This window comes from Pelagibacterium nitratireducens, from assembly GCF_037044555.1.
Classification (GTDB): domain Bacteria; phylum Pseudomonadota; class Alphaproteobacteria; order Rhizobiales; family Devosiaceae; genus Pelagibacterium; species Pelagibacterium nitratireducens.
The window spans coordinates 3,490,489-3,548,159 of sequence record NZ_CP146275.1; the positions used below are offsets into that span (position 1 = coordinate 3,490,489).

Annotated in this window: 52 protein-coding genes and 1 tRNA gene (2 of these 53 only partly in view); 22 read left to right on the forward strand and 31 right to left on the reverse strand. The window is 61.2% G+C overall.

Annotation, left to right across the window (positions count from 1 at the left end; translation table 11 throughout):
* Positions 1-63: the beginning of an alpha/beta hydrolase gene (locus tag V6617_RS17140; RefSeq protein ID WP_338608133.1), read on the reverse strand. The gene continues 702 nt to the left of window position 1, outside the view; 63 of the gene's 765 nt are visible here — the first part of the coding sequence; its start codon is at positions 61-63; the stop codon falls past the left edge of the window.
* A 221-nt stretch (positions 64-284) separates the two neighbouring features.
* On the opposite strand from V6617_RS17140, the gene infC reads away from it, so the two are divergent.
* Positions 285-821 (forward strand): translation initiation factor IF-3, encoded by a 537-nt coding sequence (infC, locus tag V6617_RS17145; protein WP_264227709.1) that lies wholly within the window; start codon positions 285-287, stop codon positions 819-821.
* A 268-nt stretch (positions 822-1,089) separates the two neighbouring features.
* Complete coding sequence (locus V6617_RS17150; RefSeq protein WP_338608134.1) at positions 1,090-3,423, forward strand: methyl-accepting chemotaxis protein; 2,334 nt, start codon at positions 1,090-1,092, stop codon at positions 3,421-3,423.
* A 160-nt stretch (positions 3,424-3,583) separates the two neighbouring features.
* Here V6617_RS17150 and V6617_RS17155 read toward each other — a convergent pair whose 3' ends face one another.
* The gene (locus tag V6617_RS17155) at positions 3,584-4,465 is read right to left on the reverse strand and encodes a hypothetical protein (protein ID WP_338608135.1); all 882 of its coding nucleotides are present in this window, start codon (positions 4,463-4,465) and stop codon (positions 3,584-3,586) included.
* Between V6617_RS17155 and V6617_RS17160 the strand changes: the two genes are divergently transcribed.
* Positions 4,464-4,763, forward strand: coding sequence for a hypothetical protein (locus V6617_RS17160; protein ID WP_338608136.1), 300 nt, complete (start codon positions 4,464-4,466; stop codon positions 4,761-4,763). The two genes, V6617_RS17155 and V6617_RS17160, sit on opposite strands and share 2 nt — an antisense overlap.
* Before the next feature lie 129 nt (positions 4,764-4,892).
* Here the strand turns inward: V6617_RS17160 and V6617_RS17165 are convergent, their stop codons facing one another.
* The 3 genes from V6617_RS17165 to V6617_RS19040 all read right to left on the reverse strand — a co-directional run bounded on the left by V6617_RS17165 (position 4,893) and on the right by V6617_RS19040 (position 12,196).
* Entirely contained in the window at positions 4,893-9,236 is a 4,344-nt protein-coding gene (locus V6617_RS17165) for a translocation/assembly module TamB domain-containing protein (RefSeq protein ID WP_338608137.1), read from the reverse strand.
* Positions 9,236-11,119: an autotransporter assembly complex family protein gene (locus V6617_RS17170; protein WP_338610757.1), complete on the reverse strand. Its 1,884-nt coding sequence runs from the start codon at positions 11,117-11,119 to the stop codon at positions 9,236-9,238. Before V6617_RS17170 ends, V6617_RS17165 begins: the two co-directional genes overlap by 1 nt.
* Positions 11,120-11,308: 189 nt before the next feature.
* The gene (locus V6617_RS19040; protein WP_422394792.1) at positions 11,309-12,196 is read right to left on the reverse strand and encodes a transglycosylase SLT domain-containing protein; all 888 of its coding nucleotides are present in this window, start codon (positions 12,194-12,196) and stop codon (positions 11,309-11,311) included.
* Between the two features lie 144 nt (positions 12,197-12,340).
* On the opposite strand from V6617_RS19040, the gene V6617_RS17180 reads away from it, so the two are divergent.
* Positions 12,341-13,012, forward strand: coding sequence for a pseudouridine synthase (locus V6617_RS17180; protein ID WP_338608138.1), 672 nt, complete (start codon positions 12,341-12,343; stop codon positions 13,010-13,012).
* Positions 13,013-13,091: 79 nt separating this feature from the next.
* Here V6617_RS17180 and V6617_RS17185 read toward each other — a convergent pair whose 3' ends face one another.
* The 5 genes from V6617_RS17185 to ectA form a co-directional block, all read right to left on the reverse strand.
* A complete protein-coding gene (locus V6617_RS17185) occupies positions 13,092-14,546 on the reverse strand; it encodes an aspartate kinase (RefSeq protein ID WP_338608139.1) in 1,455 nt (484 codons plus the stop codon).
* 76 nt (positions 14,547-14,622) lie between these two features.
* A complete protein-coding gene (gene thpD / locus V6617_RS17190) occupies positions 14,623-15,549 on the reverse strand; it encodes an ectoine hydroxylase (RefSeq protein ID WP_338608140.1) in 927 nt (308 codons plus the stop codon).
* A 39-nt stretch (positions 15,550-15,588) separates the two neighbouring features.
* Positions 15,589-15,990: an ectoine synthase gene (locus V6617_RS17195; RefSeq protein WP_338608141.1), complete on the reverse strand. Its 402-nt coding sequence runs from the start codon at positions 15,988-15,990 to the stop codon at positions 15,589-15,591.
* Between the two features lie 73 nt (positions 15,991-16,063).
* On the reverse strand, positions 16,064-17,344 hold the full coding sequence (gene ectB / locus V6617_RS17200) for a diaminobutyrate--2-oxoglutarate transaminase (protein WP_338608142.1): 1,281 nt from the start codon (positions 17,342-17,344) through the stop codon (positions 16,064-16,066).
* Between the two features lie 179 nt (positions 17,345-17,523).
* Entirely contained in the window at positions 17,524-18,084 is a 561-nt protein-coding gene (gene ectA / locus V6617_RS17205; RefSeq protein ID WP_338608143.1) for a diaminobutyrate acetyltransferase, read from the reverse strand.
* 263 nt (positions 18,085-18,347) lie between these two features.
* On the opposite strand from ectA, the gene V6617_RS17210 reads away from it, so the two are divergent.
* Positions 18,348-18,875: a MarR family winged helix-turn-helix transcriptional regulator gene (locus V6617_RS17210; protein WP_338608144.1), complete on the forward strand. Its 528-nt coding sequence runs from the start codon at positions 18,348-18,350 to the stop codon at positions 18,873-18,875.
* A 1-nt stretch (position 18,876) separates the two neighbouring features.
* On the opposite strand, the gene V6617_RS17215 is transcribed toward V6617_RS17210, so the two are convergent.
* From V6617_RS17215 to V6617_RS17270, 12 genes are all read right to left on the reverse strand, one after another.
* Positions 18,877-20,604, reverse strand: a complete 1,728-nt coding sequence (locus V6617_RS17215) for a hypothetical protein (protein ID WP_338608145.1) — start codon at positions 20,602-20,604, stop codon at positions 18,877-18,879.
* Positions 20,605-20,609: 5 nt separating this feature from the next.
* Entirely contained in the window at positions 20,610-21,722 is a 1,113-nt protein-coding gene (locus V6617_RS17220) for a chemotaxis response regulator protein-glutamate methylesterase (protein WP_338608146.1), read from the reverse strand.
* A 2-nt stretch (positions 21,723-21,724) separates the two neighbouring features.
* On the reverse strand, positions 21,725-22,606 hold the full coding sequence (locus V6617_RS17225) for a CheR family methyltransferase (RefSeq protein ID WP_338608147.1): 882 nt from the start codon (positions 22,604-22,606) through the stop codon (positions 21,725-21,727).
* Between the two features lie 54 nt (positions 22,607-22,660).
* Entirely contained in the window at positions 22,661-23,125 is a 465-nt protein-coding gene (locus tag V6617_RS17230) for a chemotaxis protein CheW (protein WP_338608148.1), read from the reverse strand.
* A gap of 12 nt (positions 23,126-23,137) precedes the next feature.
* Entirely contained in the window at positions 23,138-25,231 is a 2,094-nt protein-coding gene (locus tag V6617_RS17235; RefSeq protein ID WP_338608149.1) for a HAMP domain-containing methyl-accepting chemotaxis protein, read from the reverse strand.
* Positions 25,228-25,725, reverse strand: a complete 498-nt coding sequence (locus V6617_RS17240) for a chemotaxis protein CheW (RefSeq protein WP_338608150.1) — start codon at positions 25,723-25,725, stop codon at positions 25,228-25,230. Before V6617_RS17240 ends, V6617_RS17235 begins: the two co-directional genes overlap by 4 nt.
* Positions 25,722-27,764, reverse strand: coding sequence for a chemotaxis protein CheA (locus tag V6617_RS17245; RefSeq protein WP_338608151.1), 2,043 nt, complete (start codon positions 27,762-27,764; stop codon positions 25,722-25,724). Before V6617_RS17245 ends, V6617_RS17240 begins: the two co-directional genes overlap by 4 nt.
* Positions 27,761-28,129, reverse strand: coding sequence for a response regulator (locus V6617_RS17250; protein ID WP_338608152.1), 369 nt, complete (start codon positions 28,127-28,129; stop codon positions 27,761-27,763). The genes V6617_RS17245 and V6617_RS17250 overlap by 4 nt, the downstream gene beginning before the upstream one ends.
* A 2-nt stretch (positions 28,130-28,131) precedes the next feature.
* Entirely contained in the window at positions 28,132-28,587 is a 456-nt protein-coding gene (locus tag V6617_RS17255) for an STAS domain-containing protein (protein ID WP_338608153.1), read from the reverse strand.
* Positions 28,588-29,044: 457 nt separating this feature from the next.
* A complete protein-coding gene (locus V6617_RS17260; protein ID WP_338608154.1) occupies positions 29,045-30,094 on the reverse strand; it encodes an HD domain-containing phosphohydrolase in 1,050 nt (349 codons plus the stop codon).
* A gap of 89 nt (positions 30,095-30,183) precedes the next feature.
* Complete coding sequence (locus tag V6617_RS17265) at positions 30,184-31,344, reverse strand: hypothetical protein (RefSeq protein ID WP_338608155.1); 1,161 nt, start codon at positions 31,342-31,344, stop codon at positions 30,184-30,186.
* A 70-nt stretch (positions 31,345-31,414) separates the two neighbouring features.
* Positions 31,415-32,386, reverse strand: coding sequence for an aldo/keto reductase (locus tag V6617_RS17270; RefSeq protein ID WP_338608156.1), 972 nt, complete (start codon positions 32,384-32,386; stop codon positions 31,415-31,417).
* 223 nt (positions 32,387-32,609) lie between these two features.
* On the opposite strand from V6617_RS17270, the gene V6617_RS17275 reads away from it, so the two are divergent.
* The 11 genes from V6617_RS17275 (at position 32,610) to V6617_RS17325 (ending at position 43,674) form a co-directional block, all read left to right on the forward strand.
* Positions 32,610-33,644 carry a winged helix-turn-helix domain-containing protein gene (locus V6617_RS17275; RefSeq protein WP_338608157.1) on the forward strand — a complete coding sequence of 345 codons (1,035 nt, stop codon included), beginning with the start codon at positions 32,610-32,612 and terminating at the stop codon, positions 33,642-33,644.
* A gap of 39 nt (positions 33,645-33,683) precedes the next feature.
* Complete coding sequence (locus tag V6617_RS17280; protein ID WP_338608158.1) at positions 33,684-35,222, forward strand: ABC transporter substrate-binding protein; 1,539 nt, start codon at positions 33,684-33,686, stop codon at positions 35,220-35,222.
* A 59-nt stretch (positions 35,223-35,281) separates the two neighbouring features.
* On the forward strand, positions 35,282-36,457 hold the full coding sequence (locus V6617_RS17285; RefSeq protein WP_338608159.1) for a Xaa-Pro peptidase family protein: 1,176 nt from the start codon (positions 35,282-35,284) through the stop codon (positions 36,455-36,457).
* 51 nt (positions 36,458-36,508) lie between these two features.
* On the forward strand, positions 36,509-37,489 hold the full coding sequence (locus tag V6617_RS17290; protein WP_338608160.1) for an ABC transporter permease: 981 nt from the start codon (positions 36,509-36,511) through the stop codon (positions 37,487-37,489).
* A 5-nt stretch (positions 37,490-37,494) separates the two neighbouring features.
* A complete protein-coding gene (locus V6617_RS17295) occupies positions 37,495-38,340 on the forward strand; it encodes an ABC transporter permease (RefSeq protein ID WP_338608161.1) in 846 nt (281 codons plus the stop codon).
* A gap of 24 nt (positions 38,341-38,364) precedes the next feature.
* Positions 38,365-39,309, forward strand: a complete 945-nt coding sequence (locus V6617_RS17300) for a succinylglutamate desuccinylase/aspartoacylase family protein (RefSeq protein ID WP_338608162.1) — start codon at positions 38,365-38,367, stop codon at positions 39,307-39,309.
* A 76-nt stretch (positions 39,310-39,385) separates the two neighbouring features.
* The gene (locus tag V6617_RS17305; protein ID WP_338608163.1) at positions 39,386-40,387 is read left to right on the forward strand and encodes an ABC transporter ATP-binding protein; all 1,002 of its coding nucleotides are present in this window, start codon (positions 39,386-39,388) and stop codon (positions 40,385-40,387) included.
* Positions 40,377-41,351, forward strand: a complete 975-nt coding sequence (locus V6617_RS17310) for a dipeptide ABC transporter ATP-binding protein (protein ID WP_338608164.1) — start codon at positions 40,377-40,379, stop codon at positions 41,349-41,351. The genes V6617_RS17305 and V6617_RS17310 overlap by 11 nt, the downstream gene beginning before the upstream one ends.
* A gap of 9 nt (positions 41,352-41,360) precedes the next feature.
* Positions 41,361-42,596, forward strand: a complete 1,236-nt coding sequence (locus V6617_RS17315) for a metal-dependent hydrolase family protein (RefSeq protein WP_338608165.1) — start codon at positions 41,361-41,363, stop codon at positions 42,594-42,596.
* Positions 42,597-42,602: 6 nt separating this feature from the next.
* The gene (locus V6617_RS17320; protein WP_338608166.1) at positions 42,603-42,980 is read left to right on the forward strand and encodes a CidA/LrgA family protein; all 378 of its coding nucleotides are present in this window, start codon (positions 42,603-42,605) and stop codon (positions 42,978-42,980) included.
* Positions 42,973-43,674 (forward strand): LrgB family protein, encoded by a 702-nt coding sequence (locus V6617_RS17325; RefSeq protein ID WP_338608167.1) that lies wholly within the window; start codon positions 42,973-42,975, stop codon positions 43,672-43,674. Before V6617_RS17320 ends, V6617_RS17325 begins: the two co-directional genes overlap by 8 nt.
* Here the strand turns inward: V6617_RS17325 and V6617_RS17330 are convergent.
* The 5 genes from V6617_RS17330 to V6617_RS17350 all read right to left on the reverse strand — a co-directional run bounded on the left by V6617_RS17330 (position 43,671) and on the right by V6617_RS17350 (position 47,948).
* Positions 43,671-44,177 (reverse strand): GAF domain-containing protein, encoded by a 507-nt coding sequence (locus V6617_RS17330; protein ID WP_338608168.1) that lies wholly within the window; start codon positions 44,175-44,177, stop codon positions 43,671-43,673. The two genes, V6617_RS17325 and V6617_RS17330, sit on opposite strands and share 4 nt — an antisense overlap.
* A 95-nt stretch (positions 44,178-44,272) precedes the next feature.
* Complete coding sequence (locus tag V6617_RS17335) at positions 44,273-45,538, reverse strand: glycerate kinase (RefSeq protein ID WP_338608169.1); 1,266 nt, start codon at positions 45,536-45,538, stop codon at positions 44,273-44,275.
* 83 nt (positions 45,539-45,621) lie between these two features.
* Positions 45,622-46,503, reverse strand: a complete 882-nt coding sequence (locus V6617_RS17340) for a 2-hydroxy-3-oxopropionate reductase (protein ID WP_338610759.1) — start codon at positions 46,501-46,503, stop codon at positions 45,622-45,624.
* Positions 46,504-46,634: 131 nt separating this feature from the next.
* Complete coding sequence (locus tag V6617_RS17345) at positions 46,635-47,510, reverse strand: HpcH/HpaI aldolase family protein (protein ID WP_338608170.1); 876 nt, start codon at positions 47,508-47,510, stop codon at positions 46,635-46,637.
* Between the two features lie 144 nt (positions 47,511-47,654).
* Positions 47,655-47,948 (reverse strand): putative quinol monooxygenase, encoded by a 294-nt coding sequence (locus V6617_RS17350; RefSeq protein WP_338608171.1) that lies wholly within the window; start codon positions 47,946-47,948, stop codon positions 47,655-47,657.
* A gap of 207 nt (positions 47,949-48,155) precedes the next feature.
* Here V6617_RS17350 and V6617_RS17355 point away from each other — a divergent pair, with 207 nt between their 5' ends.
* The 3 genes from V6617_RS17355 (at position 48,156) to V6617_RS17365 (ending at position 51,030) form a co-directional block, all read left to right on the forward strand.
* Positions 48,156-49,148: a TRAP transporter substrate-binding protein gene (locus tag V6617_RS17355; protein ID WP_338608172.1), complete on the forward strand. Its 993-nt coding sequence runs from the start codon at positions 48,156-48,158 to the stop codon at positions 49,146-49,148.
* A 74-nt stretch (positions 49,149-49,222) separates the two neighbouring features.
* The gene (locus V6617_RS17360) at positions 49,223-49,741 is read left to right on the forward strand and encodes a TRAP transporter small permease (RefSeq protein WP_338608173.1); all 519 of its coding nucleotides are present in this window, start codon (positions 49,223-49,225) and stop codon (positions 49,739-49,741) included.
* Positions 49,742-49,752: 11 nt separating this feature from the next.
* Complete coding sequence (locus V6617_RS17365; RefSeq protein WP_338608174.1) at positions 49,753-51,030, forward strand: TRAP transporter large permease; 1,278 nt, start codon at positions 49,753-49,755, stop codon at positions 51,028-51,030.
* A 110-nt stretch (positions 51,031-51,140) separates the two neighbouring features.
* Here V6617_RS17365 and V6617_RS17370 read toward each other — a convergent pair whose 3' ends face one another.
* Both V6617_RS17370 and V6617_RS17375 read right to left on the reverse strand, forming a co-directional pair.
* Positions 51,141-51,956, reverse strand: a complete 816-nt coding sequence (locus tag V6617_RS17370; protein WP_338610760.1) for a FadR/GntR family transcriptional regulator — start codon at positions 51,954-51,956, stop codon at positions 51,141-51,143.
* A gap of 378 nt (positions 51,957-52,334) precedes the next feature.
* A tRNA-Arg gene (locus V6617_RS17375) sits at positions 52,335-52,411 on the reverse strand.
* 212 nt (positions 52,412-52,623) lie between these two features.
* Between V6617_RS17375 and V6617_RS17380 the strand changes: the two genes are divergently transcribed.
* The 3 genes from V6617_RS17380 (at position 52,624) to V6617_RS17390 (ending at position 56,240) form a co-directional block, all read left to right on the forward strand.
* Entirely contained in the window at positions 52,624-53,937 is a 1,314-nt protein-coding gene (locus tag V6617_RS17380) for a vanadium-dependent haloperoxidase (RefSeq protein WP_338608175.1), read from the forward strand.
* Positions 53,934-55,523, forward strand: a complete 1,590-nt coding sequence (locus V6617_RS17385; RefSeq protein WP_338608176.1) for a CRTAC1 family protein — start codon at positions 53,934-53,936, stop codon at positions 55,521-55,523. The genes V6617_RS17380 and V6617_RS17385 overlap by 4 nt, the downstream gene beginning before the upstream one ends.
* Before the next feature lie 99 nt (positions 55,524-55,622).
* Positions 55,623-56,240, forward strand: coding sequence for a dihydrofolate reductase family protein (locus V6617_RS17390; protein ID WP_338608177.1), 618 nt, complete (start codon positions 55,623-55,625; stop codon positions 56,238-56,240).
* Between the two features lie 38 nt (positions 56,241-56,278).
* Here V6617_RS17390 and V6617_RS17395 read toward each other — a convergent pair whose 3' ends face one another.
* A complete protein-coding gene (locus tag V6617_RS17395) occupies positions 56,279-56,623 on the reverse strand; it encodes a YciI family protein (RefSeq protein WP_338608178.1) in 345 nt (114 codons plus the stop codon).
* Positions 56,624-56,724: 101 nt separating this feature from the next.
* Positions 56,725-57,671, reverse strand: partial view of a translation elongation factor 4 gene (gene lepA / locus V6617_RS17400; protein WP_338608179.1) — the 3' portion only. It continues 868 nt past the right edge of the window; only the last 947 of its 1,815 coding nucleotides appear in the window; its start codon lies beyond the right edge, outside the window — the gene reads right to left on this strand; the stop codon is at positions 56,725-56,727.

Consider the following 57,671-nt stretch of genomic DNA (forward strand, 5'->3'; position numbering starts at 1 on the left):
GGTGGCGATGTCTCGCGCCGAGTCGCTCTGTCCCACGGTGAGGGTCGCGGTTTTCTCGATCATTGCATTTTCCGGCTTTGGCACCATATCGGGGGTGTAACCGCTGGGCCATGAGATCACAAGGCGCTCCCTGCTTGCTTCGCACGCAACCCGGAGAAGCCTGCGGGCGGTCGCTGCCGCTTTGCCTGTTGACTTTATGCCCGTTTGCCAAGATTTTAGGCGCGTTGCGCCAGCCATGAGCAGGCGAGCGCAGCTATGGGAAACCACTGAAAGGAAATTCAGCCATTCGTCGTCCGATGAGACCCGTGCAGCCCCAAAAGGATGGGCCGCGCTCCAACAATGAAATCAACGTCCCCGAAATCCAGCTTATCAACGCAGAAGGCACCAATGTCGGCGTCGTGCGGACAAGCGAAGCCATTGCCATGGCCATGGAAGCGGGGATGGACTTGGTCGAGATCTCACCCAATTCGGCCCCGCCGGTGTGCAAGATTCTCGATCTGGGCAAGTTCAAATACGCCGCCCAGAAAAAGGCCGCCGAGGCCCGCAAGAAGCAGAAGGTGATCGAGGTCAAGGAGATCAAACTCCGGCCCAACATCGATACGCATGACTATGACGTCAAAATGCGTGCGCTGGAAAAGTTCATCGGCGAAGGCGACAAGGTGAAGGTGACCATGCGGTTCCGTGGCCGTGAAATGGCCCACCAGAACATCGGGCTCGAGCTGCTCCACAAGGTCAAGGACCAGTTCGAGGAGATCACCAAGGTCGAATCCAACCCGCGCGCCGAAGGGCGCCAGATGGTCATGGTGCTCGCTCCGCGCTGAGCCCATCGCCCGATCTGCCGTACACACATGCAAAGGTGGCCGAAAGGCCGCCTTTTGTTTTTGTGACCCGCCGCAAAATGGCACGCGGGCGTGTATGCACGTTCGCCAATTTTGCCTTGGCGCGCCTGGGGCGGCCTAAAATTTGAGCATATGGCGCATTTAGCTTCTGAAAACGCCAGTTTCGAGCCAAAATTGAGCCTTCGTTAACCGCATCCCTTCTTACTGCCCTTACGCATTTATCCCAGAAGGGAAAAAGGGGGCCGGTATCATGCTGTCCAGACTGAGCGTGGCGCAGCGCATCTACGCATCATTTGGCGCCATGATCGCGCTTTTGGCGGCGATCGTGGTGTTTGCCTATTTCGGGGTCAGCGCGGTGTCGCAAACCTTCACCGATTATCGGGTGGCCGCGCGGCAGACGCTGGCCATTTCGGGCTTTGTCGAGCAGCTTTCGGCCGCCCGGCTGGCCGATCTCGACTACCGGCTGGAAACCTCGGCGGAAAAGGCGCAGGCGCTGGCCGACCGAATCACGAATCTGCAGTCCAACGACCCCGAAGTGATGGCGGTGTTTGACGGCGATGCGGAAACCGAAGCGGCGATTGCCGAATTTGCCGGTTCCGCGCAGGCCTATCAGGCGGCCTTTGTCGAAATGACCGAACTTCAATCCCAGATCGATGCCGATGTTGTCCAATTGCGCGCCGTGGGCGACCAGTTGCGTGCCGATGCGACGGCGGCCTTGCGGGCGGTGAGCGGAAATTTCAATGCCACCGGCTCGGCCGGGTTTGGCGTGCAATCGACGATCCTCACCCAATTCGAGGTCGAACAGTTCCTTTTGACCGCCGATCCGGCGCGGCTGGAAGCGGCGGCTGAACACGGAGCCTTTGCCAAGGAGAATTTGCAAAAGCTGCATGATGCGGTGATTTCCAACTCCCAGAAGGCGACGGCCAATCGCATGATGGAGGGGCTCGATACCTATATGGCCCAGGCGGGCAGCCTGGCCGAGGCGATCTATGCCCGCAACGCGGTGATGAGCGGGCAGCTCGACGTGCTTGGGCCGCAGATGGAGGAAGCGTTCGGGGCCATGCTGGCCTCAGTGCAGGCGCGCCAGGACGCGCTCGGACCCTCGGGCGCGGCCATGGCGGCCACGACGCTCAATGTGGTCCTGTTTGCGGGAATAGCGGCATTGGTCGTCGGCATCGTATTGGCGGTGATGATCGGCAGGGGATTGTCGGGCACCATCAAGCAGATTGCCGGGCGTATGCGCCAGCTGGCCGATGGCGATCTCGACCTCGAGCTCGATCAGCGCCAGCGCCACGAAGTGGGCCAGATGGTCGAAGCGCTGACGGTGTTTCGCGACAATGGGCGTGCCATGCGCGACATGGACAGCGAAAAGGCCCGGCAGGCGGCAGAGGATGCCGAAGAACATCGCATCCGCGCCGACCTGCAGGCCCGCATCAAGAGCGTGGTTTCGGCCGCCGTGGCCGGCGATTTCTCCGGCCGGATCGACGTACGCTATGAAGATCCCGAGCTTGAGAGCTTCGCTCAGAGCGTCAACATGGTGATGGAAACCGTCGACCGGGGGCTTTCGGAAACCGGGCAGGTTCTTTCGGCCATGGCCGACGCCGATCTGTCGCTGCGGGTCAACGGCACTTATGAGGGCGCCTTTGGCCAGCTCAAGGACGACACCAACGCCATGGCCGAAACGTTTGCCGAAATCGTGGGGCGGCTCAAGGACACCTCGCGGGCGCTCAAGATCGCGACGGGCGAAATCCTTTCAGGCGCCAACGACCTTTCCGAACGCACGACCCGGCAGGCGGCAACCATCGAGGAGACGTCAGCCTCGATGGAGCAACTGGCGGCGGCGGTGACCGGAAATGCGCAAAAGGCCCAGGATGCACTCGACAAGACGCGGGCGGCATCGGACCTGGCCCAAAAGGGCGGCGCGGTGATGGGCGAAGCCAATCAGGCCATGGAGCGGATCACCACGTCCTCGGCCAAGGTTTCCGATATCATCAAGATGATCGACGATATCGCCTTCCAGACCAACCTTCTGGCGCTCAACGCTTCTGTGGAAGCGGCGCGGGCCGGCGAAGCGGGCAAGGGGTTTGCCGTGGTGGCTGTCGAGGTGCGCCGGCTGGCACAATCTGCGGCCCAGGCCTCATCGGAGGTCAAGGTGCTGATCGAAGAGAGCGCCAACGAAGTGGGCGGCGGCTCGCGACTTGTCGCGCAGGCTACCGAAACGCTGCGCGACATTCGCGCGGCGGTGATCGAAAACGCCGAGATCATGGGCGGCATTTCCAATGCAAGCCGCGAACAGGCGGCCGCGATCTCGGAAGTGTCCTCTTCCGTGCGGCTGCTCGACGAGATGACCCAGCATAACGCCGCACTGGTGGAAGAAACCAACGCAACGATCGAGCAGACCGAGGCGCAGGTGACCACACTTGATGGGATCGTGGCGCGTTTTACGCTCGATGGAAACGCCGTCGTTGAGGATCAGGCGATGTGGGATCTCGACCAGGAAGCCGAAGCGCCCGCGTCGCTGCCTCAGCCCCGCCGCGTGCCCCAGGGGAATGCAGCGGTGGAAGCCGACTGGTCCGAGTTCTAGAACCTTTTTGTCGCTTGTCCGAACCGCAAAACCGTCTCCATCCCCGATCGCGTCGAGGACATGGTTTTGCTGGACACGCTCCAAGCCCGAACGCCAAAGTGAACCCAAATGAAAAAGCCCCGCCAAAAGCGGGGCTTTTTTGTTTCGATTGACGGTTTGATCAGGCGACGGGCGTACGCCGGCGGGCAAAGAATGCGGTGACCGTGTGCGTATCGCGATGGTTGCCCCCTGTGACGGCTGCAAACCAGGCGCCGGCGGCACCGATGGCCAGAGAGGCGGCGGTGAGAAAGGCTCCGAGAATGCCCACCGTCCGAGCCTGATCGGCGGCGGCGACAAGATCGTCCTGCACGCTCTGGGCCTGGGCGATGATCTCATCGACCCGCGCTTCGGCTTCTGCCTGATCGAGATCGGTGCGTGCGGCGACCAGTTGGGCAAGATAGGCCCGATCGTCCTCGGAGACGGCCTCACCGGTGACGCCATCGATCAGGATGCGGCCGACCTCGTCGCGTGTCGCGGCAGCATCGCCTTCGGTGGCTGTTGCCGTGCGCAGCAGGCGGTCGATGCTCGACTGGAACGGACCGGATTCGTCGTTGATCGCCTGGCCGGCTGCAGCGCCTGCACCCTGCGCGGCACCGTCGACGCTGTTGGCAACGGTGCCGATGCCGCCAAAGGCGAGCGCAGCAGTAAAGACGACGGCGGTTGCCCAGACCAAAAGACCATGGAAGCCGTCGCGGATGTCGGATTCGTCTTCGGTCGCGTCATAATTGCGCCTGCGCATGCGACCGGTGAGATAGCCCCCGACCATCAGCGCGGAGACCTGCACCCAGATGACCCAGATGGCCATGGCGATGGCGATCCAGAACAGGGATACACCTTCACGACCGAACGGGTTGGTCATGGACAGCCCGATGGCCGAACCGAAGGCAAGAAGGACCAGGGAAATGGCGGCGGCGACGATGCCACCCGCCAGGATGGCCGGCCAATCGACGTAGGACGATGTTTCCTGCGCGGTTGCCGGCTCTGTGGGAGTTATTGTCGTCATGGGCTTTTGGTCCTTGGTGGTTTGGGGCTCAAGCGAGGCCGATGAAGGACAGGATGGCCATGACAACGACCACAAGGCCGACGAGATAGATGATGGAATTCATTGTCGTTCTCCGTCTGTATTTGCCCGCGCTAAGCCCGGGGTAAATCTTGTCGAAATCGATCTGGCGCACTCGCTAGAGCACGAAAATCAAAAGCAAAATGATCAGCGGCAGGGGGATGCCGATCAGCCAGAGCAAAAGTCCTGCGAACATGAAACCGAGTCCCTCATTGCACTGTGTGCGCTGTGTTTATCGTGAGGGACTAAGAGTCACGGGTGTGGGTTGGTTCCATCGGCCGGGCAGAAGGTGTCGAAAAGGGGACGAAAAAAGGCGACAGTCTGTCCATGACACGCTGCCGCTTTCAACCGTTGCGCCCTATCGGCTTGCTCAGTAATCCTGTTCGTAGAACAGGCCGACACCGGAATTGCCCGTCGTGCTGGTGGTGCCGCGGGCCCGAAGCTGCTCGGTGATGTCGAGATCGATCGTGACCCGACTTTCCGCGGCCCCGGCCTCGACGCCGAGATAGATGTTGTCATCGATATAGGCACCGGCACGCACCCCGACATTGCCTTCGGAATCGGTGACGATATCGAGATCGTCGAGCCCTGCAGCTTCGCGCAGGGACCCCAGAAGCGAGCCCGAGCCACTGCCGCCACCGGCCAGTTCGGCCGCTGCCGCAGCCAGTTGGGCCAGTTGCAGCGGAGACAACTCGCCCACGCCGCGATCAAAGATCAGCCGAGCCAGAACTTCGTCCTGGGGCAGCATGGGATCGGACGAGAACGTCACCTCCGGCGATGATGCGCGGCCCGAAACGGTAACGATAACCGTGATGTCATTGCCCTGTGTGCGGGCGACGAGGTTGATGAAGGGATCGAGATCGCCGATCAGGGTGACGGTGCCTTCGTCGAAATCGATACGCTGGCCCAAAATCGAGAGCCGGCCGCGGATCAATTCGAGCCCGCCGACGGGCCGGACATCGGCCACATTGCCGTTGATCTGAACCTGGCCGCCCACCTCTGCATCGAGCCCACGACCGCGGATGAACACCTGGTTGGGCGCTGAAATGGTGATGGCGAGTTCGAGCGGCACGCTGGCCGTTGTGGTGCTCGATGCGCGCTGGTCGATGCGGGCCCGGGCCAGCGTCGCGGCGACCGGGGGTGGTGGACGAACGTGATCGACGTCGATGACACTCACCGCGCCGCCGAAGCCGTCGGGCACGGTGATGTCGGCGCGGGCGACGTCGACGTTGCCCGCCAGCCGTCCGCCATTGGCGATGGGGCCGGTGAGCCGCAGATCGCCGTTGAGCGTGGCGACCACGAGATTGCCGTCGGCGTAGCGCGCCGCGTCGAAATTGATCGCGATGTCGGAATTGAACCCAGCATCGAGGCCAACGAAGCCTGAGGCCGAGACCGAACCGCCCGTGGCGAGATTGGCCGTGAGCGTGTTGATAGTCACACGATCTGCGTTGAGCGAAGCGGTGCCGGTGATGCCGACCAGCCGGAGCGCGAGACCGGGATCGATAAATTCGCCATTGGCGACCGACACTGTGCCCGAAAACTGCGGATCATCGATGCGTCCGGTGACACGGGCGTCAAGATTTGCCGTGCCTGAAATCTGCGCGCCGCGATCGGCCACGAAGCGGTTGGCCAGCGAAAGCGGGGCCGAGCCGTTGACTGCGATATTGAGGCCGGCCCCTTCAAGCGGGATGGTGCCCTGAGCGGTGGCGCTGAGCCCGCCCGAGCCGTTGGCGCGAGCCTGGGACAGGGTGATGGTGTTGTCGGCGAAACTGCCCTGGGCCGATAACGTGAGCGGGGCGATTCCGAAATCGGAGATCGTGGCGGCGTTTAAGCCATTGGCCTCGAACGAGAAACTGGCACGCGGATCGCTGGCTGCGCCCGAGATCTGCGCGGTGCCCGAAACCGTCCCGGCCAACCCCAGATCGGGAACGATGGTGTTGGCGATGTTGAGCGGGAAGGCGGTGACATCGAGCGCGATATCGAGATTTTGCCCGGCGCTGCCTGTCGCCATGATGCGGCCCGAACCAACGGCCAGTTCGACCCCCGAAAACGAAACCGTCTCGTTGGCGACGGTCAGTTCGGCAGGTTGAGCGAGGCTTGCAGCAAGCTGGCCCCGTGTCAGCCCGAACGTGTCCAGTGCCACACGATATCCATCGGCAATGGGTTCGAGCAGGCCGGCCAAAGTGACCTCGGTTCCCGCATTGAGCGAAGCATTGCCTGAAAACCGCGTGGTTTGCTGGCTGGCCGTCGCGGTGAGCGAAACGGTTTGCACATTGGTGCCCGCGGCAACGATATCGGCGCCATCGATCGACCCGTCGATCACCGGAACGCCGAACAGATCGGCAATCGTCGCCTCGACGTTGGCCGAGCCGATTGTGATGTCGTTGAACCTTACGGCGTCGAGAGAGGCCGTGACCTCGGCGTTCTGGGTTTCGCCTTCCGGGTCCAGGATGATATCGGCGTTGGCCGCGCCGCTCGCGTCGGCCAGCGCGAGGGCGGCCGCCGTTTCGATATTTGGCGCATCAAGGGTCAACCGGCCATCGAGCAGACCATTGGCAAAGCGGGTAAGATTGCCCGAAAGCGCCGTGCCGGGGGCCTCGAACGCAAAGTCTGACAGGCGCAGGCGCTCGGCATTATTATCGATGTCGCTGGCCAGAGAGACGCGGAACCCATCGAGCGATGCAGCACCAGCGAGGGCACCGACAAGCCCCTCTTCGCGCGAGGTGCCGTCAAAGCCGATATTGGCGTTGCGCAATGTGCGCCCGCCCAATGTGCCTTCGGGGATATCGACGTCGGCGGACAAGGCGATGGTGCCTTCGGCGCCCTGGGCGGTGCCTGTCGCGGTCAGCTGGCCGGACATTTCGGGATTGATCAGGGCAAGGTCGGCCAGCGCCAGATCGAAGGTGAAATCGGCGGTGCCTGTGGCATAGGTGCCGTCGGCGACCATTTCGACCTGGCTATTGGCGATGCGGAAATCTTGGGCCTCGAGCCCGGCTTCATTGCGCGCTACGCGACCCGATAGCGCAACCGTGCCTTCGAGCAAATTGTCGGCGATCTCGTCATCGACCGAGAGGTCGGTGCCGGTGCCGTCGAGCGTGAGATCGAACCCACCGGACAGCGGCGAGACCGTTCCGGTGGCATCAAGAGCAATGGCGCCCGATAGCTCCCGTTCGGCAAGACCGGAAAAGGGGGCTATCGAATCGGTGGTGAGCTCGAGATCGCCGCTAAAGACGTTTTCGTCGATCTGGCCGGCTGCCTCGAAATTGAGCGCCTGGGCGAGGAGGCGGAGCTGAGCGAGCGTTATGGGCTGACCCGCCTCCCACATGCCGGCGAGGCCGAATCCGATGGAGGTGCCAAGCGCCTGGGAAATTTCCTCCGATGATGAGGTGACGCCTTCGATCATGCCATCGCCATTGAAGGTGACGCGGCGGGCTGAAGGATCGTCGAGATCGGCGGCAACGCCCGAGGTGTCGAGCACCAGGCTCCGGGCGGCGAAATCGGGGGTTTCAAAGCCCAGCAATTGGAGGCGTCCCGACCATTGTTCGGACCCTTCATCGCCGTAATCGACATCGAAGCGGGCGCGCCGGATACGGGTGGACGCGCCGGGCACGGGCAGAGTGACCGTGTCGCCAGAGACCGGAGAAATTTCCCCGGTGACATCGAGACGGCTCAAAAAGCCATCTGCCGTGGTGGCGGCATTGGCCAAGAGCGACAGTTCGCCGCCCGAAAGCGAAAGATTGGAAACTTCAAACCCGCCGGCATCACGCATGAGCGCCTCGAGCGAAAGCGCAGTCTGTTCACCGAAGAAATCGCGATAGGCGGCCGGCAGGACGGTGGAAAGCGGGCCGCGCAGATCGGCGGCGATGGCGAGGCCCTGCCCATTCTGGTCGAGCGTGCCCTCCCCGGTCAGGATACGGTTGCCATCGGCATCGAAGGTCAGAGCGATGTCGAGATCGTCGATGGGGCCGGCCCCTTGCAGGCCCAGCGCAATTTCCGGACGTCCCTCGATGTCGAGGAGGTTGGCGACGATACCATCTTCCGGCTCTATGAGCTCAAGTCCGAGATCGATTTCGCGCGTATCGTTGGCGTATTGCAGATCAAGGTCGAGCGTGCCGCCCGGTCCGTCAAGGCGTTCGATATCGAGCTGGGCATCGATGGCGCCACCCTCCAGCGTCATCGATCCGGCCAGCGAGATTTCCGAACCCAGCCCGAAGACCTGTTCACCGAACCGCACATTGGGCACGGAGAGGCTTTCAAGAATAACTGCCACGGGCAATTCTGGAACGGAGAACCCGCCCGCCTCGGGGGACGGGGCCGCTGGCGCCTCACTGGAAACCGGATTGCGAATATAGGCAATGGAATCGGCCGACAGCGACTGGATTTCCAGCCGCCCGAACAGCAAGGCGCCCTGGTTCCACTGCAATTGCGCGTTTTCAACGATCAGCCAGATGCCTTCGGTGTCGGAAATGGTGATCTGGTCAATCGAGGCGTTGGATGAGAGCGCCCCGTCGATGCCGGTAAGCCGGATCTGGCGGTCGGGCGTGGAGATCTGGTTTTCAACGAAGCCGACAAGCGCGCCGTGCTGCTCGTTTTCATTGAGCTGGCTGGCGCGGGCTAGCATGTCCATGAGGCTTTCGCGCTCGGCATCCTGGGCCATGGCCGGCACCGGCATGGCGAGCGAGACGACGGCGATTGCGGTGGTCAGAACGCGCATCAGAACGACTGTCCTATACCGACATAGAGCGCGTAATCGGGGTCGCCCGGGCTCTTGTTCAAAGGCACAGCGACGTCGAGGCGCAAGGGCCCGAGCGCTGTGTAATAGCGGATGCCCACGCCGGCCCCCAGGCGCAACTGATCGAAATCGGGGAAGGTGTCGGCGGCCACGTAGCCGCCATCGACGAAGGCGACGGCGCCGAACTGATCGTTGAACCGCACGCGGCCTTCCAGAGACGCTTCAAGGAGGTAGCGGCCGCCGGTTGTGTTGCCCATGCCGTCATCAACCCCGATGGAGCGATAGGCATAACCGCGCACCGAACCGCCACCGCCGGCGAAAAACAACAGGTCCGGCGGGATTTCGGACAGCGAGGGGCCAGCCACAGCGCCCGCCTTGACGCGGCCGGCAAGGACATAGTTGGCGTCCTCGTCGAAGGCGAAATAGGCGCGGCCTTCGAGCGTCGCGCGGGCGAGGAAGTTTTCGTACTCGAACTCGTAGAGCGGGTCGACGGTGGCTTCGAGATAGAAGCCTTCGGTGGGATCGAGATCGGAATCGCGATTGTCGAACACGCCGCGCCCGTAAAGGCCGGCGGTGGTGAAATTGCGGTTTCCGAAGGTAGCGTCGTCCTCGAAATAGGAATGCTGGAACTGAAGGCCGACGCTCCCGGAAATATCGTCGGTAAAGAGCTGTTCGATCCCCAGCCGCCCCTGCACAGACGTTTCGGTATAGAGCGGGAGGACCGAACGGTCGGCGCTGAGCGCGGCGACGAGGTCGGTCTCGGGGGTGAAAATGCCCGGCTTGGTGAAGGTGCCGCCAAAGGCATAGTCGAACTCGGCGGTATCGATGGGGAAGCTGATACCGGCCACCTTTGCATCGAGCCGCAGGCGCTCGGCCTCGCCGAACAGGTTGCGGTGCAGCCAGTAACCTTCGACACCAAGTCCGTCGAGCGTGCCGTAGCTGGCGCCGATGCCAAAGCGGCGCAAAGCCTGTTCCTGTACTATGATCTGGTAGGGCAGCAGACCGTTGGGCTGGACGTTTTGGGCCGCCTCGATGCGCATCGAGCGGAAAACGCCGAGCCGGGTCAGCCGTTCGCGGGCCCTCTCGATGTCGTCGGGATCGTACTCAGCGCCCTGGACCAGCCCGGTCTGACGCACGATGAAGGCCGGGCTCATGTTCTGTGTGCCCTCGACCCCTATGGGACCTATGGCGGCGTAGGCGCCCGGATCCACCACTATGGACACTTCGAGCGTGCGGCTGGGGTGATCGGCGATCACATCGCGCGAGCCGATCTGTGCCTTGGGGTAACCCAGTTGGCGCCAGGCTTCGACAAGACGCTGTTCGGCCTGGGCTATGACCGTGGCGCGGGCCACCTGGCCCGTCACGAACCCTATTTCGGAGAGCGCCTCGACCCTATCGGCTTCGACAACGGGCATGGGCGCCCTGTTGTCAACGCGCAGGGGGCCAAAGACGAATTGAGGCCCTGGATCGACGGTAACCCTGATCTGAGCGGGTTCGGGCAGGCTGGCGTCGGGCGGGATCGAGGCGGCTTCGCGGCCATTGACCAAAATAGAGATCACGCCGCCGTAATAGCCCAGATTGTAAAGCGCTCCGGTCATGCGAGCATAATCGCCACGCGCCTTGGCCAGAAGGCCTGGTACACCCGATGCCGGCTCGTCACGGTCACCCCAGAGGCCGGAGGCTCCGCGCAGGGCGGCGTCCACCTCGCCCTCGGTGCCGGTCTCGAAGGTCAGATCATAGGTGCGCGGATCGGCAATCACAGCGTCAGCGTCATCGGTCTGCGAACCGAAGAACTGGATGCCGAACAGTTCGAATCCGAGCGCCGGGCCGGTGAGAAGCGTACCGGCCACACAAAGGGCAATCAGGCTATAGCGCTTGTTGACTTTCACGGCTGGTACGCAATCCACACTATCCATTCCGCTCAACTGGAGATCCGAGTTGGGGGGTAACTGGCTCCAATTTGATCAAAATCCTAGCACAGGACGGGTTAACGGCAACCCCGACGGCCAGGTCAAAACAACGATTATGATCTATGTGTCGCAGGCCGGGCACGGTCAGCGCTGCGCCGGGGCCATCGAATCGAGCAGGGCAAAGGTGCTCGTGACCAGATCGATGGAGGGGCGCAGCGGCGCCTCGGCGGCGGCGATCTGAGGCTGGGGAACGTCCCGGGTGGCGCGATGCTCGGCGTAGGCCAGCCGGACCGGCTCGGGTTCGGGCGTCCCGATTTGCGGGCGCGGTGGAATCGCAGCAGGCGCCTCGGCGGCGGCGATGGCAACAAGGGCATCGGTTTGGGGTTGTGCAGGCTCCTGCTCCTGCACCCCCAACCCGAGCGGGCGGGATGGCGGCAAAAAGCCCAAGGGGGTGCTTTCAAACGCGGTCTCGACCGGATCGGCGGCGGCAACCTCAAGTGTCTGAACGATCTCGGTTACGGGCGGCGGAGGCGTGACGGCGGCAACCACGGGCTCGGCGGCGGTCGGCGGCATGGGGGCAATGGGGGTTGCCGGGCCGGGGCGCAGGCCGGTCTCTTCGAGCAGGCCGGCGGCCTTGGCCTCGTAGTAATAGCCCTTGGCGTAAAGCTGGACCGCGCGATCATGACTGCCATTGGCCAAAAGCCAGGCGCCGCGCAGATATTTGACGGCATAGATGAGGTTGGTTTCGGCGTTGAGCAGATCGGAGGGCTGGCCACGGAACCCCATGGTGCGGGCCGTGGCGGGCAGAATCTGCATCAGTCCGTAGTAAGGCCCGTTGCGGGCTGCAGGGTTGAAGGTGCTCTCGCGATTGATGACACGGCGGACCAGTTCGAGCGGCACGCCGTAATATTGCGCGTAATACTGGGCGAGAATTTCGACTTCCGTGCGCGAATGGCTCTGTGCGCTGGCAGGCACGGCTGAAAACCCCAGAACGAGGGCGGCAAACAGCGCGATGAGCCGTTTTGCAATCATTGAGACCCGAAAAAGAAATTGAACCCTGAGCAGCGCGCATAGCACACGCTTCCCCATAATGGGAGCGGATGTGGCAATTTGTGGGCGACAATCAGGCAATGCGACAACTTTTCGGCCCGCCAGATTGCTGATAGAGCGTCAGCCATGCTCAATCCCATGCCCAAGACCTTCGATTACAACCCGCCCCGCGAGCCCTGGCTCGACATCCTCCACGAGGATGCCGATATCGTGGTTTTCATAAAGCCCTCGGGCCTGCTCAGCGTGCCGGGCAAGGACCCGGGGCTGTTCGACAGCCTGCAAAGCCGGGCGCTGGAACGGTATCCGGGCGCCGGAACGATTCACAGGCTCGACAAGGACACTTCGGGCATCGTCGTGATGGCCAAGCACAAGGGAGCGCATGGCCATATCGGCAAGCAGTTCGAATATCGCCAGACAACCAAATTCTATATCGCGCGGGTCTGGGGCCATGTGGGCGAGGACGAAGGGCTTGTCGATCTGCCGCTGGCGACGGACTGGGAGAACAAACCGCGCCAAGAGGTCAACCATGAGCGTGGCCGGGCCAGCCAGACGCGATGGCAGGTAATAGCGCGCGAGGCGGAGGCGACGCGGCTCAAGCTCATCCCCATCACCGGCCGCACGCACCAATTGCGGGTGCATATGAACGAGATCGGACATCCGATCCTTGGCGATGAATTCTATGCCACAGGCGATGCGCTTGCGGCGGCCGACCGGCTGCAATTGCACGCGGCTGAACTGGGGTTCAGACACCCCAACGGTGGAGCGCCTGTCGTTTTTCGGTCCGAGCCGCCCTTTTAAGCCCAGGCCAACAGGCAAAGAAAAAGCCGGCCCCCGGAAGGGGACCGGCCTGTCGTTGCGTTGCCGTCAGAGGCATCCATCAGGCAACGCGACGAATGTCGGCTCGCGCCTTGCGCTCGGCGCGCTCTTCCACAAGACCCTTGTGCAGCGCGATGATCGCGGCGTCGAAATCTTTTTCTTCGACCAGCACCTGCAGATCGACCTTGCGGATCATGTCGGTGAGGCCGATCGGCTCGATTCCGGCTTCATCGAGCGCGGCAATGGCGCGCGGCAGGATGCGGACGCCGCCCAGATCGCGGCCGATGGCCGAAACCATGGCGAGCTTGCGCAGCGTTGTGCTTGCCGTGGGGAACGCTTTGGCCAGATCGGTTTCAACCCGCTTTATCGCCTTCATCGAGCCCTTGAGATAGTGGGTAATGGTGTTGGCGTTCGAGGTCTTGGAGATGATCCAGACCTTGTGGCGCGTCAGGGATTCGAGAATCTTGGTGTCGTAACCCTTCACCCCGACCATGTCCTGATCGTAAAACTCGAGGGCAAACACGCCCTTTAGACCCGTAATGATCTCGGCGCCCGGGGTCTTGGGGGCCAGATCGCTCACAATGACGGTGCCCGGATGGTCGGGCTCGAAGGCGTTGGTGACGCGCAGGGGGATGCCGGCCTGGCGCAGCGATTTGGCCGCGCGCGGGTGGATCGCTTCCATGCCCATGTTGGAGAGCTGGTCGGCAACGTCGTAATTGGTTTCGCCGATCACCTGCACCTTGTCCGAGCCGACCAGTTTGGGGTCTGCCGAAGAGAGGTGAAATTCCTTATGGATGATGGCTTCCTTGGCACCGGTCACCACCGCAACGCGGGACAGGGTCACTTCGGAATAGCCGCGATCATAGGTCTTCATGAGCTGTTCGGCGCACTGGGCATAGCCGGTGACGATGGGCAGTTCGGTGGCGAAATCGACGCCGGAGAACTGGCGTGCGATATGCTCGTCGAGCGGCAATTCGCCATCCTGACGCCAACCTGTCAGATCGATGAAGCGGGCGTTGACCCCGTTCTGGTTGAGCAGCAGGGCGGTATTGAACGCCGATTGCGCTTCGCCCAGAGCCGAGAGCATTTCACGCACGGTCAGAAGATGGGCTTCGAGCTGGAAATGGCCGAACGAGCACAGGCGCGAAAGGTCGATCAAACACGAGCGCACGCCTTCGATCCGCTCGCGGATGAATTTGTCGGCCTGCTCGCGCGTTGCAGCGTCGGCAAAGATTTCTGTGTTCTTTTCGACCATTTTCGAGGCAACCGAAGAGAGTGCATCGCCCCATTGCCAGCCGCTTTCCGCGCTCGCAAACAGCGCGTAAACGCCGGGTTCGTCGGACTTTTTGTGCTCGAGAAGGGCGTCTGTCATGCCGCCATAAGCTGACACGACGAAAATGCGATTGTAGAGCTCAGGGCCCTTCCGGTCGCCGACGAGCACGGTGCGCAAAAGCTCCTGGCTGCGCGACATCGACGTGCCACCGATTTTTTCGACTGTATGGGTCTTGGCTGTCACTTGTTGCCTCCGATTGGGTCGGGGTGCCCGGCGGGACCGTAAAATCCCGCCGAATGGTTCATGGGCCGGTCAGGGCCTATTCGAGTTTGCCCGAGACGATTTCGAACGGACCTCTGGGGTCGCGGTTCGAAAGAAAATCGGGACGTGGTTTGTTGGCCGCGAACGGTTCTTCGACCCTGTTGGACCAGGCGTTGTAGACAAAGAACGCATTCGAGCGCGGGAACGGGGTGATGTTGCCGTTCGAGCCGTGAATAGTATTGCATTCGAACAGGATCACCGTTCCAGCCTTACCCGAGGCGTATTCGATGCCGAATTTTTCGGCGAGATCGGACAGCGCCTTGTGGCTGGGGACACCCACATCCTGCTTTTTGAGCGAGGATTTGTGGTTGTCGTCCGGGGTTTCGCCCGCGCAGGACACGTAGTGCTTGTGCGATCCGGGCATGAGCATCAGCGGCCCGTTGAGCGCGTCATTGTCAGTCAAAAGGATCGAAGCGGAGATGGCCCGCATGCGTGGCATGCCATCCTCGGCGTGCCAGGTCTCGAAATCCGAGTGCCAGTAGAATTCCTTGCCGGTAAAGCCAGGCTTGTAGTTGAGCCGGCTCTGATGAAGATAGAGATCGTCATCGAGCAGAAAACGGATCTTGCCGGCAATCCGCTCGTCGCGGGCCACCCGGTTGAACAGGGCGCTTTCGTCCTCAAGCCGGAAAATGGTGCGCACCGCATCCGATTCAGGTTCGGTCACCACATTATCGGAGTTGAGGCCAGCTTCACCCGAGCGCAGACGGCGCGATTCGGCCTGAAGCTTTGCCACCTCGGCGGGTGAGAAAACATTGTTGAGGACGAGGAAGCCGTTCTTGTCGAAGTCTTCGGTCTGGGCGCGGGTCAACGGCGCCTGCGGCGTCCAGTTGCCCCAGAACACAGGGTCTTTGCGCTCGAGCCAAGCTTCCTCGGCAAGTCGTGTTGGATAGGCATCCGATCGGGTGTGAACTGCAGAGAGTGTCATTGCTTCCTCTACTCCTTGGTTCGGGTTTGTGGGGGCGCCTTACGCGCTTTTTGCCAACTCGGCGGCCGGAGCATATGAACCATCCTCACGATGGACTTCGGTGCCGGTCACCGGAGGGTTGAAGCAGCATGCCATGACCATTTCCTCGCGGGCGGTCAGGCGGTGCTTGTCGTTCTTGTCGAGCGCATACATCACGCCGGGCTTGATCTGGTAAACCGTACCGGTCTCGAGATCCTCGATCTCACCATCGCCCGAGACGCAATAAACGCTCTCGAAATGGTGCTTGTAGTGGAACTCGTGGCTGGTGCCGGCGTGAATGCGGGTGATGTGGAACGAAAATCCCATACCGTCGCCAGCCAGCAGCAGGCGAGTGGAATCCCAACCATTGGAATTGACGAGCCGGTCGCCCTGGCGGGCGTCTTCGAGATCACGAACGATCATTTTGTATTTCCTTTTTCTTTCTTCCCAGTCGCGCTCCAAAACCTGGGAGCGCTCCCGTCCGCTGCGCTGCCGACTATTCGGCCGCGGCGCGCGAAACATCCTTGTCGAGCACGGCTTCGAAAGCGTCCTCGATAATGTCGAGGCCCTTGTCGAGCTGCGCGATATCGATGACGAGCGGGCAGAGCACCTTGACCACCTCGTCACGGCCACCCGAGGTCTCGATGATGAGGCCCTTGTCAAAGCACTTGGCGCAGATGTCGGACGCAACATCACCGTTTTCCGTGTTGATGCCCATCATCATGCCGCGGCCGCGCAGGGTCAGCCCGTACCGTTTGGAAATGGCGCCCAGGCGGGTCTTCAAATGCTCGCCCTTGGCCTTGACCGAATTGGCAAAGGCATCGTCGCGCCAGAATTTTTCCAGCGCCACGCGGGCCGTGACGAAGGCATGATTGTTGCCCCGGAAGGTGCCGTTGTGTTCGGCGGGCTTCCAGATGTCGTGTTCGGGCTTCAAAAGCGTCAGAGCGAAGGGCAGGCCCATGCCAGAAAGCGATTTGGCCTGGGTGATGATATCGGGGTCAAGGCCGAACTCCTCGAACGAAAAGAACGTGCCCGTGCGTCCGCACCCGGCCTGGATGTCATCGAGAATGAACAGCGCGCCATGTTTTTTGGCGATGGTCTCGATCTTTTTGAGCCATTCGCCCGACGCGGCGTTGAGACCACCCTCACCCTGTACGGGTTCGACCAAAATCGCGGCAGGGGCGTCAATGCCACCCGAGGGATCATCGAGCATCTGCTCGAGCATGTCGGCGGTATCGATGTCGGGACCGAAATACCCCTCGAAGGGGGCGCGATGGACGCCGTTGAGGTCGATTCCGGCACCACCGCGCTTACCGGCATTGCCCGTCGCGGCCAGCGCGCCAAGGGTCATGCCGTGAAAGCCGTTGGTAAAGGCGATCACATTGGTGCGGCCGGTCACCTTGCGGGCCAGCTTGATCGCAGCCTCGACGGCGTTGGCGCCGGTCGGTCCGGTGAACATGAGCTTGTAGTCCATGCCGCGCGGCTTGAGGATGATGTCCTCGTAGGCCACAAGAAACTCTTCCTTGGCCTTTGTGAACATGTCCAGCCCATGGGTGATGCCATCGGAGGTGACGTAATCGACCAGGGCGGCCTGCATGTCCGGGTCGTTGTGACCGTAGTTCAGCGAGGAACAGCCGGCGAGAAAGTCGATATACTCACGGCCGTCTTCGCCGTAGATGATCGAACCCTTGGCCTTGCCAAAGAGTTTGGGGAAGCTGCGCGAGTACGAGCGAACCTGGCTCTCGACGCGATCGAATGTTTCGTGTGTCGTGGTCATTGTGCCTTGTCTCCTTGTTTTTCTCGTATCGCGCTCCCGATCGTCAAAAGTGTCTTCCACTTTTGCCGGGGACGCTTCGAGCGGGACGGCGGAATTTGGAATGAGGGGAATTCTTGCCTGCATGAGATCTGATGGCGCTGCCGGTCCGCAGTCAGTGGCGGCAGCGCTCCTTATCTCTCTTAGGCGGCAGAACGAACGGGCAGTGCCGCGCGTTCGAACGGGCCGATGGTGACAAGAAATTCGGTGTCGTGCAGGCCGGCGAAATGATCGTCGCGCTTGAAGTGCGGCTGACGAACCAAATCGGCGTCCAGCGTCTCGGCGATCGACCCGAACAGAGCCCATGAGGGCTTGTTGTCCTTGGTGATGGTCGACTGCACCTGAGTGACATTGGCGCAGACCTTGCGGGCGAGCACGGCATTGATCAGGCGCTTGGCCATGCCCTTGCCGCGAGCCTTTTCGGCCACGCAGACCTGCCAGACGAAATAGGTGTCGGGGTGTTCGGGCGGGATATAGCCCGAAACCCAGCCAACGATTTCACCGTCCATTTCAGCCAGCGCACATGTGGACGCGAAGTGGCTGCACTGGAGCAGGTTGCAATACATCGAATTGTCGTCAAGCGAGGTTGTGTCGGAAATGAGCTGCCATACACCGGCACCATCTTCGCGCCTGGGAGCGCGAATCTTGATGGTCGAGCGCGGGTCGGCGCTGAGGTCCGTATCGCTGACTGCTGCGAGTTTCATGGGATGCCTCCAATTTGCTTTCGCGCAGTTAGTTAGCTTATACAAACTAAATGTCAACCCTCGGAAATCGTTCCAAATCGGGCTGCATTTAGATTATCTGTTGTTTTTCATGACTTTACGCATTCAAATGATAATTACGCAACGCTGGACATCCCCTGGGGAAAGCCGGCATCGCTTGCCAAATTCATTAGTGTTATCTAAATGATTTTGTCAAAACACCACCGGTTGGGGCTTGGGAGAGCCGGCAAGCAGAGGTAAAGACCATGAACACACTCGTCTTGGAGCCAGGCCGCGCCGTGCAAGCCCCGACAAAGACCGCGCTTTCGGCGCTGCGCAAAATCCTGCGCAAGACCGAGCTCAATTCAAAGGCGCTGATGCGCGAAACGGGATTGACCCCGTCCCAGCTGATTTTCATGCAATTGCTCGATGACGGGCTCGAACACACAGCGGGTTCGGTTGCGGCGCGCATGGGGATTACTCAGGCGACCACCACGGCGCTGATCCAGAAGCTCGAAGCGCTCAACATGGTGGCGCGCCGCAAGGGTCAGACCGATCGGCGGCAGGTCTGGCTGAGCCTTACAGACAAGGGGCGCAAGGTGCTGGAGATCGCGCCCGACGGCGCACACGCCCAGTTTCACGACGCGTTTTCCAGTCTTGATGAGTGGGAACAGCTCATGCTGATCGCGGCACTCGAGCGGGTGGCCTCGATGCTCGATGCCGAGGACGACACCGCGGCAGCCGTGCTGGCATCCGATCCCGTGCTGGCCCCACGCGCCGAGTCCGGCGCCTGAACTAGAGCGCCATGAAATCGTCGAACATGTCGTCGGCGTCCGGGGTGGCCGCGGTCGTTTCAGGCGGCCCGAAAAGGGCGTCATGAACGGCGCGTTCGGCCTCCATTGTATAGAGCCGGCGCAACCCGGCGATGAGTCCGGCCAACTCGGCGGTGTGCCCTGAAGGCACCTCGCCGGGCGCCAGGCCGGCGATCTGCATTCTGATATCGTCCATGGCTTCGGACAGCGCGCCGAGGCCGTCCAGCCCGTTTGCCGCCATCTGAAGCAGTGCAATGACCTTGGTGCCATCGGTATCGAGGCTCGACAGGGCGTTGGCCAGTTTCTGATCGAGCCCGGAGAGCAACTCCAGTGCCTTGGTCGCGCCCTCTTCGAGCCCCTTGCCCTGCCCCGCGCCGTCAGCCGAAGCGGTGGCGCCGAAGGCATCGGCCAGCGCCGCGGACTGGCTGAGCCATTCGACGGCGCTCTCGGCGGCCAAAACAGTCTCGCTGGTCAGCTCACGCAATTGGGTGGCAATGACGGTGAGCGAGGCGCCCCTCGGGCCGAGCTGGGCGCAGCGCACCGCGGCGTTGAGGCTGACAAGGCGCATATTGGCCTCGACATCCTGAACGGCTTCGACATGGCCGAGCAATACGCGCACCGTGCGCTGGACCGTTGCGGCCACCGCCTCGAGCTTGGCCCGTTCGGCTTCGAAATTGCGCAGAAGGGATACGGCGGCCCGCAACTGGTCGCTCAGGCTGGCGATGGATGACGATTTGCCGGCGTCCGAGCCATATTGCCCGCGACTGCGCGCCATGATCGTTTCGGCATCGGCGGCAAGTGCGGCAAGGGAGCGTTCGGCATCGCTTACCTCGACGCCGAAATCATGCGCCGTCTCGGCCAGTTGCGCCTGTTCGAGCGAAGCGATTACCGCAAGGGCCTGACTTTGATCTTCGGGCTTTAGCTCGATATCGAATGCCGGTTCACCCGACAGCACGCCGGCCAGATGACCGAGACCGGCCTCTATATGCTCGAGCCGCTGGCGAGTGGCATCGCCGACCTGCAGAGCCATCACCGCGCTGCCGATCTGCCCGACGATCTGACGCGAGAGCCGGCTGGTTTCGGCACTGCCATCGACCGCCGAGGCGCGCTGGCTTTCCAGGGCGCGCAATGTGGCGGCCAGCCGTGTCGCCAGATCGGAAAGCGTATGGGCATGGGCGCCCTCGAAGCGATTGCGCTGACTGACTGCGGCATCGACTTCAACGACGAGCTGGCGATAGACCTGCGAAAATTCCTTGAGCGTGCGGGTAGCGGATTCCGAAAGCGTCGCGATATCGGTGGTGAACACATCGAAATCGTCGCTGTCCTGGGCGATGCTGGCGGCGGTCACGCGCGCATTTATCGAAACGATGCCCATCATCTTGATGGTTCTGTGCAGATCGGAAATCGGGAGATGGGCGGAGCGAACCACTTCGAACAGACGTTCGAGATCGATCCTTTCCTGCCCGAAGGCGTCCGAGAGGGTGGCCGCGCGGCTGGCGACCGCCTGGAGGTGGCCCGTCGCCTGTTCGACCTCGGCACCCTTTAGGGCATCGGGCAGTGCATCGAAGAGCTTTATGAGTTTGTTGAGGAGCGAAGCGCCCTCCGAAAGGCATCCGCCGACCGACACGAAGGCGGTTTCGATCTGTTCCCGGTGCCCGGCCAGATCGGCGGCAAGCTGATTTATGGCGGGAGGTGTAGCGGACATGGTCATAAAATTCATTCTCCGGGCCGTTTGGCCTTGTGGCCGAACGCCACGATTTCATCGCCGATTTTTCCGAGCGGAAGGATCCGCCCCGCGGCGCCGCGCTGGATGGCTTCCTTGGGCATGCCGAACACCACCGAGGTTTCCTCGTCCTGGGCGATGGTGGGGCTACCCATTTCGCGCATTTCCAGAAGACCGCGCGCGCCATCATCGCCCATGCCGGTCAGGATGATGCCCAGTGCGTTGCGGCCGGCCGTCTGGGCGGTGGAGCGGAACAGCACGTCGACCGATGGACGGTGGCGCGATATGTGAGGGCCGTCGGTGATCTTGACAGTGTAGCGCGGGCCGTTGCGCACCAGCATCATGTGGTAATTGCCCGGTGCCATCAGCACCTGACCGGGCCGCACGAGCTCGCCATCCTGGGCTTCCCTGACCGAAACTGCACAACCGGCATCAAGGCGTCGAGCGAAGGCGCCGGTGAATTTTTCCGGCATGTGCTGAACGATAAGGATGGGCGGGCAGTTCGCCGGCAGGGCCTCGAGAATTTCGCGCAGCGCTTCGGTGCCCCCGGTCGATGCCCCGATGGCGACGATCGGTTCGGTCACCGGAATGCGCTCGATCAGGCTCTGGCGGCGGGTTTCGGAAATGGCGGGCAATATGGCATCGGCGGTGAGCTTGGATTCGACCGCGAGGGCCGGAGCCTGCTTTTTCATTCCCCGCATCTTGGCGTGGGCGGCGCCCTTGGCCGCATCGCAGATGCGCATGCGCGATTCATTGAGGAACTGGGCCGTATCGACGCGGGGCTTGGCCACCACATCGACGGCGCCGGCCTCGAGCGCCTGCATGAAGGTGTCCGACCCGGCTTCGGCCAGACTCGAGCAGATGACCACGGGGATAGGCCGCTGGGACATGATCTTGCGCAGGAAGGTCAACCCGTCCATGCGCGGCAATTCGATGTCGAGGAAAATCACGTCGGGCACTTCCTGGCGGATGCGCTCGGCGGCGACATAGGGGTCTGAGGCCGTGGCCATGACCTCAAGGTCGGGATCGGCGGAAATGATATCGCTGAGCGTTAAGCGCACCGAGGCGCTGTCATCGATAATCAGCACGCGGATTTTCTCGCTCATGGCTACGCCCCCGCCTTCTGGAACACGGCGGGCGCCACCTGACGCATGGTAACCGAGGTGCCGATCATCGATTCCGAATGACCGAGCAGCAGATATCCGCCGGGCCGCAAATGGCCCACCAGACGGTTGATAACCGCTTCCTGATCGGACTTTTCAAAGTAGATCAGGACGTTGCGCAGCAAGATGATGTCGACGTCACGATCGAAGGGATAGGTCCCATCCATCAAATTTAGGCACTGGAACCGCACCAGACGCCGCAATTCGGGCACGATGCGCACTTCGGGGCGCGGCCCGGTCCGCCGGGCGAACATCAGATAGCGGCTCTGCTTGGCCGGCGGCACCGGCGCGATCTGTTCGGCCGGATAGACCGCCCTTCGGCCCTGATCGAGAACGTCGGTGGAAATGTCGGTGCCCAGCAGCACAAAGCGGAAATCGCGGCGCTGGGCGGCAATATCGGCCAGCACCATGGCGGCAGTATAGGGCTCGGCCCCCGTCGAGCTGGCGGCGCTCCACACCTTGAGGAGCGGCATGCGCTCGTTGCGTCGAGCTTCGAGCAGCTTGGGGACCATGAGCTTTTCCATGAGATCGAAATGTTCGGGCTCGCGGAAGAAATCGGTCTTGTTGGTGGTAACCGCGTTGATGAGATAGGGCAGTTCGGCTTCGAGCCCGCCCTGCCTGAAAAGATGGGCGCCATAGGCCGAAAAGCTGGTCATGCCCAGAACCCGCATTCTGCGGCGCAGTCGCCCTTCCACCATCAGGCGTTTGGTGGGCGGGAGCTTGATGCCGACCTCACGGCCGATCAGCGCAGAGATGCGTTGAAAATCGGCTTCGCTGAGGCGGTCGTCTTCATCGATATCGTTGGAAATGCGGGCTAGGGCGGACAATTCAAACTCCATGGCGGGCGGCTGGCCGGGGTGCCCGGCCAACCGAAAATTTTGTCACGCTGCGAGGATCGGCTGCTTGACGATGTCACCGAACAGACCGTCGAGATCGAGCACGGTAACAAAGCTTCCATTGCGGCGGCCGATGCCGGCAATGCAGTGCCTGCTCCAGCCGGAACTGACGGCGGGTGCCGGATCGAGCGTGTCGGAGTCCAGCACCGTCACCTCGAACACCTTGTCGGTTCGCAGGCCCAGGGTCACCGGACCGTCAGGCCCGTTGATGGTGAGAACCACGATACGGGTGTTTTCGGTATCGGCGGCCGGCGCCATGCCAAGGGTCAGGCGCAGGTCGAGCACCGGCACGCCCTTGTCGCGCACATCGATCATGCCGAGCAGGTTTTCGGGCGCGCGCGGCAGGCGGGCGATGGGCAGCATGTCCAGGATTTCCTGGACCGTGGCCACCGGGGCCGCGAAGATTTCCTCCGCGACACCGAGCGTTACATACTGAATTTGCTCAGCCATGACAGGTCCTGATCAGGCCGCGCCGCGGCGGGTGAATTGGGAATCCAGATCATCCTGGCCTTCGTCCAGATCGAGATCGAACCCGCCACCCGAAGAAGACGAACCCTTGGCGGGCGCCTTTTTCATATGGGGTGCCTTTGCCAGAATCTCGCGCTTGAGATCGGGCCTGGCCGAGGGTGCGGCGACCGTATTGGCCGGCGCGGGCATGGCGTTTCCATCGATACGGAAATACCCGATGGCAGCCTGGAGCTGTTCGGCCTGGCTGGCCAGTTCCTCGGACGTCGCCGACATCTCTTCGGCAGCCGAGGTGTTTTGCTGGGTGACCTTGTCGAGCTGCTGGATGGCCGTATTGATCTGGGCTGCACCGGCATTCTGTTCGCGGCTGCCGGCCGAGATTTCCTCGACGAGTTCGGCTGTACGCTGAATGTCGGGGACCAGCTTGGAGAGCATTTCGCCGGCCGACTGGGCCGCCTTGACGGTATCGCCCGAAAGGGTCGAAATTTCGGCCGAGGCCGCCTGGCTGCGTTCGGCGAGCTTGCGCACTTCGGACGCCACGACCGCAAAGCCGCGGCCGTGTTCGCCTGCACGGGCCGCTTCCACGGCTGCGTTAAGGGCGAGCAGATCGGTCTGGCGGGCGATTTCCTGGACCACCATGATCTTTTCGGCAATGGTCTGCATGGCGCTGACCGCATTGTCGACAGCTTCACCCGAGGCGATGGCATCGGCCGCGGACTGGCGGGCGATCTTTTCGGTCTGGGAAGCGTTGTCGGCCGACTGCTTGATGGTTGCGGCCATTTCTTCCATGGACGCGGAGGCTTCCTCGGTCGAAGATGCCTGTTCGGTGGCGCCCTGGCTCAGCTGCTCGGCGGTTGCCGACATTTCCTGAGAACCGGCGGCAACGTTGCGGGTTGCGGAGGTCACCTCGGCAACCACTTCACGCAGCTTGGCGGTCATGGCGTTGAGCGCCTTGATCAGATCGCCCACTTCGTCATCGGACTTGTTGTCGGCACTGGCGTTGAGATTGCCGGCAGCCACTTCATCGGCCAGACGCACGGCGCTGGAGAGAGCCCGCGAGATCGAAACGACGATCCAGATGGCAGCCAGAAGCGCGATAAGAGCGGAACCGACAAGCAGCCCGATCAGCAGCATGCGGCTTTGTTCATAGACGGCATTGGCATCGATGGTCGCCTGCTCGAGCACGACATCGTTGCGGTCGACCATGGCCTGGAGCAGCTCGACAGCCTCTGAGCGCAGCGTTGCGCCTTCGCCATCGGCCAGCACATTGGCGTTGTATTGGGTGCGCTGAGTCGAGACCTCGACGGCCCTGTCCATGGCCAGGACCATGTTTTCATGGTCTGTCTGGGCCTGGGCCACCAGGGTCGGTTCGATCGATCCGGCAACGCGCATGAGCTGGGCAAAGCCCGGTGCAAGATCGGCCAGGGCGGTGCGATAGTCGTTGAGCCATTCGTCCTGCTTGGCGGGATCGTCATCGGCCAACAGGATATTGCGCTGCTGGCGGAAGGCGTCGCTGGCCTTCAAGAACATGGCATTTGCCGTCTCATAGGCGGGCAGAGTTGAAATATCGCCATTGGCAAGGCGGCGCCCGAGGGCGTCGATCAGGCTGCCCATGGTTTCTTCGAGGGCCGTGATGGCTGCACTGCCTTCACTGGTGGTGATGGCGAAGGCTTCGACGTCGGAATTCTGCTCGGCGAAATCCTGGACCTGAAGCGAAACCGTCCAGTAGCTTTCCAGCGTTTCCATGAAGGTCTGCATGTCGATGTTGGTCTGCTCGACGGTGAACGCACCGATCAGACCCTCGGCGTCCGCATGCAACTCGGTGTAGAGTTCGGCCAGACGCTGGCGCTGTTCGGTGAGCGCCTCGGCGTCCGAGCTCAGGATCATGGCCCTGAGATTGTTGGAAAGGCCGGTGAGATCTTCCTGCATCTCCTTGAGCTGCAGTGAGCGTGCCGCGGGGCCGTTCACGATGCCTTCGAGCGTTTGGTTCAGGTGCCCCAGATTTTGCAGGGCCAGGAACATGCTGGCGCCTGACAGGGCAACGACGACGCCGAAGACCGCCGCCAGTTTTGTCTTGATAGTCAGTCTCACAATGCAGACCTTTCTTCTGATGCTGCAGCGGGCGAAGTTCTATCGCCCGGTGTTTCGAATATTTTTTCCATGTCGGGAATGATGATGAAGCCGCCATTGCGCTTGCCGATGCCCTTGACGAACTCGGGCTTCCAACGCATGCCGACCTTGGGTGCCTCCTCAATCGAGGCGGCTTCGATGTCGGTGACATCGTGGACTTTGTCGGCAAGGATGCCGGCAATGGTGGGTTCACCGCCGATATTGACTTCCATGACGACGATTCGGGTTTCCTCGTCGGGCTCGGGCCGTTCCATGCCGAACATGACACGCAGGTCGGCCAGCGGTACGACGCGTCCGCGCACATTGATCAGCCCACCGACAAAGGCGGGTGCGTTGGGCACTTCGGTGATCGGCACGAGGTCGAGGATTTCACGCACCTGGCTTGCCTCGACGGCAAACAGCTCGTCATCGAGGCGGATGGTCAGGGCGTTCATTGAAATGGCTGGCGCGCTCATGCGGCTCTCCCGCTCAGGCTGTAACTGTCGCCCTGGGGCTGACCGGAAGCGACCAGATGGGCGGTGTCGAGGATCAATGCCACCATGCCGTCTCCGAGAATGGTCGCACCCGAAAAGGACTTGATGGACGAGTGCAGCTTGGAGAGCTGTTTGATGACCGTCTGGTTGTTGCCGATGATCTGATCGACCACCAGCCCGACACGGCCCTCGCCCGAGGCGACAATGACCACTTTCTGGAACGGTTCGGGTGGAGCAGAGGTGCCGAACACCTCGCGCAACCGCAGATAGGGCACGAGCGAGCCTCGGATATCGAGGAAATTGCGCCCCTTTGCGTGTGCCTCGATGCCTTCGGGCAGTTCCACACATTCCTCGACGGCGGCCAGGGGAATTGTGTAGCGGCCATTGCCGACCCGCACGAGCATGCCGTCGATGATGGCAAGCGTTAAGGGCAGGCGCAGTGTCGCCGTCGTGCCCTGGCCGGGGACCGTCGTGAGATCGATGGTGCCGCGCAGCCCGTCGATCGTGCGCTTGACCACATCCATGCCCACGCCACGGCCCGAGAGCGACGTCACCTCCTTGGCCGTCGAAAAGCCCGGCGCAAAGATCAGGTGATAGAGTTCCTGCTCGGTGAGTTTGGTCTCTGGGGTTATCAGCCCGTTTTCCTCGGCCTTGGCGCGAATGCGCGCGGGATCGAGCCCGGCCCCGTCGTCGGACACCGAAATGGCGACTTCGGCACCCGAATAAACGGCCGAAAGCCGCACGGTGCCCTTGGCGGACTTGCCCGACGCCGCACGGGCCTCGGCGCTTTCCAGACCGTGATCCATGGCGTTGCGGATCAGATGGACCAGCGGGTCGGCCAGCCGCTCGATCATTGTCTTGTCGAGTTCTGTGTCTTCGCCGGCGGTCACGAATTCGATGGGCTTGCCCAACTCACCCGAAAGGTCGTGCACAAGGCGCCGGAACCGACCGAACAGCGACCCGATGGGCACCATACGGATGCCCATGGAGGTGTCGCGCAGTCCCGAGGAGAGCCGTTCGAGTTCCTCGGCAATGGTTTTGAGGGCCGTGTCCGAACTTGTCGCAGCGATCTGGGTCAGCCGGGCCTGTGCGATGACCAGTTCGCCGACGCGATCCATGAGTTCATCGAGCCGTTCGGCGGGCACACGCAGCGAGGTGGCGGCAGTGCGGTCGGGCTCGGTCTTTTCGGCGGCCTTCCCCCGTTTGGGGGCAGGGGTCGGTGCCGGGTTGGCGACGGCGGGCGTTTCGGCCACGACCGGGGCCGACGCGGTATCCGGGGCGGCTGGTGTCTCAGGCTTCGCCGGAGCCTCCTCGAGCTCCGACAGGCTCAGTTCCATGCTGTCGCGCAGGAACATGAAGATGTCCTCGATTGCCGCGGCGGGATCGGCGGCCTCGATATCGACCTGCCAGCCGATATGGGGCACTTCGGGATCGAGAATCTCGAGATCGGGGATGCGATCGGTCAGCGCGAGGACCCGATTGGGCCCGAGTTCGGCCAGTTCTTCGAGCAAGAGGATCGGATTGGTGCCAAAGGCAAGACAGTCTGAGGGAAGATAGAAGACCAGCCGCCACCATTTGGCCGCTTCGGCCGAGGGCGTACTGTCGGCAAGCGGCGCTTCGACCAGCTTGTCGCTTTCCTGCACGGGGGCGCCACCATCCACAATGAGGCGCAGCGCGGCGAGGATTTCGTCGCCACCGGCCACTTCGGCTTCGGGGTCTTCGATCAGGCGGTGGATATGATCCTTGGCGTCGAGCGCGACTTCGATGAGCGCCTTGTTGGCCGCGCTCTGTCCCTTGCGGACCCGGTCGAAGGCCGTCTCGAATTCATGCACGAACTCGGCGACGTGCGTGAAGCCGAACATGGCTCCGGACCCCTTGATCGTGTGCAGAGCCCTGAACGCGAAATTGATGAGATCGGAATTTGCGGGATCCTGTTCGAGATCGAGCAGGCCGGCTTCGAGTTGTTCGAGAAGCTCGCGGGCCTCCTGGCGAAAGGTATCTGTGGGATCGGACATGCTCATGCGCCTACCACCTTCTTGATGATGGCCAGAAGCTGATCCTGTTTGAAAGGCTTGACGATCCACCCGGTAGCCCCGGCCTCCTTGGCCTGGCGCTTGAGTTCATCGTCGGACTCGGTGGTCAAAAGAATGATCGGTATCCCCTTGCTTGCGGGGTGGGTGCGATATTTGCGCACGAACTCGATGCCGTTGAGGACCGGCATGTTGAGATCGGTGAGCACCGCGTGAACCGGCTGGGCGATGGCCTTGTCGTAGCCTTCGGCACCGTCGGCGGCCTCAATGACCTCAAAGCCCGCCGCCGTCAGGGTCATGGACACCATCTGGCGGATGGATGCGGAATCGTCGATTGTCAGGATCGTCTTGCTCATGGTCAGTGCCCCGCCTGCTGTTTTGTGACCCCGGTCCAGAACCCGGCGTGCTCCTGGCCGGAACCGAGAAATCCGGCGGACACAAGTACGGCACTCAGCGGTGCGCCGATGGGCGCGAGCATCTCGAGCGTCTTGCCCGTCTGCTCGGCTTTTGCCCGCGCGGCCAATAGCGTTTGGACTGTGGTGATGTCCGCCTCGGACAGCGTTTGGGTATCGAGCGCGATGTGGTCATGTTCGGAAAGGGCCTGGGCCAGGCTGGTCGCGACGTTCTGTGCGGATTTGATGCCTGCATCGGCGCCCAGAACGAGCGTATAGCAGTCTTTATCGGGCATGGGCGGTACCCGATAGGCGTAGGGGTCTGGATGACATTCTGTCTCTCCTGCCGTTGCGATGGCCGGGAGCAGAAGGCGCAAACCATTCTTGCCGACAGTCGCACCACTCCAACGCAGCACCACCATCAACCGTGTATTCCCCCGGAATGTGGAAATACACTTGCATTCAATTATTAAACAACAGTTACAATTTTACAGTTCATCGGAGTACTTTGTTTGCCAATTCAAACATAAAAATTAAATTAAACGAGAGTATTACTTTCCTTCTCTGGAGTCGTCGCAGAATCTAGCCACGCAATCTCAGAGTCTTTCGGATTTTGATTCTGAATCGACTCGGAAAAAACACATGTGGAATACTTTGTCGTGCTCTTGATTCTCGCCCCGGACATGGGCCTGGCAGCCGGCTCAATGCTTTGTGGACAGAACCGCATTGCCTGCACGTCTAAAGCAACCGCCAGGCGACTGACGCGCAGGCATGCCCAACTGCCATGATCCGCGCGGACGCGGATCATCCCGGCTAAAAAAAATTTTTGGATTGGAAACATCAACGGGCCGGCAGTGGCCGGCGCGTTAGGGAGAGGGGCTAAAAGCCTGCGGCCTCGGGCAACTCGGTGCCGCCGATGAGCGCACTGATCTCGGACCATTTGGCGCGGAAGGCGGCAACGCAACCGGGATCGAAATGGCTGCCGCTGCAGCGGATAATTTCGGCATAGGCGGCTTCGACCGTCCAGGCAGCCTTATAGGGGCGTTCGGAACACAGGGCATCAAAGACATCGGCGATGGCCACGATGCGGGCCTCGACAGGAATATCGGTGCCAGAGAGCTTGTCGGGATAACCGGTGCCGTCCCAGCGCTCGTGATGGCTCTGGGCAATCAACTCGGCAGTCTTGATCAGATCGGAGCTGCCGCGCTCGAGAATGCGCGCGCCGATTGTCACGTGCTCCTGCATCGTGGCGAATTCGGCAGGCGTCAGCTTGCCGGGTTTGCTCAGAATGGCATCGGCGATGCCGATCTTGCCGATGTCGTGCAGGGGTGCGGCCAGGTAGATCATGCGGCATCTGTGCTCGGGCAGCCCAATGCCCTCAGCGATGAGTTCGCTGATCTGGGCGACCCGGGAGACATGACCGCCCGTATCGCCGTCGCGATATTCGATGGCGCGGGCCAGCCGATAGATGATTTCTTCCTCGCGGGCCAGAAGATGGGCAGTGGCGCGCTCGACTTCACGGGCCAGCCATTGGGCCCGGTCGGCAAGTTGGACCTGTGCCTTGCGCAGGGCCAGAAGATTGGCAACGCGGGCCTGCAATTCGGTGGGATCGAACGGCTTTTGCAGAAAATCGGACGCGCCGGCCTTGATCGCCTCGATGCGGACCGTCTTGTCGGCATCGGACGTCACCATGACGATGGGAACCAGACTGTAAGCAGGCCGGGCGCGCAAGGCCGCGGTGAACTCGACGCCGTCCATTTCGGGCATTATGTGATCGACGATCACCAGATCGTACTGGCGTTCGCGGCAGAGCTGGACCGCCTCGCGCGGATTGAGACATAGCTCGATCTCGCCGGGCACCACTTCGCCGATTATCGCTCCGATAAGCGCAAGGCTCGATCGGCTATCGTCAACAATAAGCAAACGCATGCACTGCCCCCACAGCCACTGACACAGCGACTATGAGGGGCAACTCTTAGGACAAGCTTAATTGGCAGATCGATTGGTGCGGCAGATCTCTATTGCCAGTATCTCGCCAGCGTCGTTGGGGTGTGCATGGTGCCGTAAAGATAGTGCCAGAACCGTTTGCGCTCGGAGGCGGGCACCTCCTTCCAGACCTTTTCCACGGCCATATCCCCGCACCAATAAGCATAAATGAAGGGCGCTCTGAGATCGTGATGGAGGAAGGCAAGCCGCCCCCTGACCGTTTCAGGGGTCTGATAGCCCTGAGCGGCGATGGTCGGCACGATTTCCTCGATCGATTTTTTCTCCTCGTGCATCATCCATGCCGCATTGCAGCGCAAGGCGCTGCGGAGGCGCTGCAGCGCGACAGCGATCTGGTCGCCGGGGGTATCGAGCCAGTCGAGAAAGGCCATGCCGTTGTCGGCAATACCTTCAAACAATGCGCTCGAGGCCGAACTGGTGACCACCTGCGCGCCGTCGAGCGGCATGGAACCGTCCGCGACATAGCGCTCGCGCAGCCCCAGATGCACAAGATGCCCCGGGAACGCCTCATGGGTCGCCAGATGCTTGAGGGCATAGACCGTATACGGGAAATCGAGGTTCAGCAGAACCTGACGCCCCGGGTAGTCGCAATAGGCGGCAAAGGGCTTTTGGGTGACGCCCACCGGCTCGATCCACTCGTGGGAAAAATCATACATCGCCGCGGCGCGCTGGCGCGACTGCCTGAGAAAATCCTCGAGCACGACGATGACCGTGTCGCGCGGCACTATGGTGTCGGTCTCCCAGCGGGCGATGTCGGCCGCCAGATCGCCGTCGCGATAGCCCAACTCGTCGAGCCCGTTGCGGATCGTTGCGCGGTAGGCATCGAGGATATCGTCACCAACCAGCGTGATGTCGACCCGGATCTGTCGCCTGAGCCGCTCGGCAAAACCGACAGGCTTGCCCTCGAACGTGTCCATGAGGACGTCAAGGGAATCGATCATCTCGGCGAGATAGTCACGGCGCAACTGGGTGTCGACGGCGCTATCGAGCGTTTCCGAGAGCTTTGCCAGAGCGTCGCGCGCCTCGGCGTAGTCGCCGAAACTGCGCGACTCAACGGGGGCAACGGCGACCGGGATCAGGCCCTCGGCGTCGAGAAAGCCTTCCCCCTGCTGCTGGTCCCTATAGAGCCGGTCGATCCCGGCGGTGATTTCAGCCAGGTCTTGTCCCGGTTTCATCTTCAACTCCTCATTCCCTGTCTCGCTCTTTCGAACCGCCAAACAGGTTCTCACTTTTGCTGAAAGCGCTCTAAATATGGCCGGCCACAGGCTTGGGCCGATAGGGCGCTTCCATGAGCGCCACGTCCTCGTCGGACAATTGGACTTCGAGCGCGGCGAGGGCATCGTCAAACTGGTGCAGCTTGGAAATGCCCACGATGGGCGCCGTAATGCCGGGACGCGAGGCGACCCAGGCATAGGCGATCTGGGCCATCGGACGTCCATGGCGCTCGGCGACGGTGCGCACCGCGGCAATCACCGCTTCATCCTGTTCGAGCGTTGCATCATAGAGCGCGTTGGCGGTCTTGTCGGTCTGGGAGCGGGTCGTTGCCTCCCCGCCGCGTCCGGCCAGGCGACCACGGGCCAAGGGGCTCCAGGGGATCACGCCGATCCCTTCGGAGCGGCAAAGCGGCAGCATTTCGCGCTCTTCCTCGCGATACATCAGATTGTAGTGGTTCTGCATGGACACGAACGGCGCCCAGCCATTGGCGCGCTGGATGCCAATGGCCTTCATGAACTGCCAGGCATGCATCGAGGACGCGCCGAGATAGCGCACCTTGCCGGCGCGCACGACGTCGTTGAGTGCATCGAGGGTCTCCTCGAGCGGGGTATCATAGTCGAAGCGATGGAGCTGGTAGAGGTCGATGTAATCGGTGCCCAGGCGCTTGAGACTGGCATCGACCGCCTCGAACACATGCTTGCGCGACAGGCCGCGGTCGTTGGGGTCATTGCTCATGGCGTTATAGAGCTTGGTGCCCAGCACCAATTTGTGGCGCGGCACCGATTTGAGCGCCTCGGCCACCACGGTCTCGCTCTCGCCCAGCGAATAGACATCGGCCAGATCGAAGAAATTGATGCCCAGATCGAGAGCCTTGTCGATGATGGGGCGCGAGGCCTCGGCGCCGAGCACCCAGGGCGCCCAGTTCGACGAGCCGAACGTCATGCAGCCCAGAACGAGGCGCGACACTTTCAGGCCGGTTTTTCCGAGGTTGATATAATCCACTAGTACACCCTTTCATCGCGATAAATCAGAAAGCTGCGGCAGCATGGAGCCCTGTGTGTCAGTGGGATGACCACCATCGGCCCCATCTTTGCCTAGCGCTTCCGGCATAAATGCACAAATAAATGGCGTATGCAATTTGTGTACAAAAATTTCTCACACCCTCTTGCGCTGAAAAAATTACCGTGCAACCGTTGAGGGTGTACTGAATGGATAGCACACCTAAATGTTCACGCTAGACGCGTCCAGCATCGACAAGTCGCTCCCCGTTCCGGTGGGAACGCAATTGCATGGCCTGCTGGCCTACATGCTCAGCTTCGGCGACATTCCCGATGGTGCAAAGCTGCCTTCGGTGCGCACGCTCGCTGCCGATATCGGCATCGCGCCGATGACCGTTGCCCAGGTTTACAAGCAGCTCCGCGATGAAGGCCTTGTGGAAATGCGCCATGGGCTGGGCGCCTTTGCCATTCAGGACCCAAAGATAGGGCTGTCCGGCTCTAACCCGCTCGATGCCTTGCGCTCCGATATCGGCGCGCTGATCGAGAAGGCCGACAATCTGGGCATTTCAACGTTGTCGCTGATCTCGATGATCAACGCGCAATCACAGTTTCCCCGAGGCGGCGACGGGCTGAGCATCGTCTTTGTATGCATATTCGAGGGCCCGGGCCGCGATTATGTCGAACAGATCCGCCCCGCCCTTGCCCCCGAAGACAAGGTGCGCCTGATAACGCTCGACAGTCTTTCGGGCTCTGACACCTTGCGCGAAGCGTGCCGCAAGGCCGATCTGGTGCTGACCTTCGTCAATCGCGAGGCCGAGGTGCGCTCCCATGTCGACAGCGACAACATCCTGGGGCTGCGGTTCATTCCATCCGAGCAGACGCGGCAGAACCTGGCGCGGCTCGACCCGCGCACCAAGGTCGCCGCGATTACCCACTTCAAGGAATACATCGCCATCATGCGCCCAAGCGTGCGCGAGTTCGCACCCCATGTCTCCGACATCAAGGTGACCTGGTCCTCTGCGTCCGACCTTGAAGAAACGCTAGCCCAGTGCACCGCCGTGATCTTTGCCTCTGGCGCCGATCACGTCGCAGAGCACGTGCCCGATGGCATCCCCTGTTTCGAATACCGGCACGCGCCAGATCCGGGTGCCGTCGAGAATGTCCTTGCGCCGCATCTCGCCGACTTAAGACGGCAGAAGGCGCGAGGACTAAGCGCAAGTCATCCATCCCAGAAGGTGGCAGCAAGACCCATGGGAAACTGAGTTCCATCCATCACGGCTGATTTAACAAAGGGAACAATCATGAAGGCATTTCTTCTTTCCACCACAGCGGCTATCGCCGTCACACTGGCTCCGGCCACCGCGCTTCTCGCGCAGGAAACCGACACCATCGTCATCGGCACCGATGTGGATGCCGGCACGCTCGACCCGCGGCTGACGCGCGACACGACAGCGTCGCGCACGGCAAACCTGATCTATTCTGGCCTTGTGGAAATCGCGCCAAATCTCGAGGCCGTGCCCGAGCTTGCCGAGAGATGGGAAAGCCCCGATCCACAAACCATCGTCTTCACGCTGCGGCCCGACCTTACCTTTTCGGATGGCAGCCCGCTGACCGCCGAGGATGTGGTTTTCACCTACGAAACCATCCTCGACCCCGACTTCAACGCGCCTCAGCGGGCGCTCTATACCCCGATCGACTCGATCGAGGCGGTCGATGAGCGCACCGTGCAGTTCAACCTTTCGGCTCCTTACGCGCCGCTGCTCTCCTATCTGGACATGGGCATCGTCTCCAAGGCGGCCGTCGAAGGAGGGACCGACATCGCGCTCGAACCGATCGGTGCCGGTCCGATGAAGCTTGCGGCCTGGAACAGCGGCAGCGACATCGAGCTCGAAGCCAACGAGAACTATTGGGGCACGGCTCCGGAAATCGAGAACGTCACGCTCCAGATCATCGGTGACAATTCGGCCCGCGCCCAGGCGTTCGAGGCCGGCGATCTCGACGTTGTCCAGTCCCCGCTTTCGCCGCAGGACATCGAGCGGCTGGCCAATGACGACCGGTTCGGCAACGCCATAATGGCGGGCCTTGGGGTCACCTATCTGAACTTCAACGTCTCCGATCCGCTGCTCTCGGACCCGGAAATGCGGCAGGCCTTCGCCATGCTGGTCGATCAGGACACCATTGTGAACCAGATCTATCAGGGCGTGGACGAAGTGGCCCATTCGGTGCTGCTGCCGACTTCGTGGGCCTATGACGAAGCAATCTCTCAGCCGGTCTTTGATCCGGTCGCAGCGGTTGAAAAGTTCGCCGAACTGGGCTGGACCGACACCAATGGCGACGGCATCCTCGACAAGGATGGTGAGCCGCTCACGATTGTTCTTTCGACCCACAGCGAAGATCCCAATCGGGTGCAGTCGGTCGAATATCTGCAGGCGGTATTCCAGTCCGCCGGCGTCGATGCGGAAATCCAGATCAGCGACTGGCCGTCGTTCTCGACCAATTACGTGCAGCAGGGCCAGCACCAGATCGCCCTGCTCGGCTGGCTGAACCTTGTCGATCCCGACCGGTTGCTCTACGCCCAGCTCACAACGGGCGGCTCGACCAACTGGGGTGGCTATTCCAACCCGGAAGTCGATGCGCTGCTCGAAGAGGGCCGCTCGAGCCTCGACCAGGCCGAACGCGCCGCAGCCTATCAGTCTGCCGCTGAAATCCTCGCCGAAGAGCTGCCCTATTACATCATCTCGGCTCAGGGCTATCAGCTGTTCTATGCCAGCGACCTTCCGGTCGAAGTCGAAGCCAACCCGCGCGGCACGCTGCGCGGCCTGATCGGGTTGTCCGACTGATTGCACACGACCGGCGCGGACATTCGCGCCGGTCATCCTTCCCGACTACGGAGCCCGAAATGACTTTCCATCAGGTGCTCGGCGCCGATTTTTACGCCAAGGTCCACGCCGATATCCGCAAGCGGATGGCGGCCGCGGACATCGATCTGCTGCTGCTCGATTCCAATGACGACGTCATCTATACGACGGGCTTTTCCCACTATACGACCGAGCGCCCGGTGGTCTTTGCAATCACCCAGGACGGCGCCTGGCTTTTGATCCCCGAGCTCGAACGGGCCCATGCGGCACACCAGAACATCGCGGCCGAACCGATCGTCTATTTCGAATTCCCCGGCATCGACAAACCCTTCAACGTCCTGGGCCGCGCCTTTCCCGATATGAAGGGCACTGTGGCCTACAGCCACGCCATTTCGCTGGCGCGGGTGAGCCAGATCGAGGCGGCGTTTCCCAATGCCAGGGCCTGCAAACCGACCAGTCTGATCCAGCAGATGCGGCTCATCAAATACCCCGAAGAAATCGTCTTGCATCGCGAAGCGGCGCGGATTTCCGACGAGATGGTCAAAGCCGGCGTCAATCTCATCGCCGACGCCATGGCCTCGGGGGATACGCTGCCGAGCGAGATCGAAATCGAATCTTTTGTTTCGCGCCACGCCATGAAGATCATGCATGCGGACCATGCCGATCTGATGCTGGTGCAGGGGCTGGCCAGCGGGCTTGTCTATTCTGGCGCGCGCTCGGCCTTTCCACACGGCATGCCCACGGGCAATCCGGTCAAGCGCGGCGAAAGCATTATCCTCTCGCTCGGGTGCCGGGTCGGTGGGCGCGCCGCCGAAAGCGAGCGGACGCTGTTCATCGGTGAACCAACCAAAGAGCAGGAAGGTCACTACGCGGTGGCGTACGAGGCCCAGCGGATGGCTACGGCAGCGCTGATTGCGGGGCACACCTGCGCCTCGGCCGACAATCTGGCGCTCGCCTATATCCGCGACAGCGGCATGAGCGAATATCTTTTGCACCGGGTCGGGCACGGCATGGGCGTGATGTTCCACGAGCCGCCCTGGGTGGAAGCCGGCGACGAGACCATTCTAGAGCCCGGCATGGTGACCTCGAGCGAGCCGGCGATCTTTGTGCCCGGATTTGCCGGGTATCGTATTGCCGACACCGTGCTGATCGCTGCCGACGGCCCCGACAGCATGACAAAATATCCCCGCGCCATCGACCAGGTGGTGATCGGCTAGGCCGCTTGAGACAATGATCCTTTCCTCACACACACATTTCGGGTGGACGCCATGCTAGCCTATGTTGCCCGCCGGCTCCTTTTGATGATCCCCATGGCGATTGGCATGGTGGTCATCACCTTCGGGCTGCTGCTCCTCATTCCCGGCGATCCCGCCGCTGTGCTGCTCGGGCAGGAAGCGTCGGCCGAGGCCATCCAGAATCTGCGCAACACGCTGGGGCTCAACGATCCCTGGTACATAAGGCTCTGGGACTATTTTGCCGGGCTGTTGCAGGGCGATATGGGCACCTCGATCTTCCAGAACCGGCCCGTTGCCTCGATCATTGCAACCCGGTTGGGCGCGACGCTCGAACTGGCTATCGTTTCGCTGGTCCTTGCCACGGCGATCGGGCTGACGCTCGGGGTCATCGCGGCGATCCGGCAGGGCTCTTGGGTCGATACGGCCACCATGCTTTTTGCCCAGCTCGGCGTGTCCATGCCGGTCTATTGGCTGGGGCTGCTGCTGATGCTGGCCTTTGCGGTCATACTCGGCTGGCTGCCGGCGGTCGGACGCGGCGTGCCGCTGCCCGAGGCTATGGCCGCGATGTTTACCGGCAATTTCGGACCCATATGGGATTCTCTATCCCATCTTGCCCTGCCCGCCATCGCTTTGGCGGCCAATTCGGCGGCGGTCATCTCGCGTCTGGTGCGTGCGGCAATGCTAGAAGTGCTGCGTGAGGATTTCGTGCGCACCGCCTATGCCAAGGGCCTGCGCCGCCCGCGCGTCGTCATCCGGCATGCATTGCGCAATGCGCTCTTGCCGGTGCTTTCGATCATCGGGTTGCGCTTTGGCGCCCTTTTGGGCGGTGCGGTGCTGACTGAATCCATCTTTGCCTGGCCCGGCCTTGGGCAACTCACCATCTCGGCGATCTCCCAGCGCGACCTGCCGCTGATCCAGGGCATCGTTCTGACCTTCGCGATCATTTTCGCGCTGGTCAATCTCATCGTCGATCTCCTCTACGCCGCGGTCGATCCGCGCATCAGGCTCGGATAGGACCCATGCGCATCCCAAAGGCTTTGAAAAACACCTCTCTTGTCGTCGGCGCGCTGATTTCGCTCGCCATCATCTTCTGCGCCGTCTTTGCGCCGTTCGTTGCAACGCACGGGGTGGAACAGATGGACATGATCAACCGCTTTGCCTGGCCGACACCGAGCCATATTCTGGGCACCGACAATTTCGGGCGCGATCTTTGGTCGCGTCTGGTCTATGGCGCTCGGGTCTCGCTCTCGATTGCCATCATCTCGGTGACCTGCGCCGCCGTGGTTGGCACCGTTGTGGGGCTGGTGTCGGGCTATTTCGGGGGCTGGGTCGATCAGCTCCTGATGCGGATCACCGATATCTTCCTGGGCTTCCCACCGCTGGTTCTGGCGCTGGCCATCGTTGCGGTCATGGGACCGGGCATCACCAATATCTCGTTTGCCATCATCATCGTCACCTGGACCGAATATGCCCGCGTGGTGCGCGCCACAACGCTGGTGCTCCGCGAGCAGAATTACGTGCAGGCGGCGCGGGCGCTTGGGGCAAATCCGGTCCGCATCCTGTTCCGCGAAGTTCTGCCCAATGCCTTCGGTCCGATCATCGTTCTGGCTTCGCTTGGACTGGGCACTGCGATCATTTCGGAATCGGCACTGAGCTTTCTGGGCTTCGGCATGCCGCCCCCCACCCCGACCTGGGGCTGGACGCTGGCCTATGGCACGCGGTTCATCCGCGACGAGCCCTGGCTTTCCATCATTTCGGGCGCGACGATCATGATCACCGTGCTCGGCTTCAATCTCCTGGGCGATGGCCTCAGGGACATCCTCGACCCCCGTCAGCTTTCGCGCAGCGGCGGCAAGTCCAAATAGACGCGATCAAAGGACACCACAAGAATGGTCAAATCCATCAACCCCATTCGCCACAAGTTCACAACGCTCGCCGACGGCTCGGATGCCGTGTTGCTGATGCATGAACTGGTGGGCGAAACGGACGGACCGACGGTGGGTATTTCCGCCTCGATTCACGGCAATGAGAACACCGGCACCCAGGCCATCCTCGAATTGTTCCGCATCCTCAAAGACACCCCCCTGTCGGGCCGGATCGTGTTGCTGCCGGTGGCAAACCCTTCAGCGTTTGCGGTCAACCAGCGCTTTGCGACCCATGACAAGGTCGATCTCAACCGCCAATTCCCCGGCTCGGCCAAAGGCACTTACAGCCAGCAGCTCGCGTTGGCGCTCTCGGACCAATTCCTGCGCAAAATCGACATTCATATCGATCTGCATTCGGGCACCGACCGCCCGACCGTCGATTACGTCTATATCTGGAACGACGAGGAGCTCTCGCGCGCCTTCGGCTCGACCGTCCTTTACCGCCCGGTTCCCGACAAACAGGGGACCGTGTTCGCCGGCACGTCCAAGGCCGTCACGATCGAGGAGCGCGGCATTCCAAGCGTCGTTGTGGAGCTGGGTGGCGGCATCGTCGACCAGACCCCCTATATCGAGCGCACGGTCAATGGCATGCTCAACATGTTGCGGCTGCGCGGCATGATCCCGGGCGATGTGGCGCCCAATCCAAAGCAGGTCGTCTGCAACGAGCTGGCCGGTGTCCGGCCGACCCAGGGCGGGTTCCTCGAACCGCTGTGCCCTGCCAATGGCGAGGTCATCAAGGGTGGACAGCTGCTGGGGCGGGTTGTGAGCCCTTATACGTTCGAAACGCTCGAAGACATTCAGACGCCGTTCGAAAACGGCATCATGATCATGCAGCACCGGACCCGCAATGTCGTCGAAAGCGGCGATTACGGGTTCATCGTGGGCAATCTGGACGGCGCGACCGACTAACCCGGTTGCGCAAAAGCCCGCCCGGCCGGTTGCCAAGCTGAGGCCGGGCGGCATTATTGAAAAGAGGATGATTGCGATGAGCGCACTCGCCGATAACACCGATCAGACGCCTGCCATCGCGGTCCGTGATCTCGATATCGAAATCCGCAGCGATCACGGATCGTTTCCGGTCGTTCAGGACATGAGCCTTTCGGTTGCGCCGGGGGAAACGCTGTGCATCGTTGGTGAAAGCGGGTGCGGGAAATCGATGACCGCGCTGGCGCTGATGCGCCTTCTGCCCGAAGCGGCGCGCGTTGCAGGCGGATCGATCGAGATTGCGGGCGAGGATTTTCTTGCGTTCGACCAGCACAAGGTCGAGGATTTCCGCGGTGAAGAAATCGCGATGATCTTTCAGGAGCCGCTGACGGCGCTCAATCCCGTGCTGACCGTGGGCGAGCAGATCGCCGAATCCGTGCGCCAGCATCGCAAGGTTTCCCATCGCCAGGCGTTCAAACGGGCTGTCGAGGCGCTCCAGACCGTCCAGATGCCCGATCCCGAACGCCGGGCGCGGCAATACCCCCACGAGCTGTCCGGCGGCATGCGGCAACGCGCCATGATTGCCCTGGCGCTGGCGTGCGAGCCGAAAATCATCATCGCTGACGAGCCGACCACAGCGCTCGACGTCACCATTCAGGCCCAGATCCTTGGGCTGATTTCCGAGCTGCAGCACCGGCTGGGCACCGCGCAGATCCTGATTACCCACGATCTCGGTGTCGTCGCCGAAGTGGCCGACCGGGTGATCGTGATGTATGCGGGGCGCCGGGTGGAAGAGGCCAGCGTCTATGACCTTTTCGACAACCCGATCCATCCCTATACCAAGGGGCTGATGGGCGCGGTGCCGCGCTCTGGCATGGCCGAAGGCGGTCGACTGACCGATATTCCCGGTACCGTGCCCCCGCTCTGGGATTTGCCCAAGGGCTGCGCCTTTGCGCCGCGCTGTCCGGGTGCCTCCAAACGATGCCTTGAAGAGCGCCCACCCCTTGTCGAAAAATCCCCCGGCCATATGGCCGCCTGCTGGGAGCATGACGATGCAGCCTGAAACAACGCCTCTTCTGGCCGTCGATAATCTCGAAGTCCATTTCCCGATCCGGGCCGGCATCTTCAAGCGTCAGGTCGGCGCCGTCAAAGCTGTTGATGGGGTCAGCTTTACGCTCGGGCGCGGTGAGACCCTCTCGCTTGTCGGTGAGAGCGGGTGCGGGAAATCAACGACCGGGCTGGCGCTTATGGGGCTGGTCAGGCCGACGGGCGGCCGGGTGCGGTTCGACGATCGGGAGATCACCAGTTTTAACGCGAGTGCGCTCAAGGACTACCGCCGGCGCATGCAGATCGTCTTTCAAGACCCGTTCTCCTCGCTCAACCCGCGTCAGAAGGTCAAAGACATCATCGGTGCACCGCTCGACATCCACAATGTCGGAACAAGCATGGAGCGCGAGGCGGAAGTGGCGAGCCTGATGAAGCGAGTGGGGTTGCGCCCCGATCAGGCGGACAATTATCCGCACCAGTTTTCCGGTGGCCAGCGCCAGCGCATCGGCATCGCGCGGGCCCTTGCACTAAAGCCCGATATCATCGTGTGCGACGAACCGGTTTCGGCGCTCGACGTTTCGGTACAGGCGCAGATTTTGAACCTGCTGGCCGATTTGCAGCGCGACCTTGGCGTCTCCTACCTCTCGGTTTCACACGATCTGGGCGTCGTCGAACACATTTCGGACCGCGTCGCGGTGATGTATCTGGGCAAGATTGTCGAGATCGCCGACAAAAAGACCATCTTCTCGGTGCCCCGACATCCCTATACCGAATTGCTGATGGGTTCGGCGCCCTCGCTCGATCCGCGAGCCAGGCACACGTTTTCAGCCTCCAATGACGACATTCCCAGCGCCACCAACAAGCCGTCGGGGTGCGCATTCCACACCCGCTGTCCCTTGGCCAGCGAAGTCTGCCGTAAGCACGAGCCCGAGTTGACCACACGCGATGACGGGCAGCTCGTGGCCTGTCACCACCGATAAGGACCGCCCATGACCACCAGCTATCTGTTTACCGGCGGCAAACTTCTCGATCCCCACGAGGGTATTCTGAAAGACGGGCTGGACGTGCTCGTTACCGGCGATCGCATCGCCGAAATCGGCCCTGGCATTGTCCCGCCCGAGGGCACACAGACCATCGCCCTTGATGGCCGTACGCTCATGCCCGGCCTTATCGATTGCCACGTGCATGTGGTGGCTGAAACGCTCGATCTTTGGGGCAATATGATTGCGCCCGCCTCATTGGGCGCGCTGCGCGGCGCACGGGTGATGAACGAGGCGCTTTCGCGGGGCTTTACCACGCTGCGCGATCTTGGCGGTGCCGATATCGGGCTGGTGCGCGGGGTGGAGGACGGGCTGATCGACGGGCCACGCCTCGTCATCTGCGGCAAGGGCCTGACCACCACCGGCGGGCACGCCGACTTGCGCCAGCGCACCGACGATCGGCCGGGCCTGTTTTCCGACCGGGTCGGCTCCATGGGGCTGATCGCCGACGGCGTCGACAATGTCCGCGCCGCCTGCCGGACGCTCATCAAGGAGGGTGCAAATTTTATCAAGGTGATGGCCAATGGCGGGGTGTCCTCGCCTAACGACCCCATCCATTCGATCCAGTATTCGCGCGACGAGATCGCCGCGATGGTCGAGGAGGCCGAAAACGCCGGGCTTTACGTTTCGGCCCATCTTTATACCGACAAGGCGATCCGGCGCTGCGTGGAACTGGGTGTCCACTCGCTCGAACACTGTAATCTGATCGAAGCGGAAACCGCCCAAATGGCGGCAGAGGCGGGCTGTATCGCGGTACCGACCCTTGTGGCCTATGAGGCGCTGGCTATCGAAGGCAAGCAATTGGGGCTCGGCGCCGCCGAATTCGAGAAAATCGACATCGTACGCAATGGCGGGCTGCGCTCGCTCGAAATCATGGCAGAGGCCGGCCTGCCCATGGCATTCGGCTCGGACCTTCTCGGGCAATTGCGCAAATATCACTGCATGGAGTTCGAGCTTCTTGCCAAGGTGCTCTCGCCCGCAGAGATCATCCGCTCGGCGACAACGATCGGTGCAAAACTGTGCCGGCTTGAAGGCGAGGCAGGCGAGATCTCAAAAGGAGCATCCGCCGATATGATCGTTGTCGATGGCGACCCGCTTTCCGATATCTCCTTGCTCGGAGACGATGGCGCGCATATGGCTTTGATCATGGCCCGTGGCCGCCTGCACAAATCAAACCTGGTCTAGTCATTGATGCTTTTGGGGCTGTTCGTCCTCCTGGCCTGCCAACTGGGCGGCGACATTATCACGCGGGCCCTTTCGTTACCGGTTCCCGGGCCAGTGATCGGCATTTTGCTGCTGCTGGGGGTAATGGTTGTCGCCCGCTACCTTCCAAAACGCGACCGCAGTGTGGGCGCGCAGATCGAGACCGCGGCCGACAGTCTGCTCGGCTGGCTGGGACTGTTTTTCGTGCCGGCCGGAGTGGGAATTTCCCAGCATTTCGATCTTGTGGCTGCCAACGGGTTGGCGCTGACACTCGTGCTGGTCGTATCGAGCGTTTTGACGTTGGCCGTCACCGTATGGGTGTTCATCCTTGCCCGGCGGCTTTTTGGAGCGCGCGGCAATGGGTGACGGGCTCTGGGTGTTTTTGGCGGCCAGTCCGCTGTTCTGGCTCACGCTGACCATCGGGGTCTTTTTGCTCGCCAGCCGGCTGGCCAAAGCCAGCGGCAATCACCCCCTCGTCAATCCAGTGCTGATCTCGGTTGGCGTCCTCGTTGCGATCCTGCGTCTGACGGGGACGGATTATCTCGAGTATTTCGACGGTGCCCAGTTCATCCATTTCATTTTGGGACCTGCCACGGTGGCGTTGGCCATTCCGCTGTGGCGGCACCGGGCAAGGGTGCGCGAGCTGGCGGTGCCCATCCTTGCGGCGCTTTTCGTGGGAGCACCGTTTGCAATGTTTTCCGCCGTACTGATCGCCAAAGCGCTCGGCCTCCCCGAAACGCTGCAGATGGCGCTGGTCCCCAAATCGGCCACTGCCGGCATTGCAGTGGGCGTGGCCGAACAGATCGGCGTCAATGGTTCGCTCGTTGCGGTCTTTGTGATCGTGACCGGAATCATCGGCGCTGTCATCGTCACTCCGTTGATGAATGCCATGGGGATCAGGGACTATGCAGCGCGCGGGTTTGCTGCAGGGCTGAGCGCACACGGCATCGGCACCGCCCGCGCCTTTCAGGTCGACCCGCTGGCGGGCGCGTTTTCCGGGCTTGCCATGGCCCTCAACGGCATAGCGACCGCCATCCTCGCCGGCTGGCTGTTTTCCTAGCCCAACTGGGCAATCTCGCTCCGAAAGGCATCGACGAGATAGGGCGCGATCCGCATGGCGATGGCGAGTTTTTCCGCATCATAATGATGTTCTGCATCGAGAATGGCGATGGTGCCGAGCAGGGTTTTCTGGCCGATGATCGGCACGTTGATGGCCGAACCCAATCCGAGCGAAGCGATCAATTCATGATCGAAGAAAGCCCAACGGATCGCGTCCATGTCCCGGCCGAGAAAGGGCTGATGCCGCCTGATGACCAGATCGCCCCAGGGCGTATCGCCCATGGGCTTCCGTCCCGAGAGCGGATAGGCCGCCGCGTTCGTGCTCCAGAACCGCTGCACTTCCTTGCCGCCCGGCAATACCAGAAGGAGCGTGAACAATTTATGCCCGACCAGGGCATTGAGCGCCGCATCAACGGCGCCATAGAGGGCCGGACGGTCCCCGTTGGCCAGGATTTCGGCAAGGCGATCAAGGACATCGAGCTGGGTCTGTGCGGAGGGTGACATAGGTGGTTTCCTGAGGCGGATCGGTTCGCTCAGGCTTGCCAGCCCGGATGTGCAAGATCAAGCGTGACTTTGTGTCCCGCACCCGGCGCTCAGGATCATCTGATGAGGATGGCGCGAAAATCATTGACGTTGGTGTAAGTGGGGCCGGTGATCACCAGGCGTCCCGCCTTGCGGAAGAATGAATAGGCATCATTTCGATCGAGATGGCCGGCAGGGTCGTGGGCATTGACCTGGTCGGCGGCAAAATCGAACCAGGCTCCGGCATTGTCTTCAGTGCCGTCAATGCCGTCGGTATCGCACGAAATGGCGGCGACCCGACCGTAGGATTTGAGCGCCAGATAGAGCGCCAGGAGGAATTCCGAATTGCGCCCACCACGCCCTGCAGCCTCAGGGCGCAGGGTCACCGTCGTCTCGCCGCCGCTGAGCAGGACGCAAGGGGGGGCGAATGGTGTGTTGTACTGCACCACCGAACGCACGATACCCGCCATGGCCGTTGCCACTTCCCGGGCCTCGCCTTCGATGGCATCTCCCAGGATGACGGGCGCTATCCCCATGGCCTCTGCCTCCCGGTTCGCCGCTTCAAGCGAGGCGCGCGGCGTCGCGATCATATGGACGGGCGAGGGGGTTGATTTGTCATCGGTCAATCCGTTGGCGAACAGCGCCCTTTCGGCATGGTCTGGAATATCAATCCGGAACCGCCGCAAGATAGAGCGCACCTCCTCGATGTCATTGGGCGCTACAATCGAAGGGCCAGATCCCACCGTCGCCGGATCGTCACCTGGGACATCGGAAATGACGTAGGTGACCAACCGGGCGGGCGCAGCGGCCAGCGCCAGCTTGCCGCCCTTTACCGCCGAAAGGGCCTTGCGGACCGCGTTCATCGCACCGATCGGGGCACCCGAGCGCAAAAGCTGGCGCGTTATATCCTGCTTGTCGGCAAGGGAAATGCCATGCGCGGGCATGGTCAGCAGCGAGGAGGCGCCGCCCGATATCAGAACCACGACGAGATCGTCAGGCCCTGCCGAGTTGGCCAGTTCCACGATATCGCGGGTCGCCTTGAGCCCTGCCTCGTCGGGCACCGGATGAGCGGCCTCGACGATGGTGACGTGGCGCGTGGGGACCGAATGGCCATAGCGCGTGATGACCAGTCCCTCGACAGGCGCATCCCAGGCCTCTTCGAAAGCGCGGGCCATGCGGGCCGAAGCCTTGCCAGCGCCAAGAACGATGGTCCGCCCCTTGGGCCGTTCGGGCAGAATGTCTTGGAACTTACCGTCCGGCAGCGCCGCTTGAAGGGCGGCGTCGAAGAGACGCCGCAACACGGCTTCGGCGTTCAAATCGCCGATTTTGTTTTCAGCAAGCATCGCCGGACCTCCCCTCCCTTGCGATGCGCCCACCACACGGTCTTCGCCGTCTGTATATGGCCGGGCGCCCGCCAACTCAACGCTCAACCGATCTGATGATCAGCCTGGATTTCCAGCGCCCGGATCAGGGCCGAGTGGTCCCAGGCCTTGCCGCCATGTGCGGCGCACATACTGAACAGTTGCTGGCACAGTGCCGTTGCAGGCAATGCCATGTCGAGTTTACGAGCGGAATCCAGGGCGTTGTTGAGATCTTTCTGGTGCAGTTCAATCCGGAAGCCGGGATCGAAGGTGCGCTTGACCATCCGATCGCCGTGCAATTCGAGAATACGCGAGGAAGCAAATCCGCCCATCAATGCTTCGCGCACCCGTGCGGGATCGGCTCCGGCCCTGGAGGCAAAAAGCAGGGCCTCGGCGACCGCTTCGATGGTCAGCCCCACAACGATCTGGTTGGCGACCTTTGCGGTCTGACCGTCACCGACGCTTCCCACCAGCGTAATGTTTTTACCCATGGTTTCAAACAGCGGCTTGACGACGTCGAAATCGGAAGGGTTACCACCAACCATGATCGAGAGCGTCGCCTGCTGGGCGCCGACCTCGCCGCCAGAAACCGGCGCATCGAGATAACCGCATCCCTTTTCGGCGACGCGGGCGGCAAACTCTTTGGTCGCGATGGGCGAAATCGAGCTCATGTCGACGACGATCTTGCCTGCCGACAATCCCTCAAAGACGCCGGCTTCGTCGAACAGAACGGCCTGTACGTGCGGGGTGTCGGGCACCATGATGATGATCACATCGGACCGTTCGGCCACGGCGCGGGAGGATTGGGCGCGCACTGCACCCTTCTCGGTCAGCATTTTCGGAGTGTCCGAGCGGTCATAGACCAGCACGCTGTGTCCGGCATCGAGCAGATGGCCCGCCATGGGCGCACCCATGATACCCGTTCCAATGAATCCGATGTTCATGATTCACTCCTTGTGGTCCCCGATGGGGCGCAACATGAAATTGTGGTAAAGAGGGGCCGGCTCTCTGAGCGTGGCCGGCCCGCAACGTGACAGGGACGCCGCAACACTGCGCGACGTCCGGTTTGCACAAGTGTTCAGGGACGCGCTGTGGCTTCCATTTCCGCCTCATAGCCACGGCGGATCAGCGAGCCTTCACTTCCGGCCTGGAAGCACGAGAAGCCCTCGCGCTCGGCGCGCCATCCCAGCGGGCCGCAGGCCTGAATGCCGGCCGATTGTGCGGCATCGAGAACGCGATCAACGATCATCTCGTACTGCTCATCACCCTGGGCGTAGCCCGAGAAGTTTCCGAGATCGGAACTGGCGATCATGATCCCGTCGACACCTTCGACTTCAGCGATTTCGTACACGTCTTCGACGCCATCCATCGTTTCGATCATCAGGATGACCACGATATTGTCGTTGAACGTTTCACGATAACCGCCAGGAACGTCGCTGTAGAAGCTCCAGCGCTGGCCGCCGCCACGGCTGTGGCGTCCGTCGGGCGGAAACTTGACCCAGGAAACCGCTTCCTCGGCCTCTTCGACCGAGTCGATCGTTGGATAGACAATCACCATGGCGCCAGCATCAAGGGCATGCTGGGCTTCGCGCTCGTCAGTATAGGCGAGACGGACGCCATGGGCAGCCTGAGCGTCCGGACAGGCCGCATACATATTGGCCACCGATTCCCAGCTGGTCTGGGAATGCTGCATTTCGACCCAGGTGAAGTCGTATCCCGCATTGGCCATCGCACAGTAGATCTGGGGATCCTGCTCGTTGATCGTGCCGCCGACAAGATCTTCGCCATTCATAATCTTTTGCTTGGCACTGTTCCAGATCTCAACTTCCCCTTCCGCCTCATAGGCGGGGCCATATTCCCATTCCGATGCGATGAACTCTTCCTGAGCCAGCGCACCGCCGGCCATGGCGCAGGCCATCAGCATGGCCAATCCGGTTTTGGTTGCAGTGTACATTTCTCTCTCCCATTTTCCTCTAAAGGAACCGTAATAACATCTCGAGCATTTATGTTGTTATCGAATGAGTCAAACAGTATTGTTGTTTATTTATATTATAAATTACACTTTTATATCATACTATTATAGTTGACCAGGTCCGTTTTATTCGACCAGCAAGTTGAAGAATTCACGCTCGCGCTTTTCAAGCTGGGGGACCACGCGTCCGGCGATGATGCGCTCGAAGTGGGGGGTGCGCCGGTGGGCGTCGGCCGCCGGTTCGTCGATATAGACTTCGCAGAGCAGAAATTGATTGGGATGCTCCTGAGACTCCCAGACCTGGTAGCTGACGCAACCCGGTTCGGAACGGATCATCTCCTGTTTCATCTCTATGAGATCGGCCAACACCTGATCACGGGCGCCGTCCTTGATGAAATAGCGGGCGGTCATCAAAATCATGTCGCATACTCCTGCTCGGTGATTTTTCGATTGCCATCGCACGGAGTAATTGTCAAAGTATATTTGTTTAATACTATCGTGGTATCATAATACTAATTGATTTTTTGTTGACGTTTACTTTTATTTCTTCAAGACTTACTTCCAACCCGACCGCCAGCCCGGAGCGGCATGGCCACGGGGCAGCATTAATCTGGAGGAGTGAAAGACATGAATTACTTAGGTTGGATCAAGGGCGCTGCCCTGGCCGGTGTCGCAACGATAGCATTGACCGCCGGCTCAGCGCAGGCTCAGACCGTCTGGCGGATCAACGTTTCCATGCCCCAGGACGGTCACCATGGCATCGCCATCGATACGTTCGCCGAGGAAGTCGAGCGCCTCACAGAAGGGCGCTATGTGATCGAGACCTTCTATGCCGGGTCGCTGGGCGGGGAGCGCGAATCCATCGAGGGCGTTCAACTGGGTACGCTTGAATTGACCTTCACCTCGACGGGCCCAGTGCCCAATTTCGTGCCCGAACTTTCGATCCTGGACATCCCATTCCTGTTCCGCGACTATGAACACGCCCGTGGAGTTCTCGACAGCGAGATCGGCGACGAGTTGCTCGGCCGTTTCGAATCGCACGGCATCAAGGGGCTTGCCTGGGCCGACAATGGCTTCCGGCATATGACCAACGACATTCGCCCGATCGAAAGCCCTGAAGACCTTGACGGTCTCAAGCTGCGCACCATGGAGAGCCCGGTCCACATTGCCGCGTATCGCGAGTTCGGCATCCTGCCCACGCCTATGGCTTTCCCCGAAGTTTTCGCTGCCCTTCAGCAAGGTGTCGTTGACGGTCAGGAAAATCCCCTTTCGGTGATTGAATCGAACAATTTCGACGAGGTTCAGCAGTACCTTTCGATGACAGGACATGTTTTTTCGCCCTGCGTGTTCTTGATGAATCTTGACCTGTGGAATGGGCTTTCGGACGAAGATCAGGCCCATTTCGTCGAGGCTGCCCAGGCTGGTACAGCCGCAAATCGGGCTCGCGTCGACGAGGATGAAGCAACCGCCATTGAAACTATGCGCGCCGATGGAATGGAAATCCTCGAAGACATTGATCGTGATGCCTTCGTTGCAGCCCTCTCGGAGGTCAATGCGCAGTTCGCGGAAGAGTTCGGGGCCGAAGAAGTCCAGGCGATCCGCGACTGGCAGCCTGAATAAGTTCTGCTTTCCGCTTTCCTGCGGGCGCCCATCCGGCGCCCGCATACCGGCAATTTCATTCAAGGACGACGCAGATGCAGGCGGCCTTACGATATTTCTTCATCTTCGACAAAGCGCTCAACGCGGTGATCTCGGTTGTCGCGGTCCTGGCCCTGGCCGTGGCGGCGTGTCTTGGCTTTTTGCAGGTGCTCTCGCGCTTTGCCCTTAAGATTCCGCTCGAATGGACCGAAGTGACCATCCGAATCGCCTTGGCATGGATGGTGTTTGTAGGTGCGGCGCTGGTGTTCAGGGCCGGCGCCATGATCGCGGTAGACATGATGCGTCATCTTCTGCCCACCCGGTTCCGGCGTCTCCATGACGGCTTTGTCACCCTGGTCGTACTGATCTTTCTGGCATTGTTGGGCTATTGGGGCTTTGACTACGCCAACCGCAGCGCCAGCCAGACGCTTCTGGGACTGGATTTCATCTCGGTCTATTGGGCCTATATCGCCATTCCCATCGGCTGTTTCTGTTCGGCCGTCGCTGTCATCGCCAGATTTATCGAGCACGACCCGGTCACCGATGATGACCAGGAACTCACACTCGTCCATTAAGGTAATTGCTCATGGCTATCCTCATGCTCGGAGTCATGCTCCTGGGCTTTGTCCTGTCGATCCCCATCGCCGTGTCGATCGGCCTGGCCGGCGCGATCGGCCTGATGACCGCCAACACCAGCCTGCTCATCCTGCCCAAGGAAATGTATACGGCGATCGACAAATTTCCCCTGGCCGCTATCCCCTTCTTCATTCTTGCGGGCACGATCATGGAACGGGGCGGCATTTCCCTGCGGCTTGTCAATTTCGCCAAGTCAATCATCGGCGGACTGCAAGGGGGGCTCGCGGCCACCTGCGTTCTGACCTGCATGATGTTTGCTGCGGTTTCGGGTTCGTCGATCGCCACGACGTTCGCGATCGGTGCCATTCTCATTCCCGCTCTCGTCCGTGACGGCTACCCCCGTCCCTATGCGGCTGCACTGCAGGCTAGTTCGGCCGAGTTGGGCATCATCATCCCGCCTTCCATTCCGTTGATCCTTTATGGGGTTTCAACGGAAGTCTCGATCGGCGAGCTGTTTATAGGCGGCATAGGTCCAGGCATTTTCGTGGGCACGGTGATGACCATTGGCGTTCTGATCTATGCCCGCTTGAAAGGGTTCGGCAAAGTCGCCAAGGAAGACCGGCTGTCGGTCACTGCCGCGGGCTGGCGCGCACTTCCGGCGCTGTGCCTGCCCGTGGTCATTCTCGGTGGGATTTATTCAGGCATAACGACACCGACCGAGGCCTCGATCGTTGCGGTGTTCGCGGCGCTTTTGATCGGAATGTTTATCTATCGGGAAATCAGCCTGCCCGATCTTTTCCCGATCTTTCACAAGGCAGTGATGTCGACCGTAATGATCATGATCATCATTTCTGCTGCCGGGCTGTTTTCCTATCTCATCACCCGGGCCGGCGTTCCCAACGCTATCGGTGTCTATCTGCGCGACACCTTGAGCGACCCCATCCTGTTTCTGCTGGCGGTCAATGTGGTTTTGCTGTTCATCGGCATGTTCGTTGAGACCAATTCATCCATCCTGGTGCTCTCGCCCATTCTGGTGCCGGTGGCTATCTCGATGGGCATCGATCCGGTCCATTTCGGACTGATCATGGTAGTGAACCTTGCCATGGGGATGGTGACGCCGCCCCTGGGGGTCAACGTCTATGCCGCCTGTACGGTTGGGAATGTCGCGTTCGAAAAGGTCGTGCCCCGTCTTCTTCCCCTTCTGGGCCTGATGTTTGCCTGCCTGATGGTGATCACCTATGTCCCGCAAATAACTCTGACACTGCGCGACCTGTTCTACAGCCGGTAAGAACAGGAGCGCGGTTGGGGCCCCCGCCGGGGGCCCCTTTTTTTTATCAACGCAAGAAAAAGGCGGCCCTAGCGACCGCCTTTCTTTGTATTGTCAGAGCACAACGATATTCAGTGATCGAGTGGCTGGGTGTTGCCGTGCAGATCCAGTGGAAGCGAAATGACCACCGGCTCTTCCGCCAGCCCGAAGCGGGCGTTTTCAATGCTCTCGCGAATGACTTCGGACATAGCAAGACCGGCGCCGCCGGGATTGCCGTCACGTATTTCAGCCAGCACCAGCGCATGGCGGTTGATCGAGCGCTTGAAACGCTCGTCGGTATCGATGGGCGCGCTGATGGCGAAAGCATTGAGGATACAAGCCTCGATGATCGAGGAAAAGGTCTGCATGAATGGATTGCCCGAGGCGATCAGCACCTCCTGATGAAAGACCAGGTCAGGCTCGGCATAGGTCTTTCGGGTATGATGGGGCTTGTCCATCAGATTGAGCGCGTATTGCATGCGCTCGATATTGAGCGGGGTGCGCCGCAACGCGGCCTGAGCGGCAGCGGCGGGCTCAAGTGCCTGACGCACCTCGAAGATCTTGCGCAGGAAGCCGTTGTCGACGCCAAGCTCTATGCGCCAGCTCAGGACCTGGGGATCGTAGAGATTCCAATAGCTTTCATTGAGCACCCGCGTGCCGATCTTGGTCTTTGAGACCAGCAGGCCCTTGGCCGACAGAGTCTTGATTGCCTCGCGCAAGGCGGTTCGCGACACCGTGTATTGATCGATCAGATCGCTCTCGGGGGGCAAAAGGGAGCCGGGCGGATACTCGCCGCGCAGAATCCGCATTGCGATGTCGCGCGTGATGAGCGCGTGCGCGGATTTGATGGGACCGGTCAGCAGCCGCGGCAGCACCGCGTTATTGTCGGCATAGATATCGTTGTGCATCACCACCATCATTCTCCTCCAATCATGATGCGGTTTTCGACGGCGTGCTTCCCTGCTCACGGCACGTCATGCGGTCGGGCCCTCTCCGGCCCACCGCTTGCTCCGGCCTCCTCTCGTTTTGAAGTGGTATGGTGCAAATCTGGTCCATTGCCAACTCGAAGCCAAATGACTTCGCTGCTTGCCAAGGGAGTGGCAAACCTTTGCATCGTAGTCGCCGGACGATTACTTTGCCCACCGAATAGGCAGCAGGTCAACTCGCTGTAGAATAATCATATTATTGGATGGTGGGTGGCAAAGGCTTATCGAATACAATGGCCGATACCCGCCGCACGGCGTGCTCGAACCGGCGGCCGATCAACTTTTCACTAGAAGGAAATTTGGCGCACCCGACACGATTCGAACGTGTGACCTCTGCCTTCGGAGGGCAGCGCTCTATCCAGCTGAGCTACGGGTGCCCGGGGCGCTGGGCGCCCAAACGGTTCGGCGGGAACCTACTGTAAGCGCGAGCGGGGTGCAACAGGGATTTGACCCGGTGCGACCAGGGAATGGTTCTCGGGGCCCATGGCCTGCAGCGGACCTTGCGGGGTGGCAAACACCGTGCATAGATGCGACTAAAGTCTATCGAGTTGGGAGGCTCGCCTTGGGGGGAAATCGGGATATAAATGGCTTGGCGTGGCTGCGGCTTCTGGCGGTGACCCTCACTGTTGCCATTGGCGCAGCTCACCCGGCACAGGCCCAGCGGCCCGATGCGCAGGATATGCTGGTGGGCTGGAATCGGCTGATTCTTGAACTTGTTCGGCACACGCCCACTTATTCTCCGCCCGTGGCCAGCCGCGCATTTGCCTATCTGGGGGTTACCGCTTATGAGACGGTGGCAAGCGGGGACGACCGGTTCCTAACGCTCGCCGGCCAGCTCAATGCGCTTGAGCCCCTGCCCACACGGGAACCCGACGCCGCCTACGATGAAGCGATCCTGCTGCATGCGGCGATGAGCTTTGGCGCCAATGCGTTTTTCGGCAATACCGGTCCCACTGGCCAGCGCGCCATGAATACCATGGACACCCGCACGGCAGCGATGCTGGCCGAGGGGATCGATCAGGAAATCGTTGCCCGCAGCACGACGCTGGGCACCGCAATCGGACAGCATATCCTGGATTGGTCACTCGATGATGGCGGGGCGGTCGTTGAAAATCTGGGTTTTCCCTATGATTTCGAGACCGTGGAAGACCCCGCTCTCTGGGTCCCCACCAATCGGGTAGCGGTGCAGCAGGCGCCGCTGTTGCCCGGCTGGGGACACAACCGCCCCTTTGCCATGCCTGCAGGCAACAGTTGTGCTCTGCCGCCACCACCCGCCTTCAGCCAAGAGCCGGGCTCGGCGTTTTACGAGGAGGCCATGGAGGTCCACGACGCGGTGGTCAACCTGACTGACGAGCAGGAGGCCATCGCCCGGTTCTGGTCGGACGATCCGATGCTGTCGCCTACGCCGCCGGGCCATTGGATCTTCCTCACGCTCGATGCGCTCGAAGGCAAGGATGCCGATCTCGCCGAAACCGTCGATGTTCTGGCCCGACTCGGTATCGTGCTGGCTGATTCATTTATCGGGTGTTGGGACGCAAAATATCAGTACAACCTCGTGCGCCCGGTGACCTATCTCAACCGACTGGTCGATCCGAATTGGCAGCCCATCCTGATCACCCCACCCTTTCCCGAATATCCTTCGGGTCATTCCACCCAATCGGGCGCTGCCGCGGGCATGCTGCAAGCTCATTTCGGCGAAAAGTTCGCTTTTTCCGACCGGACCCATGAAGATGACGGGCTGGCTGTCCGGCACTATTTAAGTTTCTGGGAGGCAGCCGAAGAAGCGGCGATCTCGCGGCTCTATGGCGGTATTCACTTCCGCTCAGCCATAGAACAGGGGCTCGAACAGGGCTTGTGCATCGCCGGATTCACCAACGCGCTGGTAACGCGGAGCTCATCATGATGCGATTTGCAATCGGGTTGATCCTTCTTGCGGCACCCGCGTTGGGTCAGGAGTCAACCATTCCACGCTTTGTCGAGGTCACCGACAGCGCCGGGATCGACAGCGTCTTTTCGGGCGAGTGGGAGTATATGGTGGGCGGGGGTGTAGCCGTCTTTGATTGCGACGCCAACAGCTTGCCCGATATGGTGTTGGCCGGTGGCTCCGCTATGGCAAAATTATACCGCAACACCGGCGAAGTTGGCGGCGCGCTCAGCTTTGCAGAAGCGGCAAGCGGGTTGGAGATGGACGCCGTAACCGGCGCCTATCCCCTCGATATCAACAGCGACGGCATTATGGATGTGGTACTGCTGAGGGTGGGTGAAAACCAGCTCATGCGCGGGCTGGGCGATTGCCGGTTCGAAAGCGCCAACACCGATTGGGGGTTTGATGGTGGGGACGGCTGGTCCACGGCCTTTGCCGCCACCTGGGAGGCCGGGCAAAGCTGGCCGACAATCGCCATCGGCAATTATGTCGATCGATATGAAACGATGATGCCCTGGGGATCGTGCACCGACAACTGGCTGCACCGTCCGGACATCACTGACGATCGTTTCGGCGGGCCGATCCCGCTGACACCGAGCTATTGCGCGCTTTCGATGCTGTTTACCGACTGGAACCGGTCGGGCACGCCATCGCTGCGCGTTTCCAATGACAGGGAGTATTACAAGGGCGGGCAGGAACAGCTCTGGCGCATCCATGCCGGCTTGGCGCCTGAACTTTACGGCCCCGACGACGGCTGGCAGCGGTTGCGCATCTGGGGCATGGGCATTGCCGGCCACGATCTCAATTCAGATGGCTATCCAGAATATTTCCTCACCTCGATGGCCGACAACAAGCTTCAGGTGCTGTCCGAAATTCCTGACGCGGGCGCCCCGCTTCCGGTCTATTCCGACCTTGCCTATGCGCGCGGCGTCACCGCGCACCGCCCCTATACTGGCGGAGAGATCAAGCCCTCGACGGCATGGCATGCCCAATTCGAGGACATCAACAATGACGGGCTGACCGATCTGTTCGTCGCCAAGGGCAATGTGTGGGAGATGCCCGATTTCGCGCTGCTCGATCCCAATAATCTACTGCTCCAGCAGCCGGACGGCACGTTCTTCGAAGCGGGAGAAGAGGCGGGGGTTGCCAGTCTTTTGACCGCGCGCGGCGCAGCACTGGCCGATTTCAATCTCGACGGTCGGCTCGATCTCGTCGTCGTCAATCGGCACGCCAACGCCCAGCTTTGGCAAAATGTCAGCGACAATTTGGGCAACTGGCTGGCAATAGCCCCCCACCAGTCTGGCGCCAATCGCGATGCCATCGGCGGTTGGATCGAGGTGCGGACGGGCGATGGTGTTCAGCGCCGCGAGATCACATCGGGCGGCGGGCATGTGAGCGGGGTCGCGGGATTTGCTCATTTCGGGCTGGGCGATGCGCAAAGGGCGGACATCCGTATGCTCTGGCCTGACGGCACCGAAGGTGAATGGCAGGCCGTACAAGCGGGAGTCTTTTACAGTCTCGAACGCGATGCGCCATTGGCGCGCCGGCATCCGGACGCGAACTGAAAAACCATAAGCCAAAATGTCAGCTGACCTAGAGATAGCTCGTCCTTGGGGCAGGACGCGGGACATGATCCCGCGCGGCGCGCTCAAAGGAGAGATGAAATGAGAAAGCTCAGTGTTGCTGCCTTTGTCAGCCTTGACGGGGTTGTGCAGGGCCCTGGCGGCCCGCAGGAAGATACCGATAACGGCTTTACGCTCGGCGGATGGACGGTGCCCTATTTCGACGCAGCCGTCGGCAAGGCCATGGAGGCCATTCTTTCCGATCCGTACGATCTGTTGCTGGGTCGCCGGACCTACGAGATCTTTGCCAATCACTGGCCAAAGCTCGAGGGGCAAGACGAATTGGCCGACCAGTTCGGCGCCATCAACAAATATGTCGCCACCCGCAACCCCGGCTATGCAACGGACTGGCAAAACAGCCATGTTCTCAAGGGCGATGCCGTTGCGGCGGTGCGCCAGCTCAAAACCGAAGAGGGGCGAAACCTTCTCACGCAAGGTTCGGCGCAATTGATCCAAGCGCTATTCGCCTCAGACGTGGTCGATGAAATTCACACCCTCACCTTCCCGGTGCTGCTGGGAAAGGGCAAGCGGCTGTTCGGTGGCGGCGAGGCGCCCAGTGCGCTGAGGCTGATCGGTTCGGTCACCTCACCGAGCGGGGTTACCATCAACCGCTACGGAGTTGCCGGCGCGGTCCAGACGGGAAGCTTCGCGCTGGAATAGGCATCAAGGGCGCCGATCGTTTCGGCGCCCCCATGCTGTCAGCCCATCGACATGATCTCGAGCAGTTCCACTTCGCCCTCCCACTGCGGCCAGTGGGTCTCGTGCAGTTCGAGAAATTTACGAACCCAGGCGACGGCCTCAGCCTCGCTGTCGAGCTCGTAGATGGCAAAGCCGGCGACCACTTCCTTGGTCTCGGTGAAGGGGCCGTCCACCTTGAGCTTGCCCTTTTTGATCGCGCCCAACCCCATTCTGGCCATGCCGCCATTGTCGATGAGCTTGGGCCCGGCCTCCTGGGCCAAACCCCCGATCGCCATCATCAGTTCGGCGGGCGGCTGGCCGATTTCGGCCGCGTTGGTGGTGGTCACCATGGTGAGATATTTCATCTGTCCGTTCTCCATATTGAGCCGACCCGCCATGCGGGCCGACCAAAGGACGACCGGAGCTTAGGCCACCCGACATTTTTTATTCAGACAGAAAATCTGGATCAATCATCCATCTTGAGCGCCTTGATGAAAGCTTCCTGGGGGATTTCGACCTTGCCGAACTGGCGCATTTTCTTTTTCCCCTCCTTCTGCTTTTCGAGCAGCTTGCGCTTGCGGGTCGCGTCGCCGCCATAGCATTTGGCGGTCACGTCCTTGCGCATGGCGCGCACCGTCTCGCGGGCGATTATGCGCCCACCGATGGCGGCCTGGATTGGAATGACGAACAGGTGCGGGGGGATCAGATCCTTCAATTTTTCGCACATCTGGCGTCCGCGATGCTCGGCCTGGGAACGGTGCACCAGCATCGAGAGCGCATCGACCGGCTCGGCGTTGACCAGAATACTCATCTTGACCAGATCGCCGGCGCGATAATCGTCGAGCTGGTAATCGAAACTCGCATAGCCCTTGGAGATCGATTTGAGCCGATCGTAGAAATCGAACACGACTTCGTTGAGCGGCAGATCATATTCCACCATGGCCCGCTGGCCGACATAACTCAGATTGGTCTGGATGCCGCGCCGGTCCTGGCAGAGCTTCAAAATCGCGCCGAGGTAATCGTCGGGCGTCAGAATCGTCGCCTTGATCCAGGGCTCGCGAATTTCCTCGATCTTGACCACATCGGGCAGGTCGGCCGGATTGTGCAGCAACAGCTCTGTGCCGTCAGTCATCTGCACCTCATAGACCACGGAGGGCGCCGTGGTGATGAGATCGAGATTGAACTCGCGGGTCAGCCGCTCCTGGATGATCTCGAGATGCAAAAGTCCCAGAAAGCCGCAACGGAACCCAAACCCAAGCGCCGCCGAAGTTTCCATCTCGAAGGAAAAGCTCGCATCGTTCAAGCGCAGCTTGCCCATGGCAGCCCGCAGATCTTCGAAATCCGACGCATCGACCGGAAACAGGCCGCAGAACACAACGGGCTGGGCCGGACGGAAACCGGGAAGCGGTTCGG

Excerpts from the sequence above, each read along its gene's own strand:
- V6617_RS17165 (WP_338608137.1), bottom strand. The coding sequence starts at position 9,236 with ATGCGCGTTCTGACCACCGCAATCGCCGTCGTCTCGCTCGCCATGCCG.
- V6617_RS17215 (WP_338608145.1), bottom strand. The coding sequence starts at position 20,604 with ATGACCATGTCCGCTACACCTCCCGCCATAAATCAGCTTGCCGCCGAT.
- V6617_RS17310 (WP_338608164.1), top strand. The coding sequence starts at position 40,377 with ATGCAGCCTGAAACAACGCCTCTTCTGGCCGTCGATAATCTCGAAGTC.
- V6617_RS17320 (WP_338608166.1), top strand. The coding sequence starts at position 42,603 with ATGCTTTTGGGGCTGTTCGTCCTCCTGGCCTGCCAACTGGGCGGCGAC.
- ectB (WP_338608142.1), bottom strand. The coding sequence starts at position 17,344 with ATGACCACGACACACGAAACATTCGATCGCGTCGAGAGCCAGGTTCGC.
- V6617_RS17220 (WP_338608146.1), bottom strand. The coding sequence starts at position 21,722 with ATGAGCGAGAAAATCCGCGTGCTGATTATCGATGACAGCGCCTCGGTG.
- V6617_RS17255 (WP_338608153.1), bottom strand. The coding sequence starts at position 28,587 with ATGGTGGTGCTGCGTTGGAGTGGTGCGACTGTCGGCAAGAATGGTTTG.
- V6617_RS17290 (WP_338608160.1), top strand. The coding sequence starts at position 36,509 with ATGCTAGCCTATGTTGCCCGCCGGCTCCTTTTGATGATCCCCATGGCG.
- V6617_RS17315 (WP_338608165.1), top strand. The coding sequence starts at position 41,361 with ATGACCACCAGCTATCTGTTTACCGGCGGCAAACTTCTCGATCCCCAC.
- V6617_RS17305 (WP_338608163.1), top strand. The coding sequence starts at position 39,386 with ATGAGCGCACTCGCCGATAACACCGATCAGACGCCTGCCATCGCGGTC.
- V6617_RS17240 (WP_338608150.1), bottom strand. The coding sequence starts at position 25,725 with ATGAGCGCGCCAGCCATTTCAATGAACGCCCTGACCATCCGCCTCGAT.
- V6617_RS19040 (WP_422394792.1), bottom strand. The coding sequence starts at position 12,196 with ATGATTGCAAAACGGCTCATCGCGCTGTTTGCCGCCCTCGTTCTGGGG.
- V6617_RS17395 (WP_338608178.1), bottom strand. The coding sequence starts at position 56,623 with ATGAAATATCTCACCATGGTGACCACCACCAACGCGGCCGAAATCGGC.
- V6617_RS17350 (WP_338608171.1), bottom strand. The coding sequence starts at position 47,948 with ATGATTTTGATGACCGCCCGCTATTTCATCAAGGACGGCGCCCGTGAT.
- ectA (WP_338608143.1), bottom strand. The coding sequence starts at position 18,084 with ATGAAACTCGCAGCAGTCAGCGATACGGACCTCAGCGCCGACCCGCGC.
- V6617_RS17285 (WP_338608159.1), top strand. The coding sequence starts at position 35,282 with ATGACTTTCCATCAGGTGCTCGGCGCCGATTTTTACGCCAAGGTCCAC.
- V6617_RS17330 (WP_338608168.1), bottom strand. The coding sequence starts at position 44,177 with ATGTCACCCTCCGCACAGACCCAGCTCGATGTCCTTGATCGCCTTGCC.
- V6617_RS17195 (WP_338608141.1), bottom strand. The coding sequence starts at position 15,990 with ATGATCGTTCGTGATCTCGAAGACGCCCGCCAGGGCGACCGGCTCGTC.
- V6617_RS17390 (WP_338608177.1), top strand. The coding sequence starts at position 55,623 with ATGAGAAAGCTCAGTGTTGCTGCCTTTGTCAGCCTTGACGGGGTTGTG.
- V6617_RS17155 (WP_338608135.1), bottom strand. The coding sequence starts at position 4,465 with ATGACGACAATAACTCCCACAGAGCCGGCAACCGCGCAGGAAACATCG.
- V6617_RS17160 (WP_338608136.1), top strand. The coding sequence starts at position 4,464 with ATGGGCTTTTGGTCCTTGGTGGTTTGGGGCTCAAGCGAGGCCGATGAA.
- V6617_RS17250 (WP_338608152.1), bottom strand. The coding sequence starts at position 28,129 with ATGAGCAAGACGATCCTGACAATCGACGATTCCGCATCCATCCGCCAG.
- V6617_RS17245 (WP_338608151.1), bottom strand. The coding sequence starts at position 27,764 with ATGAGCATGTCCGATCCCACAGATACCTTTCGCCAGGAGGCCCGCGAG.
- V6617_RS17210 (WP_338608144.1), top strand. The coding sequence starts at position 18,348 with ATGAACACACTCGTCTTGGAGCCAGGCCGCGCCGTGCAAGCCCCGACA.
- V6617_RS17295 (WP_338608161.1), top strand. The coding sequence starts at position 37,495 with ATGCGCATCCCAAAGGCTTTGAAAAACACCTCTCTTGTCGTCGGCGCG.
- thpD (WP_338608140.1), bottom strand. The coding sequence starts at position 15,549 with ATGACACTCTCTGCAGTTCACACCCGATCGGATGCCTATCCAACACGA.
- V6617_RS17345 (WP_338608170.1), bottom strand. The coding sequence starts at position 47,510 with ATGTACACTGCAACCAAAACCGGATTGGCCATGCTGATGGCCTGCGCC.
- V6617_RS17335 (WP_338608169.1), bottom strand. The coding sequence starts at position 45,538 with ATGCTTGCTGAAAACAAAATCGGCGATTTGAACGCCGAAGCCGTGTTG.
- V6617_RS17325 (WP_338608167.1), top strand. The coding sequence starts at position 42,973 with ATGGGTGACGGGCTCTGGGTGTTTTTGGCGGCCAGTCCGCTGTTCTGG.
- V6617_RS17365 (WP_338608174.1), top strand. The coding sequence starts at position 49,753 with ATGGCTATCCTCATGCTCGGAGTCATGCTCCTGGGCTTTGTCCTGTCG.
- V6617_RS17180 (WP_338608138.1), top strand. The coding sequence starts at position 12,341 with ATGCTCAATCCCATGCCCAAGACCTTCGATTACAACCCGCCCCGCGAG.
- V6617_RS17275 (WP_338608157.1), top strand. The coding sequence starts at position 32,610 with ATGTTCACGCTAGACGCGTCCAGCATCGACAAGTCGCTCCCCGTTCCG.
- V6617_RS17360 (WP_338608173.1), top strand. The coding sequence starts at position 49,223 with ATGCAGGCGGCCTTACGATATTTCTTCATCTTCGACAAAGCGCTCAAC.
- V6617_RS17355 (WP_338608172.1), top strand. The coding sequence starts at position 48,156 with ATGAATTACTTAGGTTGGATCAAGGGCGCTGCCCTGGCCGGTGTCGCA.
- V6617_RS17280 (WP_338608158.1), top strand. The coding sequence starts at position 33,684 with ATGAAGGCATTTCTTCTTTCCACCACAGCGGCTATCGCCGTCACACTG.
- V6617_RS17370 (WP_338610760.1), bottom strand. The coding sequence starts at position 51,956 with ATGCACAACGATATCTATGCCGACAATAACGCGGTGCTGCCGCGGCTG.
- V6617_RS17150 (WP_338608134.1), top strand. The coding sequence starts at position 1,090 with ATGCTGTCCAGACTGAGCGTGGCGCAGCGCATCTACGCATCATTTGGC.
- V6617_RS17260 (WP_338608154.1), bottom strand. The coding sequence starts at position 30,094 with ATGCGTTTGCTTATTGTTGACGATAGCCGATCGAGCCTTGCGCTTATC.
- V6617_RS17265 (WP_338608155.1), bottom strand. The coding sequence starts at position 31,344 with ATGAAACCGGGACAAGACCTGGCTGAAATCACCGCCGGGATCGACCGG.
- V6617_RS17230 (WP_338608148.1), bottom strand. The coding sequence starts at position 23,125 with ATGGCTGAGCAAATTCAGTATGTAACGCTCGGTGTCGCGGAGGAAATC.
- V6617_RS17300 (WP_338608162.1), top strand. The coding sequence starts at position 38,365 with ATGGTCAAATCCATCAACCCCATTCGCCACAAGTTCACAACGCTCGCC.
- V6617_RS17385 (WP_338608176.1), top strand. The coding sequence starts at position 53,934 with ATGATGCGATTTGCAATCGGGTTGATCCTTCTTGCGGCACCCGCGTTG.